Annotated in this window: 52 protein-coding genes and 1 pseudogene (1 of these 53 cut by a window edge); 18 read left to right on the forward strand and 35 right to left on the reverse strand. The window is 70.0% G+C overall.

All coding sequences use genetic code 11. The features are described from left to right. The 4 genes from ACE3OG_RS13670 to ACE3OG_RS13685 form a co-directional block, all read right to left on the reverse strand. The coding region (locus ACE3OG_RS13670; protein ID WP_374309562.1) for a helix-turn-helix domain-containing protein at window positions 1-251 on the reverse strand (251 nt) is incomplete at its 3' end. Between the two features lie 174 nt (window positions 252-425). Then, on the reverse strand, window positions 426-3,509 hold the full coding sequence (locus ACE3OG_RS13675; protein ID WP_374309564.1) for a hypothetical protein: 3,084 nt from the start codon (window positions 3,507-3,509) through the stop codon (window positions 426-428). Between the two features lie 253 nt (window positions 3,510-3,762). After that, window positions 3,763-5,238: a heme biosynthesis protein HemY gene (locus ACE3OG_RS13680; protein ID WP_374309566.1), complete on the reverse strand. Its 1,476-nt coding sequence runs from the start codon at window positions 5,236-5,238 to the stop codon at window positions 3,763-3,765. A gap of 71 nt (window positions 5,239-5,309) precedes the next feature. Next, window positions 5,310-6,542, reverse strand: coding sequence for a COG4223 family protein (locus ACE3OG_RS13685; RefSeq protein WP_374309568.1), 1,233 nt, complete (start codon window positions 6,540-6,542; stop codon window positions 5,310-5,312). Window positions 6,543-6,977: 435 nt separating this feature from the next. On the opposite strand from ACE3OG_RS13685, the gene ACE3OG_RS13690 reads away from it, so the two are divergent. Continuing rightward, on the forward strand, window positions 6,978-9,467 hold the full coding sequence (locus tag ACE3OG_RS13690; protein ID WP_374309570.1) for a glycosyl hydrolase family 28-related protein: 2,490 nt from the start codon (window positions 6,978-6,980) through the stop codon (window positions 9,465-9,467). Between the two features lie 51 nt (window positions 9,468-9,518). Here the strand turns inward: ACE3OG_RS13690 and ubiG are convergent, their stop codons facing one another. After that, on the reverse strand, window positions 9,519-10,259 hold the full coding sequence (gene ubiG / locus ACE3OG_RS13695) for a bifunctional 2-polyprenyl-6-hydroxyphenol methylase/3-demethylubiquinol 3-O-methyltransferase UbiG (RefSeq protein WP_374309572.1): 741 nt from the start codon (window positions 10,257-10,259) through the stop codon (window positions 9,519-9,521). Window positions 10,260-10,448: 189 nt separating this feature from the next. Here ubiG and ACE3OG_RS13700 point away from each other — a divergent pair, with 189 nt between their 5' ends. The 4 genes from ACE3OG_RS13700 to ACE3OG_RS13715 all read left to right on the forward strand — a co-directional run bounded on the left by ACE3OG_RS13700 (window position 10,449) and on the right by ACE3OG_RS13715 (window position 15,779). After that, window positions 10,449-11,732, forward strand: a complete 1,284-nt coding sequence (locus ACE3OG_RS13700; RefSeq protein WP_374309574.1) for an aspartate kinase — start codon at window positions 10,449-10,451, stop codon at window positions 11,730-11,732. Window positions 11,733-11,939: 207 nt separating this feature from the next. After that, the gene (gene ptsP, locus ACE3OG_RS13705) at window positions 11,940-14,207 is read left to right on the forward strand and encodes a phosphoenolpyruvate--protein phosphotransferase (protein ID WP_374309576.1); all 2,268 of its coding nucleotides are present in this window, start codon (window positions 11,940-11,942) and stop codon (window positions 14,205-14,207) included. Window positions 14,208-14,265: 58 nt separating this feature from the next. Then, complete coding sequence (gene prfA, locus ACE3OG_RS13710) at window positions 14,266-15,348, forward strand: peptide chain release factor 1 (RefSeq protein ID WP_374309578.1); 1,083 nt, start codon at window positions 14,266-14,268, stop codon at window positions 15,346-15,348. Then, window positions 15,345-15,779: an EamA family transporter gene (locus tag ACE3OG_RS13715; RefSeq protein ID WP_374309580.1), complete on the forward strand. Its 435-nt coding sequence runs from the start codon at window positions 15,345-15,347 to the stop codon at window positions 15,777-15,779. Before prfA ends, ACE3OG_RS13715 begins: the two co-directional genes overlap by 4 nt. A 9-nt stretch (window positions 15,780-15,788) precedes the next feature. Here ACE3OG_RS13715 and ACE3OG_RS13720 read toward each other — a convergent pair whose 3' ends face one another. Next, a complete protein-coding gene (locus tag ACE3OG_RS13720; protein WP_374309582.1) occupies window positions 15,789-16,106 on the reverse strand; it encodes a hypothetical protein in 318 nt (105 codons plus the stop codon). A gap of 251 nt (window positions 16,107-16,357) precedes the next feature. Here ACE3OG_RS13720 and ACE3OG_RS13725 point away from each other — a divergent pair, with 251 nt between their 5' ends. The 3 genes from ACE3OG_RS13725 to ACE3OG_RS13735 all read left to right on the forward strand — a co-directional run bounded on the left by ACE3OG_RS13725 (window position 16,358) and on the right by ACE3OG_RS13735 (window position 19,316). Then, the gene (locus tag ACE3OG_RS13725) at window positions 16,358-16,930 is read left to right on the forward strand and encodes a YbhB/YbcL family Raf kinase inhibitor-like protein (protein WP_374309584.1); all 573 of its coding nucleotides are present in this window, start codon (window positions 16,358-16,360) and stop codon (window positions 16,928-16,930) included. 116 nt (window positions 16,931-17,046) lie between these two features. Beyond that, a complete protein-coding gene (locus ACE3OG_RS13730) occupies window positions 17,047-17,889 on the forward strand; it encodes a transglutaminase family protein (protein WP_374309586.1) in 843 nt (280 codons plus the stop codon). A gap of 137 nt (window positions 17,890-18,026) precedes the next feature. Further along, window positions 18,027-19,316, forward strand: a complete 1,290-nt coding sequence (locus ACE3OG_RS13735; protein WP_374309588.1) for an alpha/beta hydrolase — start codon at window positions 18,027-18,029, stop codon at window positions 19,314-19,316. A 179-nt stretch (window positions 19,317-19,495) separates the two neighbouring features. On the opposite strand, the gene ACE3OG_RS13740 is transcribed toward ACE3OG_RS13735, so the two are convergent. The 3 genes and pseudogenes from ACE3OG_RS13740 to ACE3OG_RS13750 form a co-directional block, all read right to left on the reverse strand. Further along, window positions 19,496-19,792 (reverse strand): heavy metal-binding domain-containing protein, encoded by a 297-nt coding sequence (locus ACE3OG_RS13740; RefSeq protein WP_374309590.1) that lies wholly within the window; start codon window positions 19,790-19,792, stop codon window positions 19,496-19,498. Window positions 19,793-20,066: 274 nt separating this feature from the next. Further along, window positions 20,067-21,656, reverse strand: a pseudogene (gene purH, locus ACE3OG_RS13745) (bifunctional phosphoribosylaminoimidazolecarboxamide formyltransferase/IMP cyclohydrolase); the annotation flags it as partial. A gap of 73 nt (window positions 21,657-21,729) precedes the next feature. Then, window positions 21,730-24,267 carry a heavy metal translocating P-type ATPase gene (locus ACE3OG_RS13750; RefSeq protein ID WP_374309592.1) on the reverse strand — a complete coding sequence of 846 codons (2,538 nt, stop codon included), beginning with the start codon at window positions 24,265-24,267 and terminating at the stop codon, window positions 21,730-21,732. Between the two features lie 214 nt (window positions 24,268-24,481). On the opposite strand from ACE3OG_RS13750, the gene ACE3OG_RS13755 reads away from it, so the two are divergent. Further along, a complete protein-coding gene (locus ACE3OG_RS13755) occupies window positions 24,482-24,811 on the forward strand; it encodes a polyhydroxyalkanoic acid system family protein (protein WP_374309594.1) in 330 nt (109 codons plus the stop codon). A gap of 11 nt (window positions 24,812-24,822) precedes the next feature. Here the strand turns inward: ACE3OG_RS13755 and ACE3OG_RS13760 are convergent, their stop codons facing one another. Next, the gene (locus tag ACE3OG_RS13760; RefSeq protein WP_374309596.1) at window positions 24,823-25,032 is read right to left on the reverse strand and encodes a molybdopterin-binding protein; all 210 of its coding nucleotides are present in this window, start codon (window positions 25,030-25,032) and stop codon (window positions 24,823-24,825) included. Window positions 25,033-25,162: 130 nt separating this feature from the next. Between ACE3OG_RS13760 and ACE3OG_RS13765 the strand changes: the two genes are divergently transcribed. Then, complete coding sequence (locus ACE3OG_RS13765; RefSeq protein ID WP_374309598.1) at window positions 25,163-25,666, forward strand: TOBE domain-containing protein; 504 nt, start codon at window positions 25,163-25,165, stop codon at window positions 25,664-25,666. Here the strand turns inward: ACE3OG_RS13765 and ACE3OG_RS13770 are convergent. Beyond that, on the reverse strand, window positions 25,596-26,015 hold the full coding sequence (locus ACE3OG_RS13770) for a winged helix-turn-helix domain-containing protein (RefSeq protein ID WP_374309600.1): 420 nt from the start codon (window positions 26,013-26,015) through the stop codon (window positions 25,596-25,598). The genes ACE3OG_RS13765 and ACE3OG_RS13770 overlap by 71 nt on opposite strands. Window positions 26,016-26,175: 160 nt before the next feature. Between ACE3OG_RS13770 and ACE3OG_RS13775 the strand changes: the two genes are divergently transcribed. Next, window positions 26,176-28,176 (forward strand): prolyl oligopeptidase family serine peptidase, encoded by a 2,001-nt coding sequence (locus ACE3OG_RS13775; RefSeq protein ID WP_374309602.1) that lies wholly within the window; start codon window positions 26,176-26,178, stop codon window positions 28,174-28,176. Here ACE3OG_RS13775 and folK read toward each other — a convergent pair. Genes folK through ACE3OG_RS13790 form a run of 3 tightly spaced genes read right to left on the reverse strand, consistent with a single transcriptional unit; the run spans window position 28,157 to window position 29,731 of the window. Next, window positions 28,157-28,684: a 2-amino-4-hydroxy-6-hydroxymethyldihydropteridine diphosphokinase gene (gene folK, locus ACE3OG_RS13780; RefSeq protein WP_374309604.1), complete on the reverse strand. Its 528-nt coding sequence runs from the start codon at window positions 28,682-28,684 to the stop codon at window positions 28,157-28,159. The genes ACE3OG_RS13775 and folK overlap by 20 nt on opposite strands. Then, window positions 28,665-29,525, reverse strand: a complete 861-nt coding sequence (gene folP, locus ACE3OG_RS13785) for a dihydropteroate synthase (protein ID WP_374309606.1) — start codon at window positions 29,523-29,525, stop codon at window positions 28,665-28,667. The genes folK and folP overlap by 20 nt, the downstream gene beginning before the upstream one ends. Further along, a complete protein-coding gene (locus ACE3OG_RS13790; RefSeq protein ID WP_374309608.1) occupies window positions 29,522-29,731 on the reverse strand; it encodes a hypothetical protein in 210 nt (69 codons plus the stop codon). The genes folP and ACE3OG_RS13790 overlap by 4 nt, the downstream gene beginning before the upstream one ends. Before the next feature lie 185 nt (window positions 29,732-29,916). On the opposite strand from ACE3OG_RS13790, the gene ACE3OG_RS13795 reads away from it, so the two are divergent. Next, window positions 29,917-30,594: a hypothetical protein gene (locus ACE3OG_RS13795; protein ID WP_374309610.1), complete on the forward strand. Its 678-nt coding sequence runs from the start codon at window positions 29,917-29,919 to the stop codon at window positions 30,592-30,594. Between the two features lie 42 nt (window positions 30,595-30,636). On the opposite strand, the gene ACE3OG_RS13800 is transcribed toward ACE3OG_RS13795, so the two are convergent. The 10 genes from ACE3OG_RS13800 to ACE3OG_RS13845 form a co-directional block, all read right to left on the reverse strand. Then, the gene (locus ACE3OG_RS13800; protein ID WP_374309612.1) at window positions 30,637-31,497 is read right to left on the reverse strand and encodes a substrate-binding domain-containing protein; all 861 of its coding nucleotides are present in this window, start codon (window positions 31,495-31,497) and stop codon (window positions 30,637-30,639) included. Then, complete coding sequence (locus ACE3OG_RS13805) at window positions 31,497-31,979, reverse strand: c-type cytochrome, methanol metabolism-related (protein ID WP_374309660.1); 483 nt, start codon at window positions 31,977-31,979, stop codon at window positions 31,497-31,499. Before ACE3OG_RS13805 ends, ACE3OG_RS13800 begins: the two co-directional genes overlap by 1 nt. Window positions 31,980-32,107: 128 nt before the next feature. Next, a complete protein-coding gene (xoxF5, locus tag ACE3OG_RS13810; RefSeq protein WP_374309614.1) occupies window positions 32,108-33,913 on the reverse strand; it encodes a lanthanide-dependent methanol dehydrogenase XoxF5 in 1,806 nt (601 codons plus the stop codon). A gap of 514 nt (window positions 33,914-34,427) precedes the next feature. Then, on the reverse strand, window positions 34,428-34,793 hold the full coding sequence (locus tag ACE3OG_RS13815) for a hypothetical protein (RefSeq protein WP_374309662.1): 366 nt from the start codon (window positions 34,791-34,793) through the stop codon (window positions 34,428-34,430). A 204-nt stretch (window positions 34,794-34,997) separates the two neighbouring features. After that, window positions 34,998-35,600, reverse strand: coding sequence for a glutathione S-transferase family protein (locus ACE3OG_RS13820; protein WP_374309616.1), 603 nt, complete (start codon window positions 35,598-35,600; stop codon window positions 34,998-35,000). Between the two features lie 73 nt (window positions 35,601-35,673). Then, window positions 35,674-36,195 (reverse strand): hypothetical protein, encoded by a 522-nt coding sequence (locus tag ACE3OG_RS13825; protein WP_374309618.1) that lies wholly within the window; start codon window positions 36,193-36,195, stop codon window positions 35,674-35,676. Window positions 36,196-36,266: 71 nt separating this feature from the next. After that, on the reverse strand, window positions 36,267-37,133 hold the full coding sequence (locus ACE3OG_RS13830) for a 23S rRNA (adenine(2030)-N(6))-methyltransferase RlmJ (protein WP_374309620.1): 867 nt from the start codon (window positions 37,131-37,133) through the stop codon (window positions 36,267-36,269). A gap of 3 nt (window positions 37,134-37,136) precedes the next feature. Beyond that, window positions 37,137-37,943: a ribonuclease T gene (locus ACE3OG_RS13835; RefSeq protein WP_374309664.1), complete on the reverse strand. Its 807-nt coding sequence runs from the start codon at window positions 37,941-37,943 to the stop codon at window positions 37,137-37,139. Between the two features lie 6 nt (window positions 37,944-37,949). Further along, window positions 37,950-38,396: a hypothetical protein gene (locus ACE3OG_RS13840; protein ID WP_374309622.1), complete on the reverse strand. Its 447-nt coding sequence runs from the start codon at window positions 38,394-38,396 to the stop codon at window positions 37,950-37,952. Between the two features lie 136 nt (window positions 38,397-38,532). Beyond that, window positions 38,533-39,945 carry a mannose-1-phosphate guanylyltransferase/mannose-6-phosphate isomerase gene (locus tag ACE3OG_RS13845; RefSeq protein ID WP_374309624.1) on the reverse strand — a complete coding sequence of 471 codons (1,413 nt, stop codon included), beginning with the start codon at window positions 39,943-39,945 and terminating at the stop codon, window positions 38,533-38,535. Between the two features lie 189 nt (window positions 39,946-40,134). Here ACE3OG_RS13845 and ACE3OG_RS13850 point away from each other — a divergent pair, with 189 nt between their 5' ends. Together ACE3OG_RS13850 and ACE3OG_RS13855 are read left to right on the forward strand one after the other, a co-directional pair. Next, on the forward strand, window positions 40,135-40,755 hold the full coding sequence (locus ACE3OG_RS13850) for a ribonuclease HII (RefSeq protein WP_374309666.1): 621 nt from the start codon (window positions 40,135-40,137) through the stop codon (window positions 40,753-40,755). A 69-nt stretch (window positions 40,756-40,824) separates the two neighbouring features. Continuing rightward, on the forward strand, window positions 40,825-41,994 hold the full coding sequence (locus ACE3OG_RS13855) for a site-specific DNA-methyltransferase (RefSeq protein ID WP_374309626.1): 1,170 nt from the start codon (window positions 40,825-40,827) through the stop codon (window positions 41,992-41,994). On the opposite strand, the gene ACE3OG_RS13860 is transcribed toward ACE3OG_RS13855, so the two are convergent. From ACE3OG_RS13860 to mutY, 3 genes are all read right to left on the reverse strand, one after another. Beyond that, window positions 41,991-42,335 (reverse strand): nuclear transport factor 2 family protein, encoded by a 345-nt coding sequence (locus ACE3OG_RS13860; RefSeq protein ID WP_374309628.1) that lies wholly within the window; start codon window positions 42,333-42,335, stop codon window positions 41,991-41,993. The genes ACE3OG_RS13855 and ACE3OG_RS13860 overlap by 4 nt on opposite strands. Before the next feature lie 77 nt (window positions 42,336-42,412). Then, window positions 42,413-42,685: an Imm74 family immunity protein gene (locus ACE3OG_RS13865; protein ID WP_374309630.1), complete on the reverse strand. Its 273-nt coding sequence runs from the start codon at window positions 42,683-42,685 to the stop codon at window positions 42,413-42,415. Further along, entirely contained in the window at window positions 42,682-43,782 is a 1,101-nt protein-coding gene (gene mutY, locus ACE3OG_RS13870) for an A/G-specific adenine glycosylase (RefSeq protein WP_374309632.1), read from the reverse strand. The genes ACE3OG_RS13865 and mutY overlap by 4 nt, the downstream gene beginning before the upstream one ends. Before the next feature lie 65 nt (window positions 43,783-43,847). Between mutY and ACE3OG_RS13875 the strand changes: the two genes are divergently transcribed. Genes ACE3OG_RS13875 through ACE3OG_RS13885 form a run of 3 tightly spaced genes read left to right on the forward strand, consistent with a single transcriptional unit; the run spans window position 43,848 to window position 45,633 of the window. Beyond that, complete coding sequence (locus ACE3OG_RS13875; protein WP_374309634.1) at window positions 43,848-44,321, forward strand: VOC family protein; 474 nt, start codon at window positions 43,848-43,850, stop codon at window positions 44,319-44,321. A 48-nt stretch (window positions 44,322-44,369) separates the two neighbouring features. Further along, window positions 44,370-44,975 (forward strand): DUF721 domain-containing protein, encoded by a 606-nt coding sequence (locus ACE3OG_RS13880; RefSeq protein WP_374309636.1) that lies wholly within the window; start codon window positions 44,370-44,372, stop codon window positions 44,973-44,975. Further along, window positions 44,965-45,633: a DsbA family protein gene (locus tag ACE3OG_RS13885; protein WP_374309638.1), complete on the forward strand. Its 669-nt coding sequence runs from the start codon at window positions 44,965-44,967 to the stop codon at window positions 45,631-45,633. The genes ACE3OG_RS13880 and ACE3OG_RS13885 overlap by 11 nt, the downstream gene beginning before the upstream one ends. A 66-nt stretch (window positions 45,634-45,699) precedes the next feature. Here the strand turns inward: ACE3OG_RS13885 and ACE3OG_RS13890 are convergent, their stop codons facing one another. The 6 genes from ACE3OG_RS13890 to ACE3OG_RS13915 all read right to left on the reverse strand — a co-directional run bounded on the left by ACE3OG_RS13890 (window position 45,700) and on the right by ACE3OG_RS13915 (window position 52,456). Further along, window positions 45,700-46,095, reverse strand: a complete 396-nt coding sequence (locus ACE3OG_RS13890) for an iron-sulfur cluster assembly protein (RefSeq protein ID WP_374309640.1) — start codon at window positions 46,093-46,095, stop codon at window positions 45,700-45,702. A gap of 161 nt (window positions 46,096-46,256) precedes the next feature. Then, window positions 46,257-47,501, reverse strand: coding sequence for a cysteine desulfurase (locus ACE3OG_RS13895; protein WP_374309642.1), 1,245 nt, complete (start codon window positions 47,499-47,501; stop codon window positions 46,257-46,259). Next, the gene (locus ACE3OG_RS13900; protein ID WP_374309644.1) at window positions 47,498-48,835 is read right to left on the reverse strand and encodes a SufD family Fe-S cluster assembly protein; all 1,338 of its coding nucleotides are present in this window, start codon (window positions 48,833-48,835) and stop codon (window positions 47,498-47,500) included. The genes ACE3OG_RS13895 and ACE3OG_RS13900 overlap by 4 nt, the downstream gene beginning before the upstream one ends. 13 nt (window positions 48,836-48,848) lie before the next feature. Further along, window positions 48,849-49,601, reverse strand: coding sequence for a Fe-S cluster assembly ATPase SufC (gene sufC, locus ACE3OG_RS13905; RefSeq protein WP_374309646.1), 753 nt, complete (start codon window positions 49,599-49,601; stop codon window positions 48,849-48,851). A 117-nt stretch (window positions 49,602-49,718) separates the two neighbouring features. Next, window positions 49,719-51,194, reverse strand: coding sequence for a Fe-S cluster assembly protein SufB (gene sufB, locus ACE3OG_RS13910; protein ID WP_374309648.1), 1,476 nt, complete (start codon window positions 51,192-51,194; stop codon window positions 49,719-49,721). A 77-nt stretch (window positions 51,195-51,271) separates the two neighbouring features. Continuing rightward, entirely contained in the window at window positions 51,272-52,456 is a 1,185-nt protein-coding gene (locus ACE3OG_RS13915; RefSeq protein ID WP_374309650.1) for a cysteine desulfurase family protein, read from the reverse strand. A 215-nt stretch (window positions 52,457-52,671) separates the two neighbouring features. Between ACE3OG_RS13915 and ACE3OG_RS13920 the strand changes: the two genes are divergently transcribed. Beyond that, a complete protein-coding gene (locus ACE3OG_RS13920; protein ID WP_374309652.1) occupies window positions 52,672-53,361 on the forward strand; it encodes an alpha/beta hydrolase in 690 nt (229 codons plus the stop codon). A gap of 6 nt (window positions 53,362-53,367) precedes the next feature. On the opposite strand, the gene ACE3OG_RS13925 is transcribed toward ACE3OG_RS13920, so the two are convergent. Continuing rightward, window positions 53,368-53,937 carry a carboxymuconolactone decarboxylase family protein gene (locus ACE3OG_RS13925; protein ID WP_374309654.1) on the reverse strand — a complete coding sequence of 190 codons (570 nt, stop codon included), beginning with the start codon at window positions 53,935-53,937 and terminating at the stop codon, window positions 53,368-53,370. A 32-nt stretch (window positions 53,938-53,969) separates the two neighbouring features. Beyond that, a protein-coding gene (locus ACE3OG_RS13930; protein WP_374309656.1) for an anhydro-N-acetylmuramic acid kinase crosses the window boundary here: on the reverse strand, window positions 53,970-54,586 show its 3' portion. 496 nt of this gene lie beyond the right edge of the window; 617 of the gene's 1,113 nt are visible here — the last part of the coding sequence; its start codon lies off the right edge, out of view; its stop codon occupies window positions 53,970-53,972.

The following is a 54,586-nucleotide window of genomic DNA, read 5'->3' on the forward strand; positions in this document are numbered from 1 at the left end:
AGCGTGATGTCGCAGGTGTCCTCGACAAACGAGAGGATCAGGCTCTTGTGCGCATCGATGCGCGCCGACCAGCGGTCGCCGCCACGTTTGAGGGAAGCCGGACTGCCGGTCTCGTCGCGCCGCTGACGCCACCGGATCGCGCTCGACGCGGAGACGCCGAAACGCTCCGCCGCCTGACGCCGGGAAAGACCGCCGGACACAGCGGCCACAACGCGTTCTCGAAGGTCGAGCGAAAGGGTCTTCTTCGACATGGCCTGCCAGCCTCCTCCGCCAGCAGGCATCTTGAATCAGACCGAAGCCGATTCGGGAATCCCCCGCGATTCAATCAGACAAGAAACCGCTCTAGACGTCTGCTCACACTTATAAATCAAATATATAGACGATTAAGCCGCCCCCAGAGGCGACTTAATCGAACCGTCTCCGCCTCAGCGCGGCCCTGCGTCGTGGGCGCCGGTCTCGGCGACGCTGCGGCCGGGGTGGCGCGCGCCCTGCGGCGCCGGCGAATAGGGCGACTCGAAGCCCTTAGGCATGCCGGCCGAACAGGTTGAGAAATCGCCCTGCGCCGCGTCTGGGCATGTCGGCAGGACGTCGAAGGTCGAGCCGGCGTCCTGCCCGAGCGTCGTCGTCCAGGCGTTGGGGCCGTCGCCCTTCAGCGGATACGTCCCCACCGTCGGGCCCAGCGCTTTCTGGATGAAATCCAGCGGCAGGCAGCCGGAGCGCCGTGGATCAACGTCGCAGTAGACGTTGTTCTCGAAGCGGCGCGTCTGCTCTTGCTTGTCCGGGCTGACGGCGAGCGTCCACAGGGGATAGTTGCGGGCGAGATCGACGTTGCCCGGCCCGGTCCCGAGCATGACCACATTGTGGTGAAAATGGACCTGCTCCAGCCCGTCATGACGCGGACCGTAGTTCGAGCCGCCCTCGACGAGCGTGACCGGGCCGGAGGAGGGATAGTTCATGTAGACGCGCGGCGAGCCGTCGCTCCACACGAAATCCTGCCAGAAGATGTTGTTCCTGACCTCGAAGAGATGGCCCGTGAGCTGCAGGATCCGGTTGGTGCGGACGTTGGTCACGATGTTCTTCGAGATCGTCACGCAGGCCGAGGCGTTGGTGTCGAAATAGAGCGGCACGCCGTCGTGGCCGCCCTTGCGCGGCGCCCGCTCCGCGCCGCCCGCGAGCGTCGGGCCGGAAACCTTCGCGTCCGACGCCGCGATCGTCACCGCGTTCCCGCCGGCGCCGCGGAAGCGCGCCTTGACCTTGAGCGTGGATCCGGACGCCGCATAGGTCGCGACGGCGAGGCCGAGCTCGGGCGAGGCGCGCAGCGCGCCGACGAGATTGTCGAGCGTTCGCGCGAGCGTCGCGCCGATCGGAACGAGGTTCTTCTCCCGCCGGCCGGCGCCCTCCGCGAAGACGAGCGTGACGCCGTTGATCGCGACGCTCTGTCCGGGCGAGGGATTGTCGGCGAAGACGATCTCGCCGGTCGCCGGGGCGGCGTCGGCGACCGGCCATTTTCCGGGCTCGAGATTGGAGATGTAATTATATTCGACCAGGAGGCCGTATGGCGCGCCGGCGTCCGCGCCCGAGGCGTCGCGATAGCCGGTCTCCGGCTGGTTCGCGCCGCAATGCGCCTGATTGTTGTAGATCGCGCCCCAGTCGGAGAGCTGGGCGGCCCCGGCGATCGTGGCGCCGCTGACGACGTCGATGAGCGAACCCTGGCTGTCAAGCCGGTTGTAGCCGATGTAATTATTGTACTGGTTGGTCTGATAGGCCGTCCACGGCGTCGCCCGCCAGCGCTGGCCCGGCTCGCCCGTCCCGGCCGATCCGCCGAGCGCGATCGCTGCGGCCCCCGAACCCAGCACGGAGTTGAAGGCGATGACGTTGTCATGGCCGTTGGGAATGGCGATACAGGCGGCGCCGATGACGAGGCGGCCGCAATCCTCGATCCGATTGTTCTGGACGAGATTGCCGCTCGAATGGTCGTTGCGCGTCGTCGGCGCGACGCCCATCGGTCCGATCTCGAAGAAGGCGCGGCTCGAGTTGACGTAGCTCTCGCCGGCGCCGAAGGCCTGGCCGCCGACGTCCTCGACCACATTGTTGGAGAAGGTCTCGCGCGATCCGCCCGGGAAGATCGCCGCACCTTCGGAGAAATGCTTCAGGGCGCTGTGGTCGATGACGACGTCGACCGCGCCGACGCCGGTGATCGCGCCGAGGGCGCCGGCGTAGATCGTGTCCTGCGATCCGCCGATGAAGCCCGCGACCTTGCCGCTGTAGCTCGCAAAGCCCGAATGGATCGTCGAATTGCTGTAGGCGAAGGTCAGGTTCTCGAACGCGACGCGGCCGACCGGCCGGCCGCGCGAGACGCCCGGCGCGCCGCGCTGCGCGTCGGCCGCGCCGCTGTTCGAGATCAGCACGAGCGTGTTGAGCACCGGCGCGACGATCTGCGCCGCCTCGAGGCGCTCGCCCTCGCGCGGCTTGTAGATCAGCGTTCCCGCCGGAAAGCCGCAGGCCGAAGCGCCGGCGCGCACGAGATAGATCGTCCCGCCGGCGCTCGCCGGCAGGTCCTCGCAGACGTTGCGGCGCCACCAGGCGCCCCCCTTGATCAAGCCGCCCTGCTTCACGCCGCCGTAGCCCCTGAGCGTCGCCGAGGCGGCGGCGTCGTCGATCGAAGCGAGGGGGATGATGTCCTGATACCACCCGGAGCCCGCGAGCTGGATGCGGATCGCGCCGACGTCGGACCATTGTCCGCAGAGCTCGGCGCCCGGCGGCGCGGGAAAAGGCGCGCAGCCGCCGGCGTTGAAGAAGAACCGGTCCTGACCAAGGAGCGTGCGGCGGTCGCCGTCGTTCTGCGGTTGCGGCATGTCCGGCGCGGACGTCGGGCGCAGCGGCCCCGCTGCGGTCAGCTCGCCGTCCCTCGCCATGGCGAAGGGCGCGCGCGCGAGACTCGGGCCGCCAAGGCCGCGCTCGGTCCAGCCAGCCCGGCGCCCGTTGACCCAGATCGCGCCGAACATCTGGCGGCCGGCGGCGACCTCGGGGATGAAGCTCGTCCAGACCCTGACGCCGGCCATGTCCGCCTCGCGCCACTTCCAGCCGGAGGACGGCGACAGGTCGCGCCCGCCGCTGACGACCGTGGTTTCGCCGGGAAAGCCCGCGTAGGTCGTCCGGCGGCCCTCGCTCACAGTGTCGAGGGCGGTGAGGACCAGTCCCGCCGGGGCGTAGTCTCCGGCGCTCTGGTCCGAGCGCGGATCTGCGAGCGGATAGACGCCGCCGCGCAAAAGGACCTTGTAGTCGCGGTCCGGGTTTTTCGCGATGGCGGCGGCGACGACGTCGCGCGCCTTGGCGAGGGTGCGGCACGGACGCTCGATCACGCAGTCGCGTCCGAGCTGCGCCTGCGGCGCGTCGACCCCGTCCGGCGCGAGGTAGACGTCGGCGGCCGGGGACGGCGGCGACGGGTCGGCGCCTGCGGGCGCGGCCGCGACGACGGCGAGGGCGCAAGCAAGGGCGATCGCGCGCATCCTGTCCTTCCGTGTTCGAAGCGCCGGCTCGACGCCGGCGCAGCCTAGATGGCGCGCTCGCTCCCCTCAACGCCGCCGCGCAGAATTGATCGCGCCGCGCAAGGCGGCGCAAGGGCGCGGACGGCCTCATGACCGCGATTTGAAAAGCCTGGGAAAACACGCCAGCGGCGGCGCGATCCGACGGCCAGGCTCGCGCGCCGGCGGTCGGGCGTCATCCCGTCAGCCGATCGGTCCGATCCGGCCGGACGACGCTTCAGGACTTGAAGAGGTCGGCGAGACCCTTCGGCTTGGCGGCGGGAGCCGCGGCGGCGACCTCGGACGGCGCGCCCTGAACGGGCGCAGGGGCTTCCGGCTCGTCAGCGGCCGGCTCCTCCAGCAGCAGCGGCGGCTCCGGCGGAACGAGCGGCGCGAATACGGCGTCCTCGGCCTCGTCCGCCTGCGGCAGGCGCTCCAGCGGCTTTTTCCAGACAAAGGCGTCGAGCTTGCCGGTGACCGGCGAGATCGGACGCCACGTCTCCGAAATCACGCCGTCGGCGATCCAGATCGGATCGCGCGGGGCGTGCGAGGCGCGCGTCAGCCATTCGCGCACATAGCCCTGCGCGCCGTGCTGCTTCTCCTCGAGCTCCGCCATCAGGCGGCACATGCGCGCCGTCGGACGCTCCGGCCCGTCGACGAGCGGCTGCATCGCCTCGCGCGCGGCTTCGCAGTCGCCCGCCTCGAGCGCCGTCTGCGCGACGATGAGCTTGCTTTCGGCCTCGCGCGGAGCGCGCTGGGCGAGGGCGAGGGCGCGCTTGCGCCGGTCGGCCGGCGCCTCGCCGGGATAAAGTCCGAGATAGATCTTCGCGAGTTCGGGATGCGGCGTCTGCGCCCAGGCGCTTTCGATCATCTTCTCCGCCTTGCGCGGATCGCCCGCCTCGGCGGTGAGCCGCGCCGCGAGCGCGAGCGCGGGCGTGAATCCGGGCGCATGCTTCAGCGCCGATTTCGCCAGCGCCAGAGCCTCCGCCGGACGCGCGTCGGCCGTATCGGGGGCGCGCGCGGGCTCGCGGCCGCCGCGCGCGCGCCCCCGCAACTCCTTGTCGAGGAACCGCGCGCCCCGCCCCGTCTCGAGCAGCGCCAGGGCGCCGCGCCAGTCGCCGGCCGCGGCCTTGTGCTCGAAATTCTCCTGCGCCGACCAGGGCAGCGGCGAAAGCTCGCGGGCGGCCTCGGCGTAGCCATGCGCCGCCTCTGCGTCGCCGCGCCGTTCGGCCTCCACATGCAGTCCGCGCAGTCCGAGGAGGCGCATCTCGTTGCGCTTGGTCATCTCCTGGAATGCGCCTTCCGCCTGCGCGCGGTCGCCGGAGAGCTGCGCCGCCTGCGCCTTGAGCAGCAGCGCGAGCGGCTCGCCGGGAAGCTTGCGCTGCGCCTCGGCGGCCGCGCGGCGCGCCGTCTCCGCGTCGCCCTCGCCTACCGCGATCATGCCGCGCGAGAGCGCCGCGAAGCCCTTTTCGCGGCTCTGGCCGCGCGTCGCCACGGCCATCAAGGACGGAATCTTGAAAGTGAAGCGGATCGCGCTCCACGCCGCGGCGAGAAGCGCGGCCGCGACCAGCACCGCCGCTATGCCCATGAGGGCGGAGGTCTCGATCGTATAGCCGTGGAAGTGCAGCGTCAGGTCGCCGGGATGTTCAACGAGCCAAGCCTCTCCCACGGCGAGGAGGGCGAGCACGGCGAGAAAGAAGAGGACGCGAATCATGTGTCAGCCGCCGAAAGCATGAGGGCCGGCGCGACGCGCCGCACGACGTCTTCTCAGGATGGAGACTTCACCTATGAAGGAGACTTGCTCAGCGCCGTCGCGGCGTCGGCCTCGATCGCGTTCGCCGCCGCGACGGCGTCGAGCCGCGCCTTGGCGAGATCGCCCCAGTCCGCCGATTTCGCCTTGAGGCTCTCCGGCAGCTGCGTCCACAGAGCATAAGCCCCGGCGACGTCGCCGCGCTTCAGGGCGGCGCCGATCGCGGCGAGACGGCCGGGAATGTCCGCGTCGGACGGCTCCGCCTCCCGGCGCACGCGCACGAGGGCGAGCGCGTCATGCTTCAGCCGGTCGATGACGCCGGCTTCCTGCGGCGGATCCGTCAGCTCGAGCGTCGGCGCGAGCCGCGAGAAACTCTCGGCGAGATCGGCCGCGGTCGGCGCTCCGGCCTTGGCGCGGGCGCGCAAGGGAGCGAGCCGGGCGGCGTCGACGCCAAGGTTCTGCAGAGCGAGGAGATCGGCCTCGTAGGGCGCGCCCGAGTCGACATGGTCGCGCAGCATCGTCGCCATCAGCGCGCGCGCGTGGAGCGCGTCGCGGCGCTTTTGCGCCTCGGCGGCGGTCTCGAGCTCCTTGCGGGCGCCTTCGTCGATCTTCGGCGCGTTCACCTGCGTCTCGACGGCGCCGAGCTTGCCCATCATCGCGTCGAATCGCGCGGCGACCCGGGACTCGAGCCCCTGCAGACGCGACGCGACGTCGTCGACGCGCGATTCGACCGGCCCGAGGTCAGGCGCGGGCGAGGCGGGCTCCTTCGTCGAATCGACGGCGGCCGCAGCCTTCGCGGCGAGGTCGGCGCCGACGCTCTCAGCGCGCCGCGCCGCCGCGTCCGCCTTCTCGGCCGCCTCCTTCGCGGCGGCGACGGCGGCGACGGCCGCGGCGGCGGAGGCAGACGCGCCGGGCTCGCTCCCCGCCCCGCGCGCCGCGTTCTCGGCGGCCGCGACGCGGCCCTGAAGGGCGGACACGGCCGTCGCGGCGGCGGCGGCCTTCTTCTCGAGATCGAGCGTGCGCGCGTTCATCTCGGCGAGCGGGTCGGAGCCGTCGGCTTCGAGGTAGCGCAGGGCCGCGCCGCCGCCGAGCCCGCCGAGGACGCCGAGGACGAGGGCGCCGATCAGGAGGGGAGCGCGGGACGGCGCCGCAGCTGCGGCGGGAGGCGCGACAGCGGGCGGCGGCTCGACGGGAGGCGGCGCTTCGGACGCCGGAGCCTCCTCCGGCGGGACCGGCGGCAGAACAGACTCGTCCTTCTCTTCGGCCATGCGCCGTCCCCCCGCGTTTTGTTCTTATCCCAAGCAGTAAAGCATGGCCGCGCGGCCCGCAATGACGAAGCCCGCGAAGCGCGACGTCTCCCGTCCGTTCATGCGGCGCAATGTCGCATGGGCGCCCGGTTATTCGGCACGGCGTCAGCCTCGCATGACAAGCCGTTACAGACTGACGGGGTCATGTCGGCGCGTTCGCGCGGGCGCACGCGTTCGGCTTCGACGCGGACGAACGCGCTCGCGATTTGAAGGAATTATGAGATCTTCCTTTTCTTTGCAGGCGCAGGCGCCGCAGCTTTCCTAACTCGCCCATAAACGGTGATAATAAATATCTATAATCAATAGTTACATTTTTTCACCATATTTGAGAGCATGATCACGAGGCCGCGCCCACGCTGGACGGAGCGGCGGAACGCTCGCCTACGGAGACTCGACGTGTCAGCTTCGCGCAGCAGATTCGGCCCGGCCGCGCGCCGGGGATATTTTCGTGCGGGCGCGCGGCTGGCCGCCGCCGCCGGCGCCCTTTGCTTCGCCGCCTCGACGGCCTCGGCCGCGCCGGTCGTCGTCACCGCGCCGTTCACCGCGTCGCCCGGCGACTTCATCACGCTGCAGGGTTCGGGCTTCGGCGCGACGCCGAAGCTCTTTTTCAGGGTCGGCGACGGCGCCGAGAGCGAAATCCCGATCGCCGCGGGGCGCGACGACATCGTTTCGGCGCGCATTCCGCAGACGGCCGCGACGGGGCTCTACAAGCTGCGGGTCTATGACAACGTCTCCGCCTTCAGCGCGCCGACGCAGATCAACGCGCCCGTTCTCCATCATTTCGACGCGCCCGACATCGCCCCGGGGCTTCCAGTCCGCATCATCGGCCGCAACATGGTGATCGGCGGCGGCGTCCCGACCGTGACCCTGCTCGACACGGCGACCGGCGCCCGGCTGCCGGCGACCGTCTCGGCCCAGCAGCGGCTCTACCTCGTATTCATTCCGCCCTCTTCAATCGTCGCCGGACATAGTTACAAGGCCGTCGTCTCGAACGGCTACGGAACGACGACGACGGACGCCACCGTGCTCGGCCACGCGGCCGGCAACGACTATTTCAAGATCGGGCAGGCCTGGGCGTTCGACTACGTGACGCGCGACGGCGCCGCCTATCTCAACGGCGCGGCGGGCGGCGATCCGAAGGCGCAGCACGTCTTCAACGTGAAGACGTCCGCGTCGCTGACGACGCGCGCCGTCGGCGACGGCGTCGTCAACGACGCCAAGGCGATCCAGGGCGCGCTCGACCGCGCCTCGGCCAACGGCGGCGGCGTCGTCTATCTGCCTGCGGGCGTCTATTTCATCGGTTCGTCGACGCTGCGCCTGCGCCCCGGCGTCGTGCTGCAGGGCGCGGGCGCGGGCGCGTCGACGATCACCTACGGCCCGCCCGACGGCTCGACGGCGAAGATCTGGGGCGTCGTGCTGCCCGACCAGGGCGACCTGACCGGCGTCGCCGACCTTTCGCTGAAGAACCTCGACACGTTGCGCCGGCCGGTGACCAATTTCAGCTCGAACTCACTGCCGATCACGCGCTTCTTCATCCAGCGCGTCAACTGGGACCTTGGCGGCGGCTCGTCGATCTACCTCGCCGGCGACCGCATCGCCGTCCAGAAGTCGACTTTCACGCAGGGGATCAACTACACCAACGGCGACGCGACGACCGGGGGAGCCGGCCCGTTCTACGTCGGCTCCGTGACCAACCTGCGTTTCGCCGACAACAAGATCAGCTGGGCCACCAACCAGGTGGCGATGAACGACGTGACGGGGGCGACGATCGAAGGCAACGTATTCACGCGCAGCGCCTCCGACGTCGTTCCGGCGCCTGCGGCCATAGCGGCCTCGGGCCTGCTCAAGGCCGTCGCCAAGGGCGACCCGGTCGAGCGCGTGCTCGGACGCCAGCTGTCGATGCAGTTCGGCAAGAACATACTGCTCTACGGCAACACGTTCGGCGTCTCCGACGGAGACATCAAATATAATTTGAACGACGGCGAAACCTTCCTCAACGAGTCGATGGAGCGCTCCGACGTCGGCGTCGTGACGTCGGCGGCCGATTCCAGCGTCTCGGCCGACGGGAAATGCTCCGGCGTCTGCGCGTGGAACTATTTCAACGGGAGTTCGGTCGTCTTTCTGGTGAGCGGCAAGGGCGCGGGCCAGTGGCGCCACGTCACGGCCAAGACGAACAACACCTTCGCGATCGACAGGCCATGGGACGTGAAGCCCGCGGCCGGGGACCGCTTCGCCCTGTCCGTCCCTTCCTTCGAGAACGTCATCTTCGCCGCCAACACGATGTCCGACAATCCGACCGGCGTGGCGTTCTTCTCGGGGATGTTCCTCAACACGCTGGTGACGAACAACGCCTTCAACAACAATTCCGGAATCTATCTCGACGCCAAGTCCTGGATCAACACGTTCCGCTGGACGGGGCCGACCTTCAGCGCGTTCAAGAACGTCGAGATCAAGAACAACGTCCTGACCAACTCGAACGGGAAGTCGGCCGCCTATATCCACGTCGGCGTGACTCTGCGCTATCCGAGCTATGTCTTCGGGACCGCGCTCTACGGCGTCGAAGTCCGCGGCAACAGCGTCACCGCCAAGCCGGGAACGACGCCCTACCTCTATCCGGAGGGCTTCCAGAACGTCGTCATGAACCAGATCACGAGCGGGCTTCAGTACAATGGCGAAAGCATGATCGACGGCACGGTGTTCCAGAACAACGGCTGCCTCAACTGTCCGACCGCCTTCGCGATCTCCGGCGCGACGCTCGGAACCGTAATCTGGAATAATTCGGTCAAGACGTCGCCGGGCGTCGCTTCGGTCGCCCTGTCCGACGCGCCGATGTACTATCGGCCGGCGTCCGAGACGTCGATGCTGACGGTCTACGGCCACGACTGAACGAGCGACGCGGCTGAACTGGCGGCCAGGAGCGCCTGAGGCCGGCCGGCTTCAGGCGCCCTTGCGCGCGGCGAGCATGTAATTGACGTCCATGTCGTCCGCAAGCCGCCAGCGGCGCGCCAGCGGATCGTAGACGACGCCGGCCTCGTCGAAGACTTGCGTCCCCGCGCGCTCCAGCGCGCGGGCCAGCTCGCGCGGAGTGAGGAACTTGCGCCAGTCGTGGGTTCCGCGCGGCGCCCAGCCGAGCACGTATTCGGCGCCGACGATGGCGAGCGCGTAGGATTTCAGCGTGCGGTTGAGGGTCGCCGCGAACAGCGTCCCGCCCGGCGCCGTCAGGTCCGCCGCCGCGCGCAGGAAACCCGCGACGTCGCGCACATGCTCGATCACCTCCATCGCGAGCACCGCGTCGAAGCGCTCTCCCCGCGCGGCGAGCGCCTCGACGCTCGTTTGACGGTAGTCGATGGCGAGCCCTGCGGCTTCGGCGTGGGCCCGCGCGGCCGCGACGCTCGCCGCCGCCGGATCGATCCCCGTCACCTGCGCGCCGAGGCGGGCGAGCGGCTCGGCGAGGATGCCCGCGCCGCAGCCGGCGTCGAGCAGGCGCAGCCCCTGAAGCGGGCGGGCGCCCTTGTCCGCCTGCGGCGCGAGAATGTCGCGGACATAGGCGACGCGGACGGGGTTCAGCCGGTGCAGCGCGGCCATCGGCCCGTCAAGGCGCCACCAGTCCTGCGCCAGCGCGCCGAAGCGGGCGACCTCCCCCGCGTCCACCGACGCCGCCGATCCTTCGCTCGCCATGTTTGCAATCCGTCCGGCGTTATTGCATATACGCGCCGCGCTGAAGCCGCCGCGCAGGGCGCGGCCCCGCCCGCCGCCGCGCGCTCTTGATTAAGCTCCGGGCCCGCCCGACGCAATCGCCCGACGGCGCAAGCGCCGGCCGCGCGCCGCACGCCAAGGCGTGAACGAACGAAGGAACGCTTGGCGCCCATGTCCATCGCGGCGGCAAAGTCCGGCACGGCCGAAAAGTCCAGCGGGGCCGGCAAGCCGCGCCTCGTCATGAAGTTCGGCGGCACTTCGGTCGCCAATATGGACCGCGTGCGCAACGTCGCGCGCCATGTCGCGCGCGAGCGCGCGGCGGGCTACGACGTCGCCGTCGTCGTTTCGGCCATGTCGGGCAAGACCAACGAGCTCGTCGCCTGGTGCCAGGACGCCGCGAAAGTCTATTCGCCGCGCGAATACGACGTCGTCGTGTCCTCCGGCGAGCAGGTGACGGCGGGCCTCCTCGCGATGACGCTCATGGGCCAGGCGATTCCCGCCCGCTCGTGGCTCGGCTGGCAGATCCCGATCCGCACCAGCGACGCGCACGGGGCGGCCCGCATCGAGGACATCGACGGCGCTCCGCTCGCCGAGGGCTTCGCCCGCGGCGAGGTGGCGGTGGTCGCGGGCTTCCAGGGGCTCGCCGGCGACGGGATCACGACGCTCGGCCGCGGCGGCTCCGACACCAGCGCCGTCGCCATCGCCGCGGCGATCGGGGCCGAGCGCTGCGACATCTACACCGACGTCGACGGCGTCTATACGACCGATCCGCGCATCGTGCCAAAGGCGCGCCGGCTCGACCGCATCGCCTTCGAGGAGATGCTGGAGATGGCCTCGCTCGGCGCCAAGGTGCTGCAGGTGCGCTCGGTCGAGCTCGCCATGACGCACAAGGTCAAGACCTTCGTCCGCTCGTCCTTCGACGATCCGGACGCCCCGCAGCCCGGCACGCTGATGTGCGACGAGGAGGACATCGTGGAGCAGCCGATCGTCACCGGCATCGCCTTCGCGCGCGACGAGGCGCAGATCACGCTGAAGCGCGTGGCCGACCGCCCCGGCGTCGCCGCCGCCATCTTCCTGCCGCTCGCCGAGGCGAACATCAACGTCGACATGATCGTCCAGGTCGCCTCGGACGACGGCGCGGCGACGGACATGACCTTCACCGTGCCCGGCGCCGAGTTCGAGCGCGCCAAGGCGATCCTGACCAGGACGCAGTCCGAGATCGGCTTCGCCAGCCTGCACGGAGCGCGCGACGTGGTGAAGATCTCGGCGATCGGCGTCGGCATGCGCAGCCACGCCGGCGTCGCCGCCAAGGCCTTCAAGGCGCTCGCCGACAAGGGCATCAACATAAGGGCGATCACCACCTCGGAGATCAAGTTCTCCGTCCTGATCGACGAGGCCTACGCCGAGCTCGCGGTGCGCACGCTTCACTCCCTTTACGGCCTCGATCAGGTCTGAAGCCCGGGAGCGGCGCCTTCAAAAGCGCAAAATCGCGGCCCGGCCCGGCCGCTCCGCGCGGGGCGGCGTCACAATTGCTTGCGGATCGGGGCTCGCGCCGTTTAAAGGGTGGGTCGTCGCGTCAGGCGGGGCCTTCGAAAGAGGGCGCGGCGGCGTTCCCGCGCCCGATCGCAGCGGCCCCTTCGGGCCCGGTTTAGGAAGTTTGCCATGTACGGCGCACTCGGCGGACCGCGTCTGCTGCTGCGCCGGCTTCGCGAAGTCATGGCGGAGCCGGTCAGCCCGCAGGCGCGGCTCGACAAGATCGTCGTGCATATCGCGGCCAACATGGTCGCCGAGGTCTGCTCGGTCTATATCCTGCGCGCCGACGGCAGGCTTGAGCTCTACGCGACCGAAGGGCTCAACCGCGACGCCGTGCACCGCACCACGATGCGCGCGAGCGAGGGCCTCGTCGGCCTGATCGCCGAGACGGCGGAGCCGCTGGCGCTCGCCGACGCCCAGACCCATCCCGCCTTCTCGTACCGGCCGGAGACCGGCGAGGAGATCTATTCCTCCTTCCTCGGCGTGCCGATCCTGCGCGGCGGCAACACGCTCGGCGTGCTCGACGTCCAGAACAGGGCGCGGCGCGTCTACACCGACGAGGAGATCGAGGCGCTCCAGACGACGGCGATGCTGCTCGCCGAGATGATCGCCTCGGGCGACCTGCAGTCGCTCGCCGTCGAGCCGGGCGCCGACATCGCGCTCGGTCGCCCGCGCAGCCTCGCCGGCGTCGCGCTGTCGGAGGGCGTCGGCCTCGGCCACGTCGTGCTCCACGAGCCGCGCATCGTCGTCAAGCAGCTCATCGCCGAGGACCTCAAGCACGAGCTCGAGCGGCTCGACAAGGCGATCGGCGAGATGCGCGAGGGGCTCGACGCGCTGATCGAGCGCGGCAAGCTCGAGCCCGGCGAGCATCGCGACGTGCTGGAGACCTTCCGCATGGTCGCCCACGACCGCGGCTGGCTGCGCCGCCTGCGCGAGGCGGTGGCGACCGGCCTCACCGCCGAGGCGGCCGTCGAACGCGTGCAGAACGACGCCAGGGCCAAGCTGCAGCGCCACCCCGAGCCGTCGATGCGCGAGCGCCTGCACGACCTCGACGACCTCGCCAACCGCCTGCTGCACCAGCTCACCGGGCAGAGCTACGTCGCCGCCCATGACGAGCTGCCGGCCAACGCCATCGTCGTGGCGCGCGCCATGGGCCCGGCCGCCCTGCTCGAATACGACCGCTCGAAGCTGCGCGGCCTCGTGCTCGAGGACGTCGGCGGCGGCAGCCATGTCGCGATCGTCGCGCGCGCGCTCGGCATCGCCGCGGCGGGCGACGTCGCCAACGTGCTCGACTTCGTCGAGCCGGGCGACGCGATCATCGTCGACGGCGTGACCGGCGACGTGCATGTGCGCCCCGCCCCCGACATCGAGCACGCCTACGCCGAGAAGGCGCGCCTGCGCGCCAAGCGGCAGGAGCAGTACCACCGGCTGCGCGACGTTCCCTCCGTCACCCGCGACGGCGTCGAGGTCGAGCTCCACCTCAACGCCGGCCTGCTCGTCGACCTGCATCATCTCGAGGAGACCGGCGCGCGCTCGGTCGGCCTGTTCCGCACCGAGCTGCAGTTCATGCTCGCCTCGCGCTTTCCCAAGACCGGGGAGCAGGAGCGGCTCTACCGCGCCGCCCTCGACCTCGCCGGCGAGCGGCCGATCACCTTCCGCACGCTCGACATCGGCTCCGACAAGATCCTGCCCTACATGACCCAGGTCGAGGAGGAGAATCCGGCGCTCGGCTGGCGCGCCATCCGCATCGGCCTCGACCGCCCCGGCCTCCTGCGCACGCAGCTGCGCGGCCTCCTGCGGGCAGGCGCGGGCCGCGACCTGCGCATCATGTTCCCGATGATCGCGAGCCTGCGCGAGCTCGAGGAGGCCCGCGCGATCCTCGACCTCGAGCTCGCCCAGCTCGAACGCCACGGCCGCGCGCCGCCGGCGAGCCTCAAGATCGGGATAATGATCGAGGTGCCCTCGCTGCTGTTCGAGATCGAGCATATCTGCGCGGCGGTCGATTTCGTCTCGGTCGGCTCGAACGACCTGCTGCAGTATTTCTACGCCGTCGATCGCGACAACAAGCGTGTGTCGCGGCGCTTCGATCCGCTGTCGCCGCCCTTTCTGCGCGCGCTCAAGCGCGTCGTCGACGCCGCCCGCGCCTCACGGACGGCGCTCACCCTGTGCGGCGAGATCGGCGGCTCGCCGCTCGAGGCGCTGGCCCTGCTCGGCATCGGCTATCGCAGCCTCTCGATGTCGGCGACCGCCATCGGGCCGGTCAAGGCGATGGTCGTCGCCACCGACCTGCGCCTCGCGCGCTCCTTCGTGATGGCGCGGCTCGACGAGAAGTCGAGCGCGCTCGACCTTCGCGCCGAGCTCGCGGCCTTCGCCGAGGAGCATGGCGTGCCGCTCTAGCGCCGCTCCGCGCAAGCCAGACGCCTCGCCGCCAGCCCCTCCCGCCTCAAGATCCGCCATGCTGCCGCAGGACAAACTCGACCTCATCCTCCGCCGCCACGAGGAGCTTTCCGCAAGGCTCTCCGAATCCGTCGAGCCGGCGCTCTACGTCGAGCTTTCGCGCGAATTCGCCGCGCTCGGCGAGGTCGTCGCCGCGATCCGGGCCTTTCGCGCCAAGGAGGCCGAAGTCGGGGAGCTCGAGGCCATGATGGCCGAGGCCGCGACCGAGCCCGAGCTGCGCGCGATGGCGCAGGAGGAGCTGGAGACGGCGAGAGCCGATCGCGAGCGCCTCGGGCAGGAGCTCAGGATCGCCCTGCTGCCGAAGGACGCCGCCGACGAAAAGAGCGCCATCCTCGAGGTGCGCGCCGGAACCGGCGGCGACGAGGCGGCGCTGTTCGCCGGCGACCTCTACCGCATGTATCAGCGCTACGCCGAAGCCAAAGGCTGGAAGGTCGAGATCATGTCGGCGAGCGAAGGGACGGCCGGCGGCTTCAAGGAGATCGTCGCCGAAATAAAGGGCTCCGGCGTGTTCGCCCGGCTCAAGTTCGAATCGGGCGCGCACCGCGTGCAGCGCGTGCCGGACACCGAGACGCAGGGGCGCATCCATACGTCGGCGGCGACCGTCGCCGTGCTGCCCGAGGCGGAGGAGATCGACGTCGACGTCAACGAGGCCGACATCAAGTTCGACACCATGCGCGCGCAAGGCGCAGGCGGCCAGCACGTCAACAAGACGGAATCGGCCGTGCGCCTCACCCATCTGCCGACCGGCGTCGTCGTCTTCGTGCAGGACGAGCGCTCGCAGCACAAGAACCGCGCGCGGGCGATGGCGCTGCTGCGCGCGCGCATCTACGACGCGCAGCGCACGAAGATGGACGCCGAGCGCGCCGCGGACCGGCGCTCGCAGGTGGGCTCGGGCGACCGCTCCGAGCGCATAAGGACCTATAATTTCCCGCAAGGGCGCGTGACCGACCACCGCGTCAACCTGACCCTCTACAAGCTCGACAAGGTGATGACCGGCGAGGCGCTCGACGAGATCGTGGACGCGCTCGTCACCGACCATCAGGCCGCCCTGCTCGCCGAGAGCGAGGCGCGGGGCGCATGAGCGCCGGCGCGGGCTGGCTTCCCTTCGCGCTCGCCTCGGCGGGTTTCGCCGCGCTCACCGCGATCTTCGCCAAGATCGGCGTCGAGGCGATCGACTCGAACCTCGCGACGTTCGTCCGCACGCTGTTCGTCGTCGTCCTTCTCGGCGCCGTCGTCGCCGCGAGCGGCGCGGCGCGCGGGATCGGCGCCATACCGGCGCGCAGCTGGCTCTTCCTCGCCCTGTCGGCGGCGGCGACCGGCGCGTCCTGGGCCTGCTATTTCCACGCGCTGCAGCTTGGGCCCGCCTCGCGCGTCGCCCCGATCGACAAGCTGTCCGTCGCCATGGTCGCCCTGTTCGGCGCGCTGTTCCTCGGCGAGCGCCTCGCGCCGGCGGGCTGGCTCGGCGTCGCCTTCATCGTCGCCGGGGCGCTGCTCGTCGCCTTCTCGAAATAGGCGCCGCGCTCAGAGGTCGCGCGCGCTCCCGCCGCCGCCCGCGTCGAACACGCGCTGCGCGCCGACCGCCGTGCGGTGGTCCTCGTCGAACACATATTCGGTGAGGAGATAGACGACGCCATGGAAGATGACGCGGGTCTGCGAGCCGACCGCCGCCTGGCCCGCGTAATAGCCGCACACCTGCCGGCCCGCCTGACGGGCGAGATCGTCGGCGGCGAGCGCTTCGTTGCGCTGCGCCGAGATCATGTCCTCGAACAGGATCGCGGTCTGCGGCGTGTCGCAGAGGAATGCGGCGACATGAAACAGGAGGGCCGCTTCGACGATCATGGGACGAACCCCTGCGCAAAGGAGGAGGAAGCCGTCCGCGACCGTCCCTTCTCCGTTCGCCGCAATCCGGGCCGACCCGTCCGCCAAGTCCACGTCCCAAGTCCGCATCAAGGCGCAAGCGGCGCGCCGCTCGAGTTCGCGACCTACCCAAAGCGATAGCGGCGCCAATTGCGGCGTTGAACTAAACCCTTGGCTGAGCGTTAGGTTCCATATCAGCCGCGCGCGAAGACGATTTTCCGGAGGACGAACGCATGCCCGCGAGACCGCTCGCCGCCCATTCCCGCGCCGACGCGCCTGAACCCTGGCTCGACGCGCTGGTCTACGCCGAGGCGGGCCCGGACATTCCCGAAACGATCCGCCTCGAGAGCGTCGCTTTCGAGGACGGCGCGGCGATTCCGCCCATCTTCACCGCCGACGGCGAGGGCTGCTCCCCGCCCCTGCGCTGGCGCGGCGTGCCGGACGGGGCCGCTGCGCTCGTCCTCATCGTCGAGGACGCCGACGCCGGCGCGGCGGAGCCGTTCGTCCATGTCCTCGCGGTCAAGACGCCGGCGATCGACGACGACCTCATTCCCGACGCGCTGCGCGAGGAGAACGCCCTGACCGAAGGTTTGCTTCTCGGGCTCAACGGACGCGGCGAAGCGGCCTGGACGCCGCCCGATCCGCCCGCAGGCGACGGGCCTCACCATTATGTCGCGCAGATCTTCGCGGTCGCCCGGCGCCCGGACGCCGGCGCTCCTCTTGATCGGACGCGCGTCGTCGCCTTCCTGAAGCCCAACGCGCTGGCCAAAGGCTGCGTGACCGGCCTGTTCGAGCGCTCGGCCTGATCCATCGCCCAACTTATGGGCGCCGCCGCGGGGAACCTTCGCCGCGGCGCGGGCTTATGACGTCGAAGTGAAGGCGCTTCGCCTTCAGGCCCGCGTCGCCGAACCGGAACCGCCCGATGCTCATTCGCTACGGATATGAAATTGTTTTCCAATGCTTTCAGCCGACGCTGATGGTTTGCCTGCTCGATTCCCATCCTGAAAACGACTGCCGCATCCGCTACAAGAGTCCCTTCTTCACGAGCCCCGCGATCCCGACGCAGACCTATCTCGACGGCTTCGGCAATTGCGTGCGCCGCTTCGTCGCCCCGACCGGAGACCTTTCGGTCTCGCGCGATTTCGTCATCGAGGACTGCGGCCTTCCCGACGGCTTCGAGCAGAACGCGCAGGAGGTTCCGCTCGAATATCTGCCGAGCGAGGTCCTCGTCTATCTGCTCGGCAGCCGCTATTGCGAGACCGACAAGCTCGGCGACGTCGCCTGGCGGCTGTTCGGCTCGACGCCGCGCGGCTGGGCGCGGGTCAAGGCGATCTGCGACTTCGTCGAGAACCACCTGACCTTCGGCTATCAATACGCAAGATCCACCCGCACCGCCTTCGAGGCCTATGAGGAGCGGATCGGCGTGTGCCGCGACTTCGCCCATCTCGCCGTCGCCTTCTGCCGCTGCATGAACATTCCGGCGCGCTACGCCAACGGCTTCCTCGGCGACATCGGCGTCCCGCCGGATCCGGCGCCGATGGACTACAACGCCTGGTTCGAGGCCTATCTCGACGGGCGCTGGGTCACCTTCGACGCCCGCCACAACGTCCCGCGCATCGGCCGCGTCACCGTCTCGCGCGGGCGCGACGCCACCGACATCCCTCTCGCCACCTCCTTCGGCCCGCATATCCTCAAAGGCTTCAGGGTGTGGACGGACGAGGTCGACGAATCCGTCGCGCGCGAGCTCGAGCGCCAGATCGCCTGACCGGCGCCTGACGCCGCCGGGAGACACCCCGCGAAAAAACGCTCGCCGGACGTCTCGCCGCCCCTCCGCAAGCTTGACGGCGCCGGGGCGCGGGCTCGACTGTCGCTTCGCCGGAACGGTCCGGCGGAGGCGATATCGTGCGCGCGCTGGCGTTTGCTCCATCCAGGGTTGGAATTTCTCAGGCGGGCCGTCGGGCGGTCCGCCTCGCCGCGGCCCTGCTCTGCGCGGGCCTTGGCGCCTGCGCGGCGCCCGTCACCGGCTTCCTCGAGCCTGTCCCCGCCGCCGCCCCGGGCTCCACCCAGGTCGAAATGGTGGTGGCGACGACGCGGCTGCGGGCGCCGACCGCCGGCGTGTTGTTCGGAGGCTCGCGTGGCCAGCCGTCGTTCGCGGACATCGTCGTCTCGATTCCGCCCGCGGCCAACCGCAAGATCGGCGAGGTGCAGTGGCCGCAGCGGCTGCCCGGCGATCCCGCGCGCGATTTCGTGACCCTCAAGGCCGACATCGTGACGAGGGAACAGGCGATCGCGGCGTTCTCGCGGATCGTGCGCCAGACCAACAAGAAGGAGGCGCTGATCTTCGTCCATGGCTTCAACCAGCGCTTCGACGACGCCGTGTTCCGCTTCGCCCAGATCGTCAACGACTCGGGCGCGAATGGAACGGTGGCGCCCGTCCTGTTCACCTGGCCGTCGAAGGGCAGCGTCTTCGCCTATGGCTACGACCGCGAAAGCGCCAACTACTCGCGCGACAGCCTCGAGAGGCTGATCCGCTTCATCGCCAACGACAAAAGGATCGAGCGAATCTCCATCCTCGCGCACTCCATGGGCAATTGGGTGACGCTGGAGGCGCTGCGCCAGATGGCCATCCGCGACGGACGCGTCGACCCCAAGGTCAAGCTCGTGATGCTCGCCGCGCCCGACGTCGACGTCGACATCGCCCGCGAGCAGTTCGAGACGATGGGGCCGAACCATCCCCATTTCGTCGTCATGGTGTCGGAGGACGACCGCGCGCTCGCCGCCTCGCGCCAGGTGTGGGGCGCTCCCCGCCTCGGCGCCGTGGATCTCGACGCCGAGCCCTACCGCAGCCAGTTCGCCTCCGAGAAGGGGCTGACCGTGATCAACCTCACGAAGTTCCCCTCGCACGACGACTTCAACCACGGCAAGTTCGCGCAGGACCCGCGCGTCGTCGAGATGATCGGCGCGAGCCTCGCCGCCGGGCAGCCGCTGACCGACTCGCATGTCGGCTTCGGCGAGAAGATCATGCAGACCACCGTCAGCGCCGCGAGCTCCGTCGGCCACGCCGCCGGCGTCGTCGTGTCGGCGCCGGTGGCGGTGGTCGATCCCGACACGCGCGAAAATTTCAGCGACCAGGTCGACGAATTCAAGCGCTCGGTGACCTCGATCGGGCCGCAGCGGGCGCAGGGAGAATGACGCGGCCTTGAGCGTCGTCCCCGCGGACGACGCTCAAGCCGACGCGAACGCCGCCTGAACATGCGAAAGGCCGCGACAGGCGCGGCCTCGTTTGCTTCGGCTTCAGGTTGCGGCTTCTGGAATCGTCCGGGAAAGCGCAGGCGTCGGCCCGGCCGGCGCGGCCCTGCGTGAAGGAAAGGTCAGCCGCGCGAGCCAAGCCGCACGGCGGTGCCGACCGCGCGCACGCGGCGCAGGCGAACGCCGGTCTCGTCGACAGGAACGACTCCGTCGGTCTCGTAATCGACGTCGAGGATGGCGTCGGCGTCCACGTCCTCCGCCCGGCGGATCAGCTCCTGCAACGCGGCCTCGCGCCAGTCGTCGCAAGCCTCGTCTGCGGCGGCGTCGGCCGGTTCGGCGTGCCAGGCGGAGGCGGCGCTGATCTTCCCGATGGGAAGAACGCGGCTTCCGTCGAGGAATTCCGAAGAGCTGACGTACATGACCGACCTCCGAGTGTCTCAAACGATAGAAGCCGAAGGTTTCCCGAGTCTTGTCGGGGGGTTGACCTTCCTGACGGCCTGACTATCGCCGGTTCTGGATGAACCGGAGGTGACTTAGCACACCTTGCTGCACCGCAGAATTCAAATTAAATTTGAGTTTGGTTTCTTAAAGTTTAACAATCCACTAATCGTTGGTGCGGCGCATGAATCGCGGCCGCGGCCGATCTCCGCGGCGATCACGAAACCTGGTGGGCCCGGTCCCCCCGCGTCCTTCATGGCGGAAGTGGCGGTAGCCGGTGAAGACCATCGCCGCGCCGACGGCGTCGGCCGCGGCGACGACTTCGGCGTCGCGCAGCGAGCCGCCGGGCTGGATCAGCGCCGTGGCGCCGGCGGCGAGCGCCGTCTCGACGCCGTCGGCGAAGGGGAAGAAGGCGTCGGAGGCGACGACGGAGCCCGACGCGAGGCTCTCCTTCAGGCCGGCGGCGGCGGCGGCCTCCTGCGCCTTCAGGGCGGCGATCCGCGTCGAATCGACCCGGCTCATCTGGCCGGCGCCGATCCCCGACGTCGCGCCGCCGCGCGCGAAAACGACCGCGTTCGACTTCACGTGCTTCGCCACGCGGAAGGCGAACAGCAGGTCGCGCCATTCCCCGTCGCTCGGCGCGCGCCTGGTGACGACCTTGAGCTCCATGTCGTCGACGACCGCGCCGTCGCGAGTCTGGACGAGAAAGCCTCCGGCGACAGGGCGGATGGAGAGACCCGGAGCGCGCGGGTCGGGCACGCCGCCGGTCAGCAGGAGACGCAGGTTCTTCTTGGCCGCGAGAATCTCGATCGCCTCCGGCGAGGCGTCGGGAGCGACGATCACCTCGGTGAAGATCGCCGCGATTTCTCGCGCGGCCTCAGCGTCGAGAGGCCGGTTCAGCGCCACGATGCCGCCGAACGCCGAGACGGGATCGCAGCGCAGCGCCAGCCGGTAGGCGTCGAGGAGGCTCGCGCCCTCTGCGACCCCGCAAGGGTTCGAGTGCTTGACGATGACCGCCGCCGCCGTGCGCGCCGGGTCGAATTCGGCGACGAGCTCGAACGCCGCGTCGGTGTCGCCGATGTTGTTGTAGGACAGCTCCTTGCCCTGGATCTGGCGCGCGCTCGCGACGCCGCAACGGCGCTCGCCGGTCGCGTAGAAGGCCGCCTGCTGGTGCGGATTCTCGCCATAGCGCAGGCTCTGCAGGCGCCGTCCGCCGAAGGCGCGCCACTGCGGCGCCTCGACGCCGATCTGCTCGGCGAGCCAGTTCGAGATCGCCGCGTCATAGGCGCCCGTGCGCGCGAAGGCCTTTTGCGCGAGGCGCTGGCGCAGGGCGAGCGTCGTCGCGCCGGCGTTGGCGCGCAGCTCGTCGAGCAGCGGGGCGTAGTCCTCGACCGAGACGACGACGGCGACGTCGTTGAAATTCTTGGACGCGGCGCGGATCATCGCCGGGCCGCCGATGTCGATGTTCTCGACGCAGGCGTCGAAATCGGCGCCGGCGTCGATCGTCGCCTGGAACGGATAGAGATTGACCACGAGAAGGTCGATCGGCTCGATGCCATGGGCGAGCATGGCCGCCTCATGCTCCGGATTCTCGCGGATCGCGAGCAGGCCGCCGTGCACCTTGGGATGCAGCGTCTTGACCCGCCCGTCCATGAGCTCGGGAAAGCCGGTGACGTCGGCGACGTCGGCGACCTTGAGCCCGGCGCCGGCGAGGGCGGCGTGGGTGCCGCCGGTCGAGACGAGATCGACGCCGAGCTCGCTCAGCGCGCGCGCGAATTCGACCACGCCCGTCTTGTCCGAAACCGAGATCAGCGCGCGGTGGACGCGGCGGAATTCCTGCGACATTGAGTTCACCCAGCAGCCTGCGACGCCGCAGGCTGTTAGCACGAAGCGCGCCGCCTGTCGCGAGCGGGAGCGCCTATTCGGCGGCGCGCGGCAGCGTCTCGCCCTCGCTCGCCGGCGCGGCCGCCTGCGCAGCGGTCCGCGACAGCGGCGGCACGTAGGCCTTGAGCCGCAGGGCGTTGAACACGACGAACAGCGACGAGCAGGCCATCGCGCCCGCCGCCAGCATCGGCGAGAGCGTCACGCCGAACAGCGGATAGAGCGCCCCCGCCGCGACCGGGATGAGCACGACGTTATAGGCGAAGGCCCAGAACAGGTTCTCCTTGATGTTGCGCATCGTCGCGCGCGAAAGGCCGACCGCCGCGACGAAGCTGCGCAGGTCGCCGCCGACGAGCACCACGTCGGCCGCCTCGATGGCGACGTCGGCGCCCTTGCCGACGGCGACGCCGACGTCGGCCGCCGCCAGCGCCGGAGCGTCGTTGACGCCGTCGCCGACGAAGACGACGCGGCCGTTCTCGCTCTGCAGGCGGCGCACCTCCGCCACCTTGTCCTGGGGAAGCGCCTGCGCGACCACCTTGTCGAGCCCGACGGCGCGGGCGATCGCGGCGGCCGTCGCGCGTCCGTCTCCGGTCACCATGACCAGCTTCATGCCTTGCGCGCGCAGCGTCTCGACCGCCTCGGCCGCGCCTTCCGCCAGCGGGTCGGCGACGCTGAGGAGGGCCGCGGCCGCGCCGTCCACGGCGGCGTAGAGCGGCGACTTCGCCGCCTCGGCGAAGCGCGCGGCCTGGGCTTCGAGCGCCGAGACGTCGACGCCGAGCTTCTCCATGAAGCGGTCCGAGCCGACGGCGACCCTGCGGCCGGCGACGCGGCCCTCGACGCCGAAGCCCGGCGTCGCCGAAAACGCCTCGACCGGCTGCGGCGCCAGCCCGTTTTCGCGCGCCCCGGCGAGGATGGCGGCCGCGGCCGGATGCTCCGAGCGCGCCTCGACCGACGCGACGAGCAGCATCGCCTCTTCGCGCGAGAAACCCGGCGCGGCGATGAAATCGGTCAGCGACGGCGCGCCGCGGGTGATGGTGCCGGTCTTGTCGAGCGCGGCGGTGCGCGGCTCCGACAGCCGCTGCAGCGCGTCGCCCTTGCGGAACAGGACGCCGAGCTCGGCGCCGCGCCCCGCCGCCACGAGGATCGACATCGGCGTCGCGAGCCCCATCGCGCAGGGGCAGGCGATGATGAGAACGGCGACCATGGCGACGAGCGCATGGGAGAGCGCAGGGGCCGGGCCGAAGGCGAGCCAGGCGAGAAAGGCCAGCGCGGCGAGGGCCATGACCGCCGGCACGAAGCGGGCGGTGATCCTGTCGGCGAGCGCCTGGATCGGCAGCTTGGCCGCCTGCGCGTCCTCGACCATGCGCACGATGCGCGCGAGCGTCGTCTGCGCGCCGACGCGGGTCACCCTGAAGGAGAAGCTGCCCGTCGTGTTGAGCGTCGCGCCGACGACCTCGTCGCCGACGCTCTTGCGCACGGGCCGCGCCTCGCCGGTCAGCATGGATTCGTCGACGTAGGAGGTGCCCTCGCTCACCACGCCGTCGAGCGGAATTTTCTCGCCGGGACGCACCAGCGCCACGTCGCCGACCTTGACCTCGTCGAGCGGCGTCGCGACCGGCGCGCCGGCGCGCAGCACGAAGGCGGATTTCGCCTGCATCCCCATCAGCCGCTCGATGGCCGCCCCCGCCCGCCCCTTCGCGCGCGCCTCGAGCGTGCGTCCGACGAGGATCAGCGTGACGATCACCGCCGCCGACTCGAAATAGACCTGCGCCGCGCCGGCCGGGAACAGGCCGGGCGCGAAGGTCGCCAGCGTCGAATAGAGGAAGGCCGCGCCGGCGCCGAGCGCGACGAGCGAATTCATCTCCGGCGCGCCGCGCAGCAGGGCCGGAATTCCGGTCGTGAAGAAGCGCCGGCCCGGCCCGACGAGGATCGCCGCGGTGAGGACGAAGGCGAAGATCTGCGCGTTCCGCGTCCCGATCGTCGTCATGACGAAGTGGTGGAAAGCCGGAACGAGGTGCGAGCCCATTTCGAGCAGGAACACCGGCAGGGTCAGCACGGCGGCGAGGGTCGTCGCGCGCTTCAGCGCCCGCTCCTTTTCGCCGCGCTCCTCGACTTGAGTCGGCGCAGGCGCCTGCGTCCCGGCCTCGCGCGTGGGGAAGCCCGCCTGCGTCGCCGCCCTGGCGATCTCCGCCGGGGTCGTCATCAAGGCCACGTAGCGCACGACGCCGACGCCGGAGGCGAGCTCGACGTCGGCGTCGACGACGCCCGCGACATGCTCGAAGGCGTTGCACACCTTGTCGACGCAGGCGCCGTCGGTCATGCCCCTGATCTCGAACTGCGCCGAGGCGAGCACGGCGGCGAAGCCCGCCCTGTCGATCGCCCCGATCACCGCCTCGAGGTCGACCGGACCCTCGAAGGTGACGCTCGCCCGCTCCGTCGCGAGATTGACGCTCACGCCGGCGACGCCGGGCACGGCGGCGACCGCCTTCTCGACGCGTCCGACGCAGGAGGCGCAATGCATTCCCTTGACGGGCAGGCTGACGGCGGCGGTCGGCTCCTCGCGGGGCGCGGACATGTCGGGCTCCTTGGCGGGACGCGGACGGCGCCGCCCTGCAGCCTAGATCAGCCGCGGCGCCGAAAAATCAAGGCTATCGCCCTCCCCGCCGAAAGTCGACGCGAGAGAGAAGTTTCGCCCGGGGTTATTCCGAAGCCACGCGCCGCGCCCTACATGAGGAGGGACAAAGCGCCGACTTCGCCACGCGGCGCGCCCCGAAAGGAGCCGGGAATCCATGTCGAAGTCGATCGTGATCGTCGTGCCGCACAGTCTCGGCGTCGAGGCCGCCAAGAAGCGGATCAGCGAGCGGATCGAAGTCCTGCGCGGCGCCTATATCGACAAGCTCGCCTATTCCGAGATGAACTGGACGGGAAACCGCGCCGACCTGCGCGTGGTCGCCTTCGGCCAGACCATCACCGCGCAGATCGACGTGGAGCCCGAGCAGCTGCGCATCGAGGCGCAGCTTCCGTGGCTGCTGGGAACGCTCGCCGACAGAATCCAGGGCGTCCTGACCCACAACGCCCGCGATTCGCTGCGGATCGGGCATACGCCGCCCAAGGCCTGAGGCGGAACGCCTCAGGGGACGGCGACCATCACGTCGGAGGCCTTGATTACGGCGTAGGCCTTCTGGCCCTTGGCGAGCTTGAGATCCTCGACCGCCTCGTTGGTGATCGCGGCGGTGACGACGCCGCCTCCCTTCAGCTCGATCTCGACATGCGAGGTGGTCGCGCCTTTGACGATCTCCTTGATCGTTCCTTCAAGCGAATTGCGCGCGGAGATTTTCATTTTCGATTCCTTGTGTCCCGCTCGCGGGAAACTCGACTCGGACGCGGCGGCGGGGGATAAGACGAGAGCGCCGAGCCGACGCCCGTCGGGCGCGGCCGCAGTTTAATTCCGATATGCGGCGTCGCAAAGCATGACCTTCGGCGACAACACGTTCGAACACCCGCCGGCGAGGTCGCTCCGGCCGAAATTGACGACCGTGCTCGTCGCGCGCGTGCTGCGCCACGACGTCGGCGCGGCGATGACGACGCTGTTCTTCGAGGACGGCGAATTGCGCGCGCCCATCGTCGACGATCCGGTCGGCGCCGCCGTCGAGGTGCGCATCGACGCGAGCGACGTCGCCATCGCCCTGTCGCGCCCGATGGACGTTTCGATCACCAACCGCCTGCCCGGCGAGATCGTCGCGATCGAGCGGCTCGCGCCGCCCTATGTGCAGGTGTCCTTCAGCCTTGGCGCGACGCGCCTCGACGCACTCGTGACCGGCGAGTCGGTCGAGCGTCTCGCGCTGGAGATCGGCCTGCGCGCCTGGGTGATGATCAAGGCGGTGGCGATCAGCGGGCTCGAGGTCAGCCCGGCTCGCACGCCGGAGCCGCGGCCCTGGCCTTCGGATCGAACGTCCAGTCGAGGGAAGCCGTGATCTCGTCGAGCGATTTTTTCGCCGAGCCGGCGGCGTGGCGCCCGATCGACTTGTAGAGCGCGACGAGCCTGTCGCCGAACTGGCTGATCTCGGCGCCGCCGCTGCGCCGGCCCGGATAGGTCAGGATCACCGGCGATTCGAAGCAGCGGTTCAGCATGTCGGCGACGAGCCAGCATTTGCGGTAGGAGAGCCCTAGCGCCCGGCTCGCGCCGATGATCGAGCGCTCGGCGCGGATCGCCTCGACGAGCGCGAGCTCCTCCTCGCCGAACCAGCCGCCGTTCGGCAGCCGAAGCTCGACGGAAAGGCTCGCCTCCTCCGGCTTCGAGCCTGACGTCTTCGCGTTCCGCATCCGCGCTCCTGGACTTCGGACGAGCCGGGCGGCCCGTCCGCCAGCTATATTAGCTCGCGCCGGTTTCCCGCGCAAAATCACATCGTCCCGAGCGATTGCGCCGCGCGCCGGCGCGCGGCCATAATCGCGTCGTTCGTCTCCCTCCCGCGCAGGCTCTCCCTTGACCGAAGACTCCGCGAAGAAAACCGCGCCTTACGGCGAGTCCGAGAAGAAAATCGCGCCTTACGGCGAGTCCGAGAAGAAAACCGCGCCTTACGGCGCCTGGCCCTCGCCGGTCACGACGGAGCTCATGACCGCGGGCGCGGTGAGCCTTGGCGCCCTCTCCGCGTTCGGCGAGGAGGTCGCCTGGCTCGAAGGCCGCCCCGCCGAGGCCGGGCGGCAGGTCCTGATGCTGCGCCGCGCCGACGGGACGATCGAGGAGGCGACGCCCGCGCCGGCCAACGTCGGATCGCGCGTGCATGAGTATGGCGGCGGCGCCTACGCGCTCGGGCAGGGCCTCATCATCTATAGCGAGCGCTCCGACGGCTCCGTCCAGTTGATCGAAGATGGCGCGCCGGCGCGTCGCCTGCCGACGCCGGACGGCTGCCGCTACGCCGACTTCGAGTTCGATCCCGCGCGCCGCCGCGTGATCGCCGTGCGCGAGGACCATCACGGCCGCCCGCCGAGCGACCCGAAGGCGGCGATCGTCGCGCTGTCGCTCGAGGGCGCGCCCGAGGAAATTCTCGTCGAGGGCCCCGACTTCCTGAGCTCGCCCCGCCTGTCGCCGGACGGGACGCGGCTCGCCTGGCTCGAATGGAGCCATCCCGACATGCCTTGGGACGCGACGCGGCTTTTCTGCGCGCGGCTTTCAGGGGAGGGACGCGTCGGAGAGGCGCGGCTGATCGCCGGCGGCGGCGCGCCCGAGGCGATCGTCCAGCCCGCCTGGTCGCCGGACGGCGTCCTGCATTTCTCCTCCGACCGCACGGGCTGGTGGAACCTCTACGCCCGCCGCGGCGAGGCCGACGAGGCGCTCTGTCCCGTCGAGGCCGAGATCGGCGGCCCGCACTGGGTGTTCCGGCAGCGCTTCTACGCCTTTCTGCCCGACGGACGGATCATTGTGAGCGTCGTGCGCGACGGCGTGCGCAAGGTGGCGATCATCGCAAACGGCGCGCTGAGTCCGCGCGACGACTTCGGGCAGGTTCTCGACTGTCCGGCGCCCGTCGGCGCGGGGGCGGCCTATGTCGCCGCGCCGCCGCACGCTCCGGCCTCGATCGCCCTCAAGCCGACGCTCGACGCGCCAGCGCTGGTCCTGCGCGCCGCCGCGCCTGCGATCCTTCCGCCGGAAGCCGTCTCGATCGGCGAGCCGATCGCGTTCGCAACCTCGCACGGGCCCGGACGCGCCTTCTGGTACGCGCCGAGAAACGCCGGCTTCGAGGGTCCGCAGGGCGAGAAGCCGCCGCTCGTCGTCTTGATCCACGGCGGGCCGACGAGCATGACCACCAACAACTTCAGCCTCAACGTGCAGTGGTGGACGAGCCGCGGCTTCGGCGTCGTCGACGTCAATTACGGCGGCTCGACGGGCTTCGGGCGCCCGTTCCGCCGCCTGCTCGACGGCGCGTGGGGCCTCGTCGACGTCGAGGACTGCGAGGCGGCGGCGCGCCATCTCGCCGCGCTCGGCCTCGTCGATCCGGCGCGCATGGCGATCCGCGGCGGCAGCGCCGGCGGCTTCACCACGCTCGCGGCGCTGACCAGCGGCTCCGGCGTGTTCAAGGCGGGCGCGAGCCTCTACGGCGTCGCCGACCTGACGCTGCTCGCGCGCGACACGCACAAGTTCGAATCGCGCTATCTCGACCGGCTGATCGGCCCGCTGTCGCAGTCCCGCGCGCTCTATGACGAACGCTCGCCGATCTCCCACCTCGACCGGCTCGCCTGCCCGGTCATTTTCTTCCAGGGCGAGGACGACAAGACCGTCCCGCCCAATCAGGCGCAGACCATGGCCGACGCGATGAAGGCGCGCGGCCTGTCCGTCGCCTTCTATCTGTTTTCCGGCGAGGGCCACGGCTTCCGCAAGGCGCAGACGCTGAAGCGCGTGCTGGAGCTAGAGCTCGACTTCTACGGCCGCGCGTTCGGCTTTGAGCCGCCCGGCCTGTCGGAACGCGTCGTTATTTCGGGCGGGGCGTGAACCACGGCTCGACGCCGTCTGCGCCGAGCGCGTCCGCCGCCTCCGTCACGCTGCGCCCGCCGAGCGTGAGGCCGGGAGCGATCTCGACGAGCGGGCGCAGTACGAAGGCGCGGCGGAAAAGCTCCTTGTGCGGCAGCATCAGATCGGGCGACTCGAATTCCGCGTCGCCGTAGAACAATATGTCGACGTCGATGACCCGCGGCCCCCAGCGCAGGCCGGCGGTGCGGCCGATCTCGGCCTCCACCCCCTTGACCTCGGCGAGCAGCGCCTGCGGCGAGAGGCGCGTCGTCGCCAGCGCGCAGGCGTTGGCGAAATCCTCCTGGTCGAGATAGCCCCACGGCGCGGTGCGGTAGATCGACGAGACCTTCGTGATTCTGACAGCGCCGCGTTCGTCGAGCCGCGCCAGCGCGGCCGCGATATTGGCCGGCTTGTCGCCGATATTGCTTCCGAGGCCGAGGCCGATCTCGACGTCGCCCGCAGGCGCGGCGTCAGGCGCGCGCGACGGCATCGAACACCCTGAACGCCGCGACATGCTCGGCGGCGTCATGCACGCGGAAGATCGTCGCCCCGCGCGCGGCGGCGGCGAGATTGGCGGCGATGGTGGCGATGAGGCGCGGCTCGACCCTGGCCGTCGAGCCGTCGGGGGCGAGTTCGCGCAGCAGCGACTTGCGCGAGAGTCCGACGAGGATCGGCAGGCCATAGGGGGCGAGCGCGGGAAGGCCGGCGAGCGCCTCGAAATTCTGCTGGCGCGTCTTGCCGAAGCCGATCCCCGGGTCGAGAATGATTCGTTCCCGCGCGATCCCGGCGCGCGCGGCGATGTCGAGCGAGACGTCGAAGAAGCGGCGCATGTCGTCGACGACGTCGCGCGCGGGATCGATGTCGTCGCGGTTGTGCATCACCACGACGCCCATTCCCGTCTCGGCCACGGCAGGCGCCATGTCGGGATCGCGCTGCAGGCCCCAGACGTCGTTGACGAAGGCCGCGCCTTCCCGGGCCGCGAAGCGGGCGACGCTCGCCTTCGAGGTGTCGACCGAGACCGGCGCGCCGCACGCCTCGACGAGCCGGCGCAGCGCCGGCGTGAGCCGCGCCTGCTCGACGTCGGCCGGCACCGGCGTGTGGCCGGGCCGCGTCGACTCCGCGCCGACGTCGACGATCGCCGCGCCCTCGCCGACGTGGCGGCGCGCCTGCTCCAGCGCGGCCTGCGCCGTCTCGAACAGGCCGCCGTCGGAGAAGGAGTCGGGCGTCATGTTGACGATGCCCATGACGAGCAGGCCTGAACCGAGCTTGCCCAGGAATTCGTCTCGCCGCGCGGCGAGACCCGCCGCGTCGGCGGTCGGCGCGTCGCTCAAAGGTCGGCGCCTTCCTGCTGCGGATAGCTGCAGCGCCATCTGGCGACGAAGCGGCCGGGATGATGGTCGACCCATTGCGCGATCGTCGGCGGCGCGGCCATCGCGCACTCCACGAGGGTTTGCCCTTCGTCGACGAACAGCAGATTCTGCTCCTCGCAGGCCGTCGGCTGCGCCAGCGCGCAGATGGTGAGAACCAGCGCCATCATGCCCGTCTCTGCCTCCCTCGCCGGCCGCCTTCGGAACGAGGCGGAGCGCCATCCTGACGCAGGCGCGCGGCAAAGGTCAATCCGTTCCCCGCGCGAGCGGCTCGGCCGTTGGCGCCGCGCCCGCCATATGCCAGAACATCCCGTCGGCGAAGGGAATGGGAAATCTCGCCGACGGGAGGACGTTCATGCTGGTTTCCTATCGAACGGCCGGCCGCCGGCGCCTCGCCGCAGCCCTCGCCTTCGCGCTCGGAACGACGGCCGCAGCGGCGCAGGAGACCGGCGCGGGCGCGCAGGGCGAGGCGGCCAGGCCGGCCGCCGCCGCGCCGGCGAACAAGGACTGGCCCTGCAAGCAGATCCTCGTCGAGGAAATCTCCCTTCCCACCGTATGGTCGGGCCCGCCGATCGAGAACGTGGAGTGGCGCAAGGACGAGCGCACGACCGACCTCGTCACGCTCATTTCGGCGCGCCGCACGACGCTCGAGGCGGCGCAGAAGGCGATCGAAGAATTCGCCGCGGCGGCGGGCGCAGACAAGAACGCCAGGCTCACGGCGCTCTTCGCCGGCGTCTTCGAGACGCTCAACAGCGAACGCGGCCACATCATCGACGGGCTGACGCGATTCGGCCGCAAGCAGAAGGCGCTCGCGACCCGCATCCGCGCCGAGAATTCCGAACTTCAGAAAAACCCGACGGAGACGCCCCCCGGCGTCGAGCCGGCCGACGATCCGGCGACGCAGAAGCTGCAGCTCGACCTGCGCATCTTCGACGAAGGGCGCAAATCGCTGAGCTTCGCCTGCGAGGCTCCGACGCTGGTCGAGCAACGCCTGTTCGCGCTCGCCCGCGCGATCCAGAACGAGATGGAGTGAGAGCGCGGGCGGCCGGCCCGCGCCGTCTCCGGCGAAACCGGCTCAAGGCGCCTTCCGCGCCTCCTTCGGCTTGTCGTCGTCGTCGAGCAGCGGAACGCCGTAGCTCGCCAGGATCGCGTCGATTTCGGCCTGGTTCTCGGCGATGAACTTGTTGAGCTCGCGCTTCCACTCCTGGTCCGAATGGCGCACGCCCATGCCCATGCGATAGACCATTCGCGGCCCGGTCTTCTCATGCAGCAGCGGCGCGATCTTCACCGGCGTCTTCGCGTCTTTCGCGAAATTGCCGGCGATCGGGCCCCACAGCACGGCGACGTCGATGTCGCCTTTTTCAAGGTCGTCCATCATGTCATGGGGAGGCGCGTCGGCGCGGGTGTCGACGACGAGCGGATAGGACTTGACGTAGGGCAGAAGGCCGTTCTGGGCGATGATCGTCGCCGGCGGCGTGCCGGCGACGAGGCCGATGCGCTTGCCCTTCAGCCGCGGGTCGGCGAGCGTCTCGACGCCGTCGAGCTCGCCGCCCTTCTTCACCACCAGCACGTAGGAAGCGCGGTAATAGGGATTGGTCACCTGGACGATATCGTCGCCCTGCGGCATCCCCATCACCACGTCGCAACGGTGCGCGTTCAGCGTGTTGCGCACGAAGCCGGTCGAATTCGGGTAATAGGCGTAGGCGATCCCCTTGCCGAGCTTCCTGGCGAGCAACTCGGCGATCTTGTTCTCGAAGCCCTCTCCCGCCTGATTCGAGAACGGCAGGTCGCGAGGGTCGGCGCACACGCGCAGCACGTCGGGATCGACGAGTTCGATCGCCGCGTCGTCGGCGCCTTGCGCCCTCGCCTGCGGCGCAAGCCCGGCGCCGAGCGCCGCGACGGCGGCGAGGACGGCGCCGGAGCGGCGCAGCTCCATCAGCTCCCCTCCAGACAGGCCTTCTCGGCGGCGGTGGCTTCCGGGGTTTTGTCGACACGGCCCGGCGGACGGCCGCGCGGAACGGCCTCGGTCGAGCGGGCGCGCAGATAAACGTAGAGATCGTCGACGTAGCACATGACGTTCTTGTTGTCGCCGAACGCCGGCATGACGTTCTCGGAGCTGCTCGTCACGTTCCTGCGGCCGCCGACGACGATGCCGACGAATTCGGAATAGTCGAAGCGCTTGAGCGAATCCTTGAGCGCCGGCGCATAGGTCGAGCCTTCGCCGTCGGGCCCGTGGCAGACGTGGCACTCCGCGTGGTAACGGCGAAATCCCGAATAGGTGAACCAGTCCACTTTCCCGTCGGGTTCGATCTTGTAGGTCGGATTGCCCTGCGCGTCCGTCCATTTGCCGAGCGCGTCTTCCTTGACCGCCGTCGGATCGCCCGGCGGCTCGGCCAGGGCGGCGCCCGCCGAGGACAACAACAAAGCGACTGCGAGACCGCGAACGTGAAAGCTCTTTTGCACGAAACTATCCTTCTTCCCGAGACGCCGAGGACCCCGGCGCCAGCGCGCCGAGGTCCCATTCAAATTGATGATCCGTTCAGACCTTATTTTCCATGCAGGCCGAAGACGGTGAGCTGGCCGCCGAGGGCGGTGTAGCTCGAGAGCGCGGCGTAGCCTCCGACGGCGCCGAGGCCGGCGTTCGGGTCGGTGAGGCCTGCCGCGAGGCCGATGCCCGCCCAACCGCCGACGCCGGACAGGATCGCGACATACTGCTTGCCGCCGTGCTCATAGGTCATGACGTTGCCGATGATGCCCGACGGCGTCTTGAACTTCCACAGCTCGTCGCCGGTCTTGGGATCGACGGCCTTCAGATAACCCTCGAGCGTGCCGTAGAACACCACGTCGCCGGCGGTGGCGAGGGCGCCCGACCACACCGAGAACTGCTCGGGCTTCGACCAGACGATCTTGCCCTTCTTGGCGTCCCACGCGATGAAGTTGCCCATGTGGGTCTGGCCCTTGGGCGGATACATCGACAGCGTCGCGCCGACGTAGGGCTGGCCCGCCGTGTAGCTCACGCGGAACGGCTCGTAATCCATGCACACATGGTTGGTCGGCACGTAGTGCAGCTCGGTGACCGGCGAGTAGGCCGAGGGCTGCTGGTCCTTGGTGCCGAGCGCCGCCGGGCAGATGCCCTTGGTGTTGAAGTCCTCGCCGCCGTGGGCCGTCGAGAACTCCGGCACGACGAGCGGACGGCCGTAGGTCTTCGAGCTCTTGTCCATATCGACCTTGGTCGCCCAGTTGACGATCGGGTCGTATTTCTCGGCGACGAGCAGCTCGCCATTGGTGCGGTCGAGGGTGTAGCCGAAGCCGTTGCGGTCGAAGTGCGTGAGAAGCTTGCGCTCCTTGCCGTCGATCTTCTGCTCGGTCAGCACCATCTCGTTGATGCCGTCATAGTCCCACTCGTCGTGGGGGGTCATCTGGTAGACCCACTTGGCCACGCCGGTGTCGGGGTCGCGCGCCCAGATGGTCATCGACCAGCGGTTGTCGCCCGGACGCTGCACGGGGTTCCAGGTCGAAGGATTGCCCGAGCCGTAGTAGACGAGGTTCAGCTCCGGATCATAGGAGATCCAGCCCCAGGTCGCGCCGCCGCCGATCTTCCACTGATCGCCTTCCCAGGTGTTGGTGCCGGAATCCTTGCCGACCGGCTTGCCGAGGTGCGTCGTCTTCTCGGGATCCATCAGCGTGTCGGCGTCCGGGCCCATGGAGTAGCCGCGCCACACGCGCTTGCCGGTCTTGAGGTCGTAGGCGGTCATCGAGCCGCGCACGCCGAACTCGCCGCCGGAGATGCCGATGAGGACCTTGTCTTTGACGACCTGCGGAGCCGAGGTGAGCGTCTCGCCCTTCGACGGATCGCCGTTCTTGACCGACCAGAGGGGCTTGCCGGTCTTGGCGTCGAGGGCGACGAGGGTGGTGTCGGCCTGGCCGAGGAGGATCTTGCCGTCGGCGTAGGCGACGCCGCGGGTGACGGTGTCGCAGCACATCACCGGAATGACGCTCGGATCCTGTTTCGGCTCATACTTCCAGAGAATGCGGCCGTCGTTGTTGAGGTCGAGCGCGTAGACGATGTTCGGGAAGGGCGTCGAGAAATACATCACGTCGCCGATGACGAGGGGGTTGCCCTCATGGCCGCGCAACACGCCGGTGGAGAAAGTCCAGACGGGAACCAGATCCTTGACGTTCTTGTTGGTGATCTGCTTCAGGTCGGACCAGCGGTGATTGGCGTAGTCGCCGGTGGGCATCACCCAGTTCTTCGCATCGCTTTGAAGCTTGATCAGCCCTTCGTTGGCGAAGGCGCCGCCCGCCACCAGCGCAGATGCGGCGACGCAGGACGAGAGCAGAAGTTTGCGCATGAATTTCCTCCGGACCAGATGTTGGCGGCCGCGGCGCTTATCCTGCGTCCGGCGGCGCTTCTTTTTTGTGTTTCCGGCAGCGTGTCACCACTGCAGCGAACCCGGCGCGGCGATCCGGAAATTTAAGACCGCACGACCCCAAGCCCGCTCCCGTCTTCGAAGAGAGCGTCGGCCCCGCCCGCCGCTCATGAAGCCGGAAATCAACCGCCTCTGTATAATATGCCCGAAACTACGACACAATAGCCCCAAAAAATTTGGAAAATGTTCCCGGACGCCCTGACGCCCTCGCTTTTAACATCTTATTTCATTGATTCTAATAGACTTATGGATTTGGCGCGCAAATGCTGGCGGGGGAATTCATGTCCCCGATGGCCGGTAACTTTTCCAATGGCTCAGGAAAAAGTCATTGGCTCGCGCCTGTTGCGTTGCAATGAGGATCGTTGCGATGCGGCGGCCACGGCGTGGAGCCCTCGCTCTACACGCGGCGCCGCATTTCAGAAGCGGCGCATCAGCGTCAGAAGCAGCGCACTTCGGCCTCGGCCTGCGCCCGGCGGAGCTCCTTGGCGGTGTCCTGCGCCATCGGCGTGTTGCGGAACATGTTCCCGATGGCGCCCAGCGCCAGGTTCATGCTCGCGACCGTCTGCGCCGCCTCGTATTTCTCATAAGGCAACAGAGACGCGATCACGTCGATGGAGCACGAGCAGCGCTGCAGCGCCTCATGCGATTCGCCGTTCGTCTTCATGCACACGAAGACGTAGTCGGCGCGCGCTTCGGTGGGATAGTCGTTGAGCGTCGCAGGCGCGGCGAAGGCCGGCGCGCCTGCGGAAAGGCACAGGGCGGCGCCGGCGAGGGCGCGCGCGAGTTTTTCGAAGCTTCGCATCAAAATGTTCGCTGTTGGCGCGCGCGGCTCCGCCGCCGCGCGGCGGGATGGGAACGAGAGCTCCGCGCCGCCGAGGCCCTGGCCTGAGAGGATCGCGGCCGGCGCCGGACCGCCCGGAAGATAGCTCGTCGCGAGCGCCGTGGCCAGCGCCGCAAGGCGCGCGAGGGCCACGGCGACGCGGCGCGTTCCGACGCGCGCGGCGCGTCAGGCTGCGGTGGCGGCGTAGGCCGGCGTTTCGTCGGCGAAGGCGGCGAGCCACGCGACCAGCGCCGGATGGCTCTCGCGCCAGGCGCCGAAGCGCAGGTCGAGATAGCCGAGCGCGGCGGAAAGGCCCATGTCGACGAGCGTGCGGGCGCCCGCCGGCGGCGCCGCTTCAAAGACCGCGAGCGCGCGCGCGGCCTTGCCGGCCTGGCGCGCGATCCAGCCGTCGTCCTGCTTGCCGGGCGCCTTCGCGCGCGCCTCGTAGATCTGCGCGAGGCTCGCGTCCATCAGCCCGTCGGCGAGCGCGGCGCGGGTCAGCGCGCGAAACCGCGCGCCCGGCTCGCGCGGGATCAGTCCCGCCCCGCCGCGCGAGGCCGCGAGATGGTCGAGATATTCGACGATGACGCGGCTGTCGTAATAGCTCGTCCCATCCTCGAGAATGAGCGTCGGAATCTTGCCGAGCGGATTGACGTCGTAGAGCCCGCTCAACGGATCGTTGGTGTCGGTGCGGACGATCTCGATTTCATCGTCGAGGCCGAGGAAGGCGGCGGCGAGTTGGACCTTGCGTCCAAAGGGCGAGGCGGGCGAGGTGCGAAGCTGCATCATGGGGTCGGGCGTCTCCGGAAGCGTTCGGCGCGAGCTTTAAGCCCGCGCGCCGGCGCTGGCGAGAGCCTCGCCGTCAGCGCGCCGGACAGGCGTAGATCGCGACGACGCGCGAGGACAGCCGCACGGCCGGATAGCCGTCGCCGACATGCGGGACGAGGAAGGTCGCGCGCTCGCCGGGAGGGGCGATCCCGGCCGCGGTCATCGCCACCTCCTGAAGCGACATGTTCTGCGTCGAAATCTCGACGCGGCGAATCACTTTGTCGGGCAGCACGTTGTCGACCTCCCACAGAAAGGCGCCGGCGAGCCCGACGACCGAAGGACTCGCCGAGCGCACCTTGCGAAACTCTCCAGGGGAGAGGGGCGAAGGCGCGCAGGCGAGCGCCGATCCGCCGCCGGCGGCGACGAGCCTCGCGCGCGTCGCCTCCTCGCAGCGCGCGCGGCATGCGGAGAGCGCCTCTCGAATGGTCTGGTCGTCGACGTCGGGCGCGGCCATGCGCGGCTTGAGGCAGGCGGAAAAACAGGCGTCGGCGGCGTGCGCCGCGAGCGGCGCGAGGCACAGCGCGGCGGCGACGAGAACGGGACGCAGGGAAGTCATGAGCGATCCTTCGGGCGGACGTTCTTTCCCGTTTAACGGACCAGCCGGGGATTTGGTTTTGTCGCTCGCGCTCAGCGCGGCTGAACGATCCATTCGACGAGATGCGCGCCGCGCCCTCGCCCGAGGACGCGGGCGAGTTCGGGCAGGATCGCCTGCGCCTCCTCGAAAAGGCCGAAGGGCGGATTGACGAGGATGAGCGCCGTGCGCGCGAGCGGCGCGTCCGGCGCGGGCGGGGCGACCTCGAGGTCGAGCCGCAGCGCGCCGCGCCCGGCGTGCGGCGCCGTCGCCTCGCCGAGCCCCCGCGCGAAATCCTGCGCGGCGCGCGGGTCCTTGACCGGCAGCCAGAGCATGAAGACGCCGGTCGGCCATTTGCGCACGGCCGCGGGAAGCGCCCGGGAGAGCCTTGCGAACTCCTCGCGGTCCTCGAACGGCGGGTCGATCAGCACGAGGCCGCGCCGCTCCGGCGGCGGCGTGAACGCCTTCAGGCCGAGATAGCCGTCGAGCTCGACGGGCCTCGCGCGGGAGTCGCCGGCGAGCGCCGCCTTCAGCCGCGCGAAGGCGTCGGGGTGAAGCTCGCAGGCGACGAGCCGGTCCTGCGGGCGCAGCAGCGCGGCGGCGATCCGCGGCGAGCCGGGATAGCGCGCCTCGCCCAGCGGCCCCGCGACGATTTCGAGATAGGGTTTTACGAGCGCGCGCGCGACGGGCTCCATGGCATCGCGTGTGAGCGCCCCGTCGAGAAGCTTTCCGACGCCGGCGCGCCATTCCTGCGTCTTTTCCGCCCGTTCGCCCGCGAGGTCGTAAACGCCGGCGCCGGCGTGGGTGTCGATAAAGCGCAGCGGAGCGTCCTTGCGCGCGAGCAGCAGCAGCGCGCGCACGAGGACGACGTGCTTCAAAACGTCGGCGAAATTGCCGGCGTGGAAGTCATGCGCGTAATTCACGCCTCAAAGCGGCCCCGGCGCGAGGATCGCGTCCGGCGGGCAGGCCGGGCGCGCGACTTCCGGACAGGCGCGGAAATCGCGCAGATCCTTCGTCAGGCAGATGCGCATCTCGGCGAGCGCGCTGCGCCGGCAGGCGATTCCCATCATGCCCGGCCGAAGCCGCGGATTGGCGGCGAGGAAGGCGCGCTCGATGTCGAGGCGGGCCCAGCTCTGGTCGCCCTGCGGCGAGGCGAAGGCCGGCGGAATCGTCACGAGGGCGCGCGCGCGCCGCACGTCGGCGAAATAATCGGTCGGGCTTTTCCCCGAGCAGACGCCATGCGCGCGCCATTCGTGCCGCGCGAGGCCCTCGCTCGGATAGACGCCGGCCGCCTGCGCCAGCGCGATGCGCGAGGGCGTCGGGGCGCCGAACCGGCAATACTGCGGATAGCCGCGCTCATATTGCGGCCACAGCCCGTGGGTGACGAAGCCGAGGCCCGCGCCCGGCGCGCATTGATCCTGCGCGCGTTCGCCGGCCGGCGTGCGGCAGAAGCTCGGCGACCATGACAGGGCGAGGACGTAGAAGTCGAAGTCGCCGGCGACGCCGCTCGCCCCGCGCGGGCCGCGCCGCGCGGTGAACGTCTGATCGGGGGAGGCCGGCGCGGGAAGCGGGACGGCGCCGCCGGCGTCAGGCGCGGAGGAATTCGGCGCGGCGTCCGGCGCCTCGCCGGCGCATTCGTCGAGGACGCAATCGTCGGCGTCCTGCGCGCGCGGCGCCGGCGTATGGAGCGGCAGGAGAACGGCGGCGAGGGCCAGCGCCCGGAGCAAGCGCATCAAGGCCTAAGGCTGCGCCATCTTGCAGTTCGGCGCCCGGGCGTCGAGGCGGTCGAGGCCGGAGACGCACCAGTCGACGCCGTAGCCAAAGCCGAGCACGCCCATCGACTTGACGATGGAGAAGGACACCTCGCGTTTCTTGCCGTCGTTCATGGTGACGCGGGCGAGGCAGTAGCGGCGCGGGATATAGTCGAGGCCGTTGGTGCGGAAGCCGATCTCGCGCACCTCGTCGAACACGGCGATGTCGAGCCCGGTGCGCCAGAACTCGCGCTCGCGGTCGCGGAAGGCGGTGCGGATTTCGCCGAGCGGACCCGGATCGGCGCAGGCCGGCATGTCGGAGTCGAACGGCTCGTAGCGCCATTCGGACGGGGTGAGCGGGCGCGCCGAGGCGCCGGCCGCGGCCGCGCACAGGGCGGCGAGCGCCGCGGCCATGGTCTTTGCGAGTCTGCTCATGCGCTCCGCCCGAACGAACCGCCCTCGCGCGAGGGCGCATGGGCGCGGCGACGATGCGGCGCTCCGCCCGGCGCGTCAAGGCCGCGCGCGGCCTCGCCTCCTCGCCGGGCGCCGCTTTCGCCGCCCCTGTTGCCGCCTAGCCGCGGTTGTAGACGTCCTCGATGCGGACGATGTCGTCCTCGCCGAGGTAGGAGCCTGTCTGCACCTCGATCAGCTCGAGGTCGATGCGCCCGGGATTGCTCATGCGATGGGTGCAGCCGATCGGCAGGTAGATCGATTCGTTCTCATGCACGAAGACGACCTCGTCGTCGCGCGTGACCTCGGCCGTGCCGCGCACGACGATCCAGTGCTCGGCGCGATGGAAATGCTTCTGCAGCGACAGGCGCTGGCCGGGCTTCACCACGATGCGCTTGACCTGATAGCGCGCGCCATTGTCGACCGACTGGTAATAGCCCCACGGCCGGTAGCTGCGCTTGTGCTCCAGCGCCTCCTTGCGGCCCATGTCCTTGAGCTTGTCGACGAGCTGCTTGACCTTGTCGCCGTGGTCCTTGTTGAGGACGAGGACGGCGTCCTGCGTCGTCACCACGATCACGTCGTCGACGCCGACGACCGCCGTCAGGAAGCCGTCAGACCGGATATGGACGTTCGAGGCGTTCATGACGACGCCGTCGCCGCGCGTCGAATTGCCGGAGGCGTCGCGGTCGGACAGCTCCCACACCGCGCCCCAGTTGCCGACGTCGGACCAGCCGATGTCGGCGGGGGCCACCGCCGCCCTGTCGGTGCGCTCCATGACGGCGTAGTCGATCGAGATCTTCGGGGCGGCGCTGAACGACTCCTTGTCGAGGACGAGGAAGTTCAGGTCCTTCTTGGCGCGCGCCACGGCGTTGGCGGCGGCGTCGGCGATCGCCGGCTGATGCTTCTGCAGCTCGGCCTGCATCGTGTCGGCGCGGAAGAAGAAGTTGCCGGAGTTCCAGAGATAGCCTTCCTCGACGTAGCGCTGCGCGGTCGCCGCGTCCGGCTTCTCGACGAAGCCCTCGACCTTGAGCACGGCGCCGTCGGCGGCGACCGGCGCGCCCGTCCTGATGTAGCCGTAGCCGGTCGCCGGCCCGGTCGGCTTGATCCCCAGGGTGACGATGAAGCCGTCGGCGGCCGCCTTCGCCGCCGTCTTGCAGAGTTCGACGAAGCCCGGCCTGTCCTTGATGACATGGTCGGCGGCGAGCAGCGCGACGACCGTGTCGGGGCCGATCTCGGCGGCGATCTCGGCGGCCACGGCCACCGCCGGCGCGGAGTCGCGGCGCACCGGCTCGAGGATGATGCGCGCCTCGCGGCCGATCTCGGCGAGCTGCTCGGCGACGAGGAAGCGGTAGTCGTGGTTGGAGATGACGACCGGCGTCTCGAACACGTCGTCCTTCAGGGCCTCCGCCGCCATCTGGAAGGTCGAGCGGGCGCCGACGAGCGAAATGAACTGCTTCGGCAGGCTTTCGCGCGATTCCGGCCAGACCCGCGTCCCCGAGCCGCCGCACATGATGACCGGAAGGATTTTCGCCATTTCGTCTTTCCCTGACGGCAAATTGACTAAAGCTCGAAGGGCGCGACGCGCGCGGCCCGGCCGCGGGCGCCCCTTCGCGCGGCGCCACTATACAGGTCAAGTCGCCGCCTGTCTTCTTTCGCATTGCAGCAACGGCGGGCGCGGACCGGCGGGGTGGCGGCGCGCCGCCCCGCGCGCTATCGCTTCGCCATGGGCAAGCCTGATTTCCGCATGGAGCGCGGCCTGATCCGGCGCGGCGTCTTTCCCGTCGCCGGCGTCGACGAGGCGGGCCGCGGCCCGCTCGCCGGCCCGGTCGCGGCGGCCGCCGTGATCCTCGATCCCAAGAGCCTGCCGCGCGGGCTCGACGACTCCAAGCGCCTCACGCGCGAGGCGCGCGAGGCGCTCTACGACGACATCCTCGCGCGCGCGCTCGCCGTCGCGGTCGGCTTCGCCAGCGCCGCCGAGATCGACCGCGTCAACATCAGGCAGGCGACGTTTCTGGCCATGCGCCGGGCGCTCGAAGCGCTCGCCGCGCCGCCGCGCCACGCGCTCGTCGACGGGAACGACCTCGCCCCGCGCCTGCCCTGCCCGGGCGAGGCGATCGTGCGCGGCGACGGCCTCATCGCCTCGATCGCCGCCGCCTCGATCGTCGCCAAGGTCACGCGCGACCGGCTGATGAGCCGGCTGTGCGCCCACTATCCCGTCTACGGCTTCAGCCGGCACGCCGGCTATCCGACCGTCGAGCATCTCGCGGCGATCGGCGCGCACGGCCCCTGCCCCTACCACCGCCTGAGTTTTCGGCCGTTTCGACCGGACGGCGGCGCGACCTGAGCCGTCTTTACCCCGCGCTTACTTCTCCACAGATAAAAATCCGCGTCGGCAGATCGTCGGATTTTACTCATGTCCCGAGCACTCGCGGGCGCCCCCCGGCGCCCGAACGCCAGTTTGCGCCCCGAGCGCGCCCAGCCCTCGGCGCATGACGCGCCGCCGCTCGACGAGATCATCGTCGGCGACTGCCTCGACGCGCTCGGCCGACTGCCGGACGCCTGCGTCGACGCCGTGTTCGCCGACCCGCCCTACAATCTGCAGCTCGCCTCGACCCTGTCGCGGCCCGACCAGAGCCTCGTCGACGCGGTCGACGACGACTGGGACAAGTTCGACAGCTTCTCCCATTATGACGAATTCACCCGCGCCTGGCTCAAAGCCGTGCGAAGGGTGATGAAGCCGCACGCCACGCTGTTCGTGATCGGCTCCTACCACAACATTTTTCGCGTTGGCGCCGCGCTCCAAGATGAAGGATACTGGATTCTCAACGACATCGTCTGGCGCAAGGCCAATCCGATGCCGAATTTCCGCGGCCGCCGCTTCACCAACGCCCATGAGACGCTGATCTGGGCGGCGCGCGACGCCGGCGCGAAGAACTACCGCTTCAACTACGAGCTCCTGAAAGCCGGCAACGAGGACGTGCAGCCGCGCTCCGACTGGCTGATCCCGATCTGCTCGGGCGCCGAGCGGCTGAAGGACGAAGACGGGCGCAAGGCGCATCCGACGCAAAAGCCCGAAGCGCTGCTGACGCGCGCGCTGCTCGCCGCGACGGCGCCCGGCGACGTCGTGCTCGACCCGTTCTTCGGCACCGGCACGACGGGAGCGGCGGCGCGCCGCCTCGGGCGGCGCTTCATCGGCGTCGAGCGCGAGGAGGTTTACGCGCGGGCCGCGCGGGCGCGGATCGCCGCCGTCGAGCCGCTGCCCGAGGCCGCCGTCGCCGCCCCGCCCGGCCGGCGCGATGAGCCGCGCGTCCCCTTTTCCGCGCTGATCGAGGCCGGACTGATCGCGCCCGGCGCCGTGCTGAGCGACGAGAAGCGCCGCCATGCGGCGGTCGTGCGCGCCGACGGGGCGATCGCGCTCGGCGACATCGTCGGCTCGATCCACAAGATCGGCGCGCTGGCGCAGGGCCTGCCGGCGTGCAACGGCTGGACCTATTGGGGGCTTTGCGGCGAGAACGGCGCATGGAGCGCCGTCGACGCCTTGCGCGGCCGGGCGCGGGCGCGGATGAGGGAGGCCGAAGCCTAAACCTTCTTCAGCGTGTAGCGCACCGTCTGCAGGCGGATGAAGCCGTCCTTGAACAGGAAGGTGTCGACGCCGTCCTCGACCTGGTTCTCCTTCGACTTCGCCGTCCATTCGAGGAACAGCGCGTCGCCGTCGTAAATCTGGCTCGGCAGCGCCCATTTGGCGGCGGGCAGCTCGGAGAGAAGCTGGGCGAACGCCTCGCGCACGCCCGCCTTGCCGCGCTTGACGCCGGTCGGCGAGATGAACACGGCGTCCTCGGCGTAGTCGGAGACGACGCCCTCGAGGTCGCCGGCGACGAGCGTCTCGGCGTGATGCTTGAAGATTTCCTTCGGCGTGCGCGTCATCGGCGATCTCCTCCCGATCTGTTTCGCCGCTTGTGCCGCAAGAGCGCCGGCGCGGCAAGGGACGTCGCCAGGGCGGCTCACTCGAACTCGACGGCGAGGCCGAGCCGGTCGAACTCCGCCTCGATCGCCCGCATGATCGCCTGCAGCTCGTCGACGGAGATTTCGACGGACTCATGCGGCGGGCCCCAGTTCAGAAGCTCGTCCATGTCGACGAGGAAGTCGGCCGGGTCCTGCACGTTGGGCGGCTGCGGCGCCGAGACGATGACGAGGCGCCGCTCGCCCCATGCGACCCGCACCGCGCCTTCCGTCAAGGCGACCTTCGGCCCGCCGCGACGACCGCCTGCGCTCATGGCGTCCTCTCCTGCCCCCCGCCCGGACACGCCCCCCGCGCCGCCGCGATCGCCTTGCGCATGACGCTCGGCAGCGCCTCGCCCTCGAGCCCGGGAGGCGCCCAGCGGCAGCCCGGCGGGGCGGCGCGCCCTTGCTCCGCCTGCCCGGCGTAGAGCGACAGCCGCAGCGCGAAATGGGTGAAGACATGCTCGATCTCGACGCCAAGCCGGGCGAAGCGCGTCTCGAGCGGAGCGTAGGCCAGCGCGCCGGCCTCGTCAAAATCGACGCTCCAGGGCGAGCCGGGAATCTCGCTCATGCCGCCGAGCAGCCCCTTCGGCGGGCGCTCGCGCAGCAGCACCGCGCCGTCGGGCCGCGTCACGTAGAAGGCCGCGCCGCGCCTCAGCTTGCGTTCGGGCTTCGGGCTCTTGAACGGATAGCGCGCCGGATCGCCCTCGCCGCGCGCGGCGCAGAACGCGGCGAGCGGGCAGATCGCGCAGGCCGGACGACGGGGCGCGCAGACCGTGGCGCCGAGGTCCATGAGCGCCTGCGCGTAGTCGCCCGGCCGCTCGGCCGGCGTCGCCGCGTCAGCGAGCCGGCGCAGTTTCGCGCGGGCGCCGGGCAAGGGCTCGCGCAGCGCGAAGACGCGCGCCAGCACACGCTCGACATTGCCGTCGACGACGACGGCGCGGCGGCCGAAGGCGATCGCCGCGACCGCGGCGGCCGTGTAGGGCCCAAGGCCCGGCAGGGCGCGCAGTTCCGCCTCCTCCTGCGGGAAGGCGCCGGCGCGCTCGCGCGCGAGGAGGCGCGCGCAGGCGATCAGGTTGCGCGCCCGCGAATAATAGCCAAGGCCGGCCCAGGCGGCGAGGATCTCCTGGTCCGGCGCGGCGGCGAGCGCGGCGACGTCCGGCCAGCGCGCCATGAATTTCTCGAAGTAAGGCCCGACCGCCGCCGCCGTCGTCTGCTGCAGCATGATCTCGGAGAGCCAGACGGCGTAAGGGTCGGCGCGCTCGCCTTCGCGCGCCCGCCAGGGCAGGCCGCGGCGGGAGCGGTCCCACCAGCGCAGCAGCGCCGGAGCGAGCGCCCGCGCCGCCCCATCCCCCGCGCCCGCGTCACACATAGGCCTCCTTTAGCCGCTCTCATGAGCGCGGCAAAGCTGAGCCGCGAACGTCGAGGAGGCCCTCCATGAACGGACACGGCGACCCGCGCGCGCCCCGCCCCGGCGGCGGCGCCACGCCCTATCTCATCGTCTCCGGCGCCGCCGCCGCGATCGACTTCTACATGCGCGCCCTCGGCGCGCGCGAGCGGATGCGGCTCGAGCATGACGGGCGCGTCGGCCACGCCGAGCTCGACGTCGAGGGCGGCGGGATCATGCTCGCCGACGAGTTCCCCGAGCGTCAGGCCCTGTCGCCGCGCTCGATCGGCGGGACGCCGGTGATGATCCACATCTACGTGCGCGACGTCGACGCCCTCGCCGTCCGCGCCAGGGCGGAAGGGATGAAGGAGCTGCGCGCCGTCGAGACGCAGTTCTACGGCGACCGCGGCGGCCTGTTCGAGGATCCGTTCGGCCATCGCTGGTGGATCGCGACCCATGTCGAGGACGTCGCGCCCGACGAGATCCGCCGTCGCGCGGCGGCGCTGCACGGGCTCGCCCCGTAGGGTCTCGGCCGCGCTTGCCGGACGACGAGAAGCCGCTACAATTTTTTCATGCGCGAAAAAATCCAGCCCAGGAGCCCGGCCGGGAGGCCCGCCAAAACCTCCGCCGGCGCCGCGCGCGCGCCGTTCCGGGGCGCGCGGCCGATCGCCGACCTCATCGCCGGCGCGATGGACAAGACGCTCGCCCGGCGCGGCTTCGGCGAGGGGCGCGTGCTGCTCTATTGGGACGAGATCGCCGGCGAGCGCGTCGCCGCGCGCGCGCAGCCGATCAGCCTCAACTGGCCGCCGCGCGCGAGGGCCGGCGCCGCCGCGGCGCTCATCCTGCGCGTCGAACGTGGCTTCGCGCTGGAGCTCCAGCATCTGTCGGGCGTCGTGATCGAGCGCGTCAACGCGCATCTGGGCTGGCGCTGCGTCGACCGGCTCGTCCTGAAGCAGGGGCCGCTCGAGCCGCGCCGCGCCGCGCCGGCGCGCCCGCCCGCGCCCCCGCAAGAAAATGTGACGCGCGCGGCGGCGGCGGCGGCGGCGATCGAGGACGAAGCGCTGCGCGACGCCTTGACGCGCCTGGGCGCCCATGTGTTAACCCGCGGACGGCCGAACCGCGCGCCAGGGGCCGAAGAGGCGACGCCGCACTGCAGGAACCAACGTCATGAAGACTGAGAAGATTTCGTTCAGCCGCCGCGTCCTCCTCGGCGCGGCCGGCGCGGCGCTCGCCGTCTTCGCCGGCCTTGGGGCCGCCGCGCCGGCGCGGGCGCAGAACGCGGTCGTTCCCGTCGAGCAGCTGATGGCGCCCCCCGCCCTGCCCGACGTCTGGCTCGGCCCCGCCGACGCGCCGGTCACCATCGTCGAATACGCCTCGATGACCTGCTCGCACTGCGCCGCATTCCACGCGACGACCTTCCCCGCCCTCAAGAGCAAATATGTCGATACGGGCAAGGCGCGCTTCGTGCTGCGCGAGTTCCCGCTCGATCCGCTGGCGACCGCGGCCTTCATGCTGGCGCGCTGCTCGGGCGACGACAAGCGCAACGCCGTCGTCGACCTGCTGTTCTCGCAGCAGAAGAACTGGGCCTTCACCGACAAGCCGGTCGAGGCGCTGGCGACGCTGCTCAAGCAGACCGGCATGGGCCAGGAGGCGTTCGAGGCCTGCCTCAAGAACCAGGACCTCTACAACAACGTCAACAAGGTGCGCGACCAGGCCTCGAAGGACTTCGGCGTGAGCGCGACGCCGACCTTCTTCTTCAACGGCAAGAAGCAGAGCGGCGAGCTTTCGCCCGAAGCGCTCGACAAGCTGATGGAGCCGCTGCTCTCCAAGGGCTGATCTCCAAGGGCTGAGCGCGCGCGAAGCCGCCTGAACCTGAACGGCCGCCCGCGGAGGCGGCCTTTTTCAGAACATGTCGAGGGCGACGCGCGCCTCGTCGGACATGCGCGACTGGTCCCACGGGGGATCGAACACCACGTCGACCGACGCGCCGAGCGCGCCGCCGACGGCGCCGATCGCGCTCTCGACCTGCTGGGCGAGCTCGCCGGCGACGGGACAGCCCGGCGCCGTCAGCGTCATCGCCACCTTGAAGAATTTGTCGGCGTCGATCTCGACCCTGTAGATGAGGCCGAGCTCGTAGATGTCGCAGGGAATTTCGGGATCGAACACGGTCTTGAAGGCGGCGACCGAATCGTCCATGAGGCGCGCCCGCTCCGGCTGCGGAATGGAGCCGTCGAATATCCACTGCGGCGCGTTCGGCTGCCGCTCCTCCACTTCAATGTCCATCGGCGCTGCGGCCATCAGTCGGCTCCAAGCTTGACGACGCCGGTTCAAGGCCGGCGACGCTTCATCGATGCGGATCCAGCGTCAGGATCGAAATCTCGCGTTCCGATTACGACAGATCGGCGGCGCCCGGAACCCACGCCGCCCGAACATGCGCAAATCCCGCCGCGGCGCGCTCCTCAGGCGAACAGCCGCTCGGCCTTGAGCAGCGCCTCGACGAGCTTGTCCACCTCCTCGAAGGTGTTGTAGAGCCCGAACGAGGCGCGGCAGGTCGAGGTCACGCCGAAGCGCGTCATCAGCGGCTGCGCGCAATGGGTGCCGGCCCTGACCGCGACGCCCGACGCGTCGAGGATGGTCGAGACGTCATGGGCGTGGGCGCCCTTCATCTCGAAGGAGATGATCGCCCCCTTGCCGGCGGCGCGGCCGATTATGCGCAGCGACTTCACCTCGGCGAGGCGCTCGTGCGCGTAGTCCGACAGCGCGCTCTCATGCGCGTGGATGCGCTCGCGTCCCAGCGCGCGCATGTAGTCGAGCGCGGAGCCGAGCCCGACCGCCTGGATGATCGGCGGCGTGCCCGCCTCGAACCGGTGCGGCGGGACGTTGTAGGTCACATGATCCTGCGTGACGTCCTTGATCATCTCGCCGCCGCCGAGGAAAGGCGGCAGCTCCTCGAGCCATCGCGACTTGCCGTAGAGCGCGCCGATCCCGGTCGGCCCGTACAGCTTGTGGCCGGTGGCGACGTAGAAGTCGGGGTCGAGCGCCTGGACGTCGACCGGCAGATGCACGGCCCCCTGCGAGCCGTCGACCAGAACCGGAATTCCGCGCCCGTGGGCGATGCGCACGACGTCGGCGATCGGCGTCACCGTGCCGAGCACGTTGGACATGTGGGTGATCGCGACGATCCTGGTCTTCGGCGACAGCGCCGCCTCGAAGCGCTCGAGCGAGAAGCCGCCGTCGTCGTCGACGTCGACCCATTTCAGCGCGGCGCCCTTGCGCTCGCGCAGAAAATGCCAGGGAATGATGTTGGCGTGATGCTCCATCACGGTGAGGACGATCTCGTCGCCTTTTTCGATGAAGGCCTCGCCGAAGGAGGCGGCGACGAGGTTGATCGCCTCGGTCGCCGATTTGGTGAAGACGATGTCGTCGACGCTCGGCGCGTTGAGGAAGCTGCGCACGCTTTCGCGCGCGGCTTCGAAGGCGTCGGTCGCGGCGTTGGCGAGGTGATGCAGGCCGCGATGGACGTTGGCGTATTCATGGTAGGTCGCCGCCACCATGCGCTCGACGACCTGCTTCGGCTTCTGCGCCGAGGCGCCATTGTCGAGATAGACGAGCGGCTTGCCGTGGACGAGGGTGGAGAGGATCGGGAAATCCTCGCGCACCGCCATCACGTCGTAGGGCGCCGGCGCCGCGATATGCTTGTTCATGGCGAGCCCTCCACGTGGCGCGAGCCGAGCCAGGCGGAAATCTTTGCGCGCAACGAGGCGGCGAGCGCCTCGTCCTCGATCTCGTCGACGAGGTCGGCGGCGAAGGCCTCGAGCAGCAGGGCCTCCGCCTGCGCGGCGGGGATCCCGCGCGCCTGCAGGTAGAACAGCTGGTCCGCGTCGAGGCCGCCGCAGGTCGCGCCATGGCCGCAGGCGACGTCGTCGGCGAAGATCTCGAGCTCGGGCTTGTCGTTCATGACCGCGGCGTCGGACAGCAGCAGGGCCTTGGAGAGCATCCGCCCGTCGGTCTTCTGCGCGATCCGGTCGACGGTGATCTTGCCCTGGAAGACGCCGACCGCCTCGCCGTCGAGGATGTGCTTGAAGGTCTGCCGCCCGACGCAGCCCGGCGCGGCGTGCTGCGCGAACAGCGTCGTGTCGGCGTGCTCGCGCCCGCGCAGCAGGCTGACGCCAGAGAGCGAAGCCTCGCCGTCGGCGCCCTCGAAGCGCATGAAGATCTGCCGGCGCAGCACGCCGGCGTCGCCGACGAGGGCGAAGCTCGAGACTTTCGTCTTCGCGCCGAGGCGCAGGACCAGGCTCTCGACGCGCAGGCTCGCGGGGCCCATGTCGACGAGCGTCGAGACGAGGCCGCAGGAGGCTTCGTCGCCCACCTCGACGATCAGCGCGCCGTTGGCCTGCCCCTTCGGCTCGAAGCCGGCGAGGCTCTCCTCGACGAGGCTGACGGCGGCGCCCGCGCCGACGACGAGCGCCGAGCGCGCGTAGACGGCCGTCCCGTCCGAGGTGAAGGCGCTGACGATCCGCAGCGGCGCCGCGATCCTGGCGCCGGGCGCGACCTCGACGACGACGCCGTCCTGCGTCAGGGCGGCGTTGAGGGCGAGCATCGAATCCGTCCCGCCGAAGCCCTGCGCGCCGAGGACGGCGAGAATGGCCTCCTCGCCGCCGGCGAGCGCCTCAGCCAGCGAACGGACCCTGACGCCTTCGGGAAGCGGATCGCAGAGCTGCGGCGCGAACACGCCGTCGACGAGCACGAGGCGCTGCGCCGGGGCGGCCTTCGCGAGCCCGGCCCTGACCGCGTCGAGCGCCTGCGCCGACGGCTCCGGCGCGAGCGGCAGAGCCTGCCGCATCAGCGCGCGCAGGTCGGTGTAGTGCCAGGCCTCGACGCGGCGATGCGGCAGGCCCGCCTCGTCGAAGGCGGCGAAGGCGGCCTCGCGCAGGCGGCGCGCCGCGCCGGCGGGAGCGCGCGCGAGCGAAGCGCCGAAGGCCTCGGCGAGGGCCGTCTCGGCGGCGGTGCGCAGGGACGCGGTCTTTTGAACGTTCATGACCCCTCCCGCCTCACGCCGCGGCGCCGGCGACATAGTCGCGATAGCCGCTCTTCTCGAGCTCGATGGCGAGCTCGGGGCCGCCGGTGCGGGCGATCTTGCCGCCGGCCATCACATGCACCGTGTCGGGCGTGATGTATTCGAGCACGCGCTGATAATGGGTGATGACGAGGAAGCTGCGCTCAGGTGAGCGCAGCGCGTTGACGCCGGCCGCGACGACGCGCAGCGCGTCGATGTCGAGCCCCGAGTCGGTCTCGTCGAGGATGGCGAAGCGCGGCTCCAGCAGCGCCATCTGCAGGATGTCCATGCGCTTCTTCTCGCCGCCCGAGAAGCCGACGTTCAGGGCGCGCCGGAGCATGTCCTGCCTGATCTCGAGCCGGTCGGCGGCGCTTCTGACGCGCTTCATGAACTCGGGCGTCGACAGCTCCTCCTCGCCGCGCTGCTTGCGCTGCGCGTTGAGCGCCGCCTTGAGGAAGGTCATGGTGGCGACGCCGGGGATCTCGATCGGATACTGGAAGGCGAGGAACACGCCCCGCGCCGCGCGCACGTCCGGGTCGAGGTCGAGGAGGCTCTCGCCGTCGAGCAGGATGTCGCCCGACTCGACGACGTAATCCGGGCGTCCGGCGATGACGTAGGAGAGCGTCGACTTGCCGGTGCCGTTGGGGCCCATTATGGCGGCGACCTCGCCGTCCTTCACGGTCAGGTCGAGGCCGTCGAGGATGCGGCGGTCGCCGACGCAGACGGTGAGGTTCTTGATCTCCAGCATGGGGGGTCGATCCTTGGATTGGCGGAGAAGGCGGCGCCCGGTCCGCGCCGCCGGCGCCGGCTGCGCCGGCCTCTGATTGCGTATTCCGATTGAGACGTTCGGGCCGGCCGCCCGACGTCAGCCGACGCTGCCCTCGAGCGAGATGGCGATCAGCTTCTGCGCCTCGACGGCGAACTCCATCGGCAGCTGCTGCAGCACGTCGCGCACGAAGCCGTTGACGATCAGCGCCGTCGCCTCCTCGGCCGAAAGGCCGCGCTGCATGCAGTAGAACAGCTGGTCCTCGGAAATCTTCGAGGTCGTCGCCTCGTGCTCGAACTGCGTCGAGGAATTGCGCGCCTCGATGTAGGGCACGGTGTGCGCGCCGCACGCGTCGCCGATCAGCAGCGAGTCGCAGTTGGTGAAGTTGCGCGCCCCGGTCGCCTTGCGGTGCGAGGAGACCTGGCCGCGGTAGGTGTTCTGCGAGCGGCCCGCCGAGATGCCCTTGGAGATGATCCGGCTCGTCGTGTTCCTGCCGAGATGGATCATCTTGGTTCCGCTATCGACCTGCTGATAGCCGTTCGAGATGGCGATCGAATAGAACTCGCCGCGCGAATCGTCGCCGCGCAGGATGCAGGAGGGATATTTCCAGGTGATCGCCGAGCCCGTCTCGACCTGCGTCCAGGAGATCTTCGAGCGGTCGCCGCGGCAGTCGCCGCGCTTGGTGACGAAATTGTAGATGCCGCCCTTGCCCTCGGCGTCGCCCGGATACCAGTTCTGCACGGTCGAGTATTTGATCTCGGCGTCGTCATGGGCGATCAGCTCGACGACGGCGGCGTGCAGCTGGTTCTCGTCGCGCTTGGGCGCCGTGCAGCCCTCGAGATAGGAGACGTAGGAGCCCTTGTCGGCGATGATCAGCGTGCGCTCGAACTGGCCGGTGTTCTGCTCGTTGATGCGGAAATAGGTCGAGAGCTCCATCGGGCAGCGCACGCCCGGCGGCACGTAGACGAAGGAGCCGTCGGAGAAGACGGCGCTGTTCAGCGTCGCGAAGTAATTGTCGCTCGTCGGCACGACGGAGCCGAGATATTTGCGCACCAGCTCGGGATGGGTCTGGACGGCCTCCGAGATCGGGCAGAACACGACGCCCGCCTTGGCCAGCTCCTCCTTGAAGGTGGTGACGACGGAGACGGAGTCGAACACGGCGTCGACGGCGACGCGGCGCTCGGGGTTCTCGACGCCGGCGAGGATCTCCCGCTCGCGCAGCGGGATGCCGAGCTTCTCATAGACCCGCAGGAGCTCGGGATCGACCTCCTCAAGCGACTTCGGCCCGGCGGCCTTCTTCGGCGCCGAGTAATAATAGAGGTCCTGATAGTCGATTTTCGGGAAATCGACGCGGGCCCAGGTCGGCTCCTCCATGGAGAGCCAGCGGCGGTAGGCTGAAAGGCGCCACTGCGTCAGCCAGTCCGGCTCGCCCTTCTTGGCCGAAATGAAGCGGACGATGTCCTCGTTCAGGCCTTTGGGAGCCTTTTCAGACTCGATGTCGGAAAAGAAGCCGTATTTATACTCGCTGACGTCGATCGACTTCACCCGATCGACGGTCTCCTGGACAGCCGCCATTTTCAACTCCTCACCCTGTCGGTTTCAAGGACCGCCGGTTCAGGACTTCACTATAGACCGAAGCGCCGCGCCCGTCTTCAACAAGCGGACGCCTGTTTCGACGCCTGCCGCGACGCCCTCGCCCGCAACGCCGCGGCCGCGTCGTCGAGCGCCGAAAGGAAGCGGGCGCAGTCGGCCTGCGTCGAGCTCCAGCCGAGGCTGACCCTCAGCGCCCCGCCCGCGAGCTCGGGAGAGACGCCCATCGCCGCCAGCACATGCGACGGCTTCGTCTTGCCGGCGGCGCAGGCCGAGCCCGCCGAAACCGCGACGCCCTCGACGTCGAGCCTGATGAGCAGAAGCTGCGCCTCCATCCCCGGCAGGGCGAAAGCGAGGGTGTTGGGCAGCCGCGCCGCCTCCCGCCCGAAGATCGCCGCCTGCGGATCGCGCCGCAGGATTTCCGCCTCGAGCCCGTCGCGCAGCGCCGCGAGCCGGATGCTCTCCTCTTCGCGCGCGCCTTCCGCCTCGGCGAGCGCCGCCGCCATGCCGCAGACGGCGGCGACGTTCTGCGTGCCGGCCCGCGCGCCGCGCTCCTGCCCGCCGCCGCGAATCATCACATCCCCGATATGGGAAGCCTCCTCGCGAAAGCAAAGCGCCGCCGCGCCGACCGGCCCTCCGAATTTATGGCCCGAGACGACCAGCGCGTCGGCCTCGAGGCCCGCGAAGGAGACGGGGATCTTGCCGGCGCCCTGGACGGCGTCGCAGACGAGGGCGCCGCCGGCCTGATGGACGAGCGCCGCGGCCGCGGCGACCGGCTGGACCGCGCCAGTCTCGTTGTTCGCCGCCTGCAGCGCGAGGAGCGGGCGCGCGCCCTGGAGCCCGGCGAGCGCCGCCGCGAGCGCGTCGAGGTCGAGCGCGCCCGAGGGCATCAGCGCCACGGTTTTCGCCCGTTCGGGCGCGAAGCGGTGGCCGGCGAGGACGGCGGGATGCTCGCCGGCGCCCGTCAGCAGCACGTCGAAGCCGCGTCCGCCGATTTCGAGCGTCGGCGTCAGGACGAGGTTGAGCGCCTCCGTCCCGCCCGACGTGAGGACGACGCCCGCGGCCGGCCCGCCCAGCGCGCCCGCGACCTGCGCGCGCGCGTCCTCCAGGAGGGCCCGCACGGCGCGCCCCTCCGCATGCGCCGAGGAGGCGTTGCCGGGCTGATCGAACGCCCGCAGCATGGCCGCCCGCGCGACGGCGCGCAGCGGCGTCGTGGCGTTGTGGTCGAGATAGGCGCGCGCCGTCACGACCCGTCCCTGCGCGTCATGCGAAAAACCTTGCTTTTCAAGACCGCCCCCATGCTAGAAAGGCCGCCCGCACGGGGCACGCGCCGCCGGCTGCGGAAACTTCGCAAGGTTATCCGCGGCTTGCGATCCGCGCGACGAGAATTTCGTCCTCCGCGGCGGCTGGCGCGCGCGAGCCGCGCCGCCACATAAGCGTCATAGCCATTCACGGAGACACCATGCCCGAGGTCATGTTCAACGGCCCGGCCGGCCGCATCGAAGGCCGCTTCCATCCGTCGAGCGTCCGCGGCGCGCCGATCGCGATCATCCTTCATCCGCATCCGCAATTCGGCGGCACGATGAACAACCAGATCGTGTACAATCTCTATTACGCCTTCGCCGAGCGTGGGTTCGCGGTGCTGCGCTTCAATTTCCGCGGGGTCGGGCGCAGCCAGGGCGGCTTCGACCACGGCCAGGGCGAATTGTCGGACGCCGCCGCCGCGCTCGACTGGGCGCAGTCGGTCAACCCGGAGGCGCGCGCCTGCTGGATCGCTGGCATCTCGTTCGGCTCGTGGATCGGCATGCAGCTTCTGATGCGCCGCCCCGAGATCGAGGGCTTCGTCTCGATCGCCCCGCCGGCGAACCGCTTCGATTTCTCCTTTCTCGCGCCCTGCCCCTCCTCGGGCCTGTTCGTGCACGGCGACCAGGACCGCGTCGCGCCGCTGAAGGAGGTGACGACGCTGATCGAGAAGCTGAAGACCCAGAAGGGGATTCAGATCGAGCACGCGGTGATCCCGGGCGCCAACCATTTCTTCGAGAATTGCGTCGAGCCGCTGATCGAGGAGGTCGGCCTCTATCTCGACCGCCGGCTCGGCAATCCGCCCCGCCTGCCGACGCCGACCCGCGTCGACCAGGCGGAGAAGCGCTGAGCCGCGTCAGTCGTCCGCTACGGGGACCGGCGTGTTGAAGGTGTTCAGCGTGACCGAGACGAGGCAATAGAGGCCGACGAGATAGGACAGCTCCGCCGCGCCATGGGCGCCGAAGGCCTCGACCGCCGCCTTGTAGAGAAGCTGCGGCAGAACCGCGCCGTTGACGAGGGCGTAGGCGACATCATAGGCGACCGCCTCCTGCCGCGTCAGGTCGGACGGGCGAAGGCCTGCGACGATCGTCTCGATCTTCTCGTCGGAAAGGCCGCGCAGCTCGCCGACGAGCACATGGGCGTAGAGCTCGTAGGCGGACTTGAAATGCGCGCCGGTGACGAGAATCGCCACTTCGCGCACGTTCTTCGGCAGCGAGGGATTGCTGGCGAGCGCCTTGACGAGCTCCCAGCTCGCCTTGCCGAAGACGGGCTCGTGCAGCCAGGGATTCCACGGACCCATCAAGGCGCCGTCCTCGCGCACCGCGACGAAGCCCTTGAAATTGGCCGCGATCCCCTCGCTCATGTCATTGTAGAGCGCGCGCTGCTCCGGCGAAAGCTCGGACGGCGGGATGAGCGGAAGCCGCATGTCTTAACTCCTCTTTATAGAAAGGGCCGGGTTCACGCGGCGCGCGGCGTCGCCACGACGCCGCCGGCGAGCGGCGCGGCGACGCCGGTGGTGCCCGGAAAGCTGATCGGCAGATCCTTGAGGCGGCGCGCCGCGAGATAGGCGAAGGCCTGCGCCTCCATCGCGTCGATCGACCAGCCGAACTCGCTCGCCGGCGAGACCGCGCAGGGCATGCGGCGCTCGAGCTCGCGCATGATCGCCAGATTGCGCGCCCCGCCGCCGCATACGATCGCCGCGAAAGCCGGCCCGGGCGTCAGCTCCAGCGCGCGCGCGATCGCGCTGGCGGTGAAGGCGGCGAGCGTCGCCGCGGCGTCCTGCGTCGACAGCCCTGCGACGGGCGCGGCCGAGATCGAGCCGCGGTCGAGCGACTTCGGCGGCGGCGCGGCGAAGAAAGGATCGGCGAGCAGCGCCGCCAGCGCCTCCTCGTCGACGTCGCCGCTCATCGCGACGAGGCCGTCGCGGTCCATCGGCAGGCCCGCGCGGGCGAGCATCAGATCGTCGATGAGGGCGTTGCCCGGCCCTGCGTCGCAGGCGATCGGCGCCGCGCCCGGCGCGCACCAGGTGACGTTGGCGACGCCGCCGATGTTGACGACGAGCGCGGGCCTGGCGA

Origin of the sequence: Methylocella sp., assembly GCF_041905455.1 — a bacterium.
Classification (GTDB): Bacteria; Pseudomonadota; Alphaproteobacteria; order Rhizobiales; family Beijerinckiaceae; genus Methylocapsa.

Bases quoted from the DNA above. Each gene is read 5' to 3' on its own strand.
- ACE3OG_RS13765 (WP_374309598.1), top strand. From the start codon at position 25,163: ATGACCTTCGGCGACAACACGTTCGAACACCCGCCGGCGAGGTCGCTC.
- ACE3OG_RS13925 (WP_374309654.1), bottom strand. From the start codon at position 53,937: ATGCGGCTTCCGCTCATCCCGCCGTCCGAGCTTTCGCCGGAGCAGCGC.
- ubiG (WP_374309572.1), bottom strand. From the start codon at position 10,259: ATGGCGAGCGAAGGATCGGCGGCGTCGGTGGACGCGGGGGAGGTCGCC.
- ACE3OG_RS13680 (WP_374309566.1), bottom strand. From the start codon at position 5,238: ATGATTCGCGTCCTCTTCTTTCTCGCCGTGCTCGCCCTCCTCGCCGTG.
- ACE3OG_RS13715 (WP_374309580.1), top strand. From the start codon at position 15,345: ATGAGCGCCGGCGCGGGCTGGCTTCCCTTCGCGCTCGCCTCGGCGGGT.
- ACE3OG_RS13700 (WP_374309574.1), top strand. From the start codon at position 10,449: ATGTCCATCGCGGCGGCAAAGTCCGGCACGGCCGAAAAGTCCAGCGGG.
- ACE3OG_RS13845 (WP_374309624.1), bottom strand. From the start codon at position 39,945: ATGGCGAAAATCCTTCCGGTCATCATGTGCGGCGGCTCGGGGACGCGG.
- ACE3OG_RS13815 (WP_374309662.1), bottom strand. From the start codon at position 34,793: ATGCGAAGCTTCGAAAAACTCGCGCGCGCCCTCGCCGGCGCCGCCCTG.
- ACE3OG_RS13840 (WP_374309622.1), bottom strand. From the start codon at position 38,396: ATGAGCAGACTCGCAAAGACCATGGCCGCGGCGCTCGCCGCCCTGTGC.
- ACE3OG_RS13750 (WP_374309592.1), bottom strand. From the start codon at position 24,267: ATGTCCGCGCCCCGCGAGGAGCCGACCGCCGCCGTCAGCCTGCCCGTC.
- ACE3OG_RS13885 (WP_374309638.1), top strand. From the start codon at position 44,965: ATGAAGACTGAGAAGATTTCGTTCAGCCGCCGCGTCCTCCTCGGCGCG.
- ACE3OG_RS13725 (WP_374309584.1), top strand. From the start codon at position 16,358: ATGCCCGCGAGACCGCTCGCCGCCCATTCCCGCGCCGACGCGCCTGAA.
- ACE3OG_RS13685 (WP_374309568.1), bottom strand. From the start codon at position 6,542: ATGGCCGAAGAGAAGGACGAGTCTGTTCTGCCGCCGGTCCCGCCGGAG.
- ACE3OG_RS13860 (WP_374309628.1), bottom strand. From the start codon at position 42,335: ATGACGCGCACGCCGAAGGAAATCTTCAAGCATCACGCCGAGACGCTC.
- ACE3OG_RS13730 (WP_374309586.1), top strand. From the start codon at position 17,047: ATGCTCATTCGCTACGGATATGAAATTGTTTTCCAATGCTTTCAGCCG.
- ACE3OG_RS13760 (WP_374309596.1), bottom strand. From the start codon at position 25,032: ATGAAAATCTCCGCGCGCAATTCGCTTGAAGGAACGATCAAGGAGATC.
- ACE3OG_RS13895 (WP_374309642.1), bottom strand. From the start codon at position 47,501: ATGAACAAGCATATCGCGGCGCCGGCGCCCTACGACGTGATGGCGGTG.
- ACE3OG_RS13795 (WP_374309610.1), top strand. From the start codon at position 29,917: ATGCTGGTTTCCTATCGAACGGCCGGCCGCCGGCGCCTCGCCGCAGCC.
- ACE3OG_RS13720 (WP_374309582.1), bottom strand. From the start codon at position 16,106: ATGATCGTCGAAGCGGCCCTCCTGTTTCATGTCGCCGCATTCCTCTGC.
- ACE3OG_RS13850 (WP_374309666.1), top strand. From the start codon at position 40,135: ATGGGCAAGCCTGATTTCCGCATGGAGCGCGGCCTGATCCGGCGCGGC.
- prfA (WP_374309578.1), top strand. From the start codon at position 14,266: ATGCTGCCGCAGGACAAACTCGACCTCATCCTCCGCCGCCACGAGGAG.
- ptsP (WP_374309576.1), top strand. From the start codon at position 11,940: ATGTACGGCGCACTCGGCGGACCGCGTCTGCTGCTGCGCCGGCTTCGC.
- xoxF5 (WP_374309614.1), bottom strand. From the start codon at position 33,913: ATGCGCAAACTTCTGCTCTCGTCCTGCGTCGCCGCATCTGCGCTGGTG.
- ACE3OG_RS13675 (WP_374309564.1), bottom strand. From the start codon at position 3,509: ATGCGCGCGATCGCCCTTGCTTGCGCCCTCGCCGTCGTCGCGGCCGCG.
- ACE3OG_RS13835 (WP_374309664.1), bottom strand. From the start codon at position 37,943: ATGCGCTTGCTCCGGGCGCTGGCCCTCGCCGCCGTTCTCCTGCCGCTC.
- ACE3OG_RS13890 (WP_374309640.1), bottom strand. From the start codon at position 46,095: ATGGCCGCAGCGCCGATGGACATTGAAGTGGAGGAGCGGCAGCCGAAC.
- ACE3OG_RS13820 (WP_374309616.1), bottom strand. From the start codon at position 35,600: ATGATGCAGCTTCGCACCTCGCCCGCCTCGCCCTTTGGACGCAAGGTC.
- ACE3OG_RS13920 (WP_374309652.1), top strand. From the start codon at position 52,672: ATGCCCGAGGTCATGTTCAACGGCCCGGCCGGCCGCATCGAAGGCCGC.
- ACE3OG_RS13875 (WP_374309634.1), top strand. From the start codon at position 43,848: ATGAACGGACACGGCGACCCGCGCGCGCCCCGCCCCGGCGGCGGCGCC.
- ACE3OG_RS13755 (WP_374309594.1), top strand. From the start codon at position 24,482: ATGTCGAAGTCGATCGTGATCGTCGTGCCGCACAGTCTCGGCGTCGAG.
- ACE3OG_RS13790 (WP_374309608.1), bottom strand. From the start codon at position 29,731: ATGATGGCGCTGGTTCTCACCATCTGCGCGCTGGCGCAGCCGACGGCC.
- folK (WP_374309604.1), bottom strand. From the start codon at position 28,684: ATGCCGTCGCGCGCGCCTGACGCCGCGCCTGCGGGCGACGTCGAGATC.
- ACE3OG_RS13880 (WP_374309636.1), top strand. From the start codon at position 44,370: ATGCGCGAAAAAATCCAGCCCAGGAGCCCGGCCGGGAGGCCCGCCAAA.
- sufC (WP_374309646.1), bottom strand. From the start codon at position 49,601: ATGCTGGAGATCAAGAACCTCACCGTCTGCGTCGGCGACCGCCGCATC.
- ACE3OG_RS13825 (WP_374309618.1), bottom strand. From the start codon at position 36,195: ATGACTTCCCTGCGTCCCGTTCTCGTCGCCGCCGCGCTGTGCCTCGCG.
- mutY (WP_374309632.1), bottom strand. From the start codon at position 43,782: ATGTGTGACGCGGGCGCGGGGGATGGGGCGGCGCGGGCGCTCGCTCCG.
- ACE3OG_RS13800 (WP_374309612.1), bottom strand. From the start codon at position 31,497: ATGGAGCTGCGCCGCTCCGGCGCCGTCCTCGCCGCCGTCGCGGCGCTC.
- ACE3OG_RS13900 (WP_374309644.1), bottom strand. From the start codon at position 48,835: ATGAACGTTCAAAAGACCGCGTCCCTGCGCACCGCCGCCGAGACGGCC.
- ACE3OG_RS13855 (WP_374309626.1), top strand. From the start codon at position 40,825: ATGTCCCGAGCACTCGCGGGCGCCCCCCGGCGCCCGAACGCCAGTTTG.
- ACE3OG_RS13865 (WP_374309630.1), bottom strand. From the start codon at position 42,685: ATGAGCGCAGGCGGTCGTCGCGGCGGGCCGAAGGTCGCCTTGACGGAA.
- sufB (WP_374309648.1), bottom strand. From the start codon at position 51,194: ATGGCGGCTGTCCAGGAGACCGTCGATCGGGTGAAGTCGATCGACGTC.
- ACE3OG_RS13770 (WP_374309600.1), bottom strand. From the start codon at position 26,015: ATGCGGAACGCGAAGACGTCAGGCTCGAAGCCGGAGGAGGCGAGCCTT.
- ACE3OG_RS13740 (WP_374309590.1), bottom strand. From the start codon at position 19,792: ATGTACGTCAGCTCTTCGGAATTCCTCGACGGAAGCCGCGTTCTTCCC.